This is a genomic window from Candidatus Pelagibacter sp. PS_44 (assembly GCF_059417735.1).
This window is the reverse complement of sequence record NZ_CM182063.1, coordinates 114,811-172,481: the sequence shown is the minus strand read 5'-3', so window position 1 is coordinate 172,481 and position 57,671 is coordinate 114,811. Positions and strand designations below refer to the sequence as shown.

General features: G+C 26.2%; 60 protein-coding genes, 3 tRNA genes, 3 rRNA genes and 1 pseudogene (2 of these 67 only partly in view). 22 read left to right on the top strand and 45 right to left on the bottom strand.

Annotation, left to right across the window (positions count from 1 at the left end; genetic code table 11):
• The 7 genes from thiE to AC5SLO_RS00915 form a co-directional block, all read left to right on the top strand.
• A protein-coding gene (thiE, locus tag AC5SLO_RS00945) for a thiamine phosphate synthase (protein WP_494573339.1) crosses the window boundary here: on the top strand, positions 1-411 show its 3' portion. 213 nt of this gene lie to the left of the window's left edge; the window shows 411 of its 624 coding nt (coding positions 214-624); the start codon falls outside the window, past its left edge; the stop codon is at positions 409-411.
• On the top strand, positions 408-968 hold the full coding sequence (gene efp, locus AC5SLO_RS00940) for an elongation factor P (protein ID WP_494573338.1): 561 nt from the start codon (positions 408-410) through the stop codon (positions 966-968). The genes thiE and efp overlap by 4 nt, the downstream gene beginning before the upstream one ends.
• Before the next feature lie 5 nt (positions 969-973).
• Complete coding sequence (locus AC5SLO_RS00935; protein WP_494573337.1) at positions 974-1,714, top strand: inositol monophosphatase family protein; 741 nt, start codon at positions 974-976, stop codon at positions 1,712-1,714.
• Between the two features lie 35 nt (positions 1,715-1,749).
• Positions 1,750-1,980: a 50S ribosomal protein L31 gene (gene rpmE, locus AC5SLO_RS00930; RefSeq protein ID WP_494573336.1), complete on the top strand. Its 231-nt coding sequence runs from the start codon at positions 1,750-1,752 to the stop codon at positions 1,978-1,980.
• Entirely contained in the window at positions 1,981-2,568 is a 588-nt protein-coding gene (locus AC5SLO_RS00925; RefSeq protein ID WP_494573335.1) for a cell cycle transcriptional regulator TrcR, read from the top strand.
• Positions 2,569-2,619: 51 nt separating this feature from the next.
• The gene (gene rpsU / locus AC5SLO_RS00920) at positions 2,620-2,814 is read left to right on the top strand and encodes a 30S ribosomal protein S21 (protein WP_006997326.1); all 195 of its coding nucleotides are present in this window, start codon (positions 2,620-2,622) and stop codon (positions 2,812-2,814) included.
• A gap of 6 nt (positions 2,815-2,820) precedes the next feature.
• A tRNA-Met gene (locus AC5SLO_RS00915) sits at positions 2,821-2,897 on the top strand.
• 13 nt (positions 2,898-2,910) lie between these two features.
• Here AC5SLO_RS00915 and AC5SLO_RS00910 read toward each other — a convergent pair.
• The 17 genes from AC5SLO_RS00910 to AC5SLO_RS00830 all read right to left on the bottom strand — a co-directional run bounded on the left by AC5SLO_RS00910 (position 2,911) and on the right by AC5SLO_RS00830 (position 15,000).
• A complete protein-coding gene (locus tag AC5SLO_RS00910; protein WP_494573334.1) occupies positions 2,911-3,783 on the bottom strand; it encodes a hypothetical protein in 873 nt (290 codons plus the stop codon).
• 373 nt (positions 3,784-4,156) lie between these two features.
• Positions 4,157-4,870: a transaldolase family protein gene (locus AC5SLO_RS00905; protein WP_494573333.1), complete on the bottom strand. Its 714-nt coding sequence runs from the start codon at positions 4,868-4,870 to the stop codon at positions 4,157-4,159.
• Between the two features lie 5 nt (positions 4,871-4,875).
• Positions 4,876-6,270 carry an NAD(P)(+) transhydrogenase (Re/Si-specific) subunit beta gene (locus AC5SLO_RS00900; RefSeq protein ID WP_494573332.1) on the bottom strand — a complete coding sequence of 465 codons (1,395 nt, stop codon included), beginning with the start codon at positions 6,268-6,270 and terminating at the stop codon, positions 4,876-4,878.
• Between the two features lie 2 nt (positions 6,271-6,272).
• A complete protein-coding gene (locus AC5SLO_RS00895; protein WP_271480134.1) occupies positions 6,273-6,581 on the bottom strand; it encodes a proton-translocating transhydrogenase family protein in 309 nt (102 codons plus the stop codon).
• 4 nt (positions 6,582-6,585) lie between these two features.
• Positions 6,586-7,674: a Re/Si-specific NAD(P)(+) transhydrogenase subunit alpha gene (locus AC5SLO_RS00890; protein ID WP_494573331.1), complete on the bottom strand. Its 1,089-nt coding sequence runs from the start codon at positions 7,672-7,674 to the stop codon at positions 6,586-6,588.
• Between the two features lie 9 nt (positions 7,675-7,683).
• The gene (locus tag AC5SLO_RS00885) at positions 7,684-7,794 is read right to left on the bottom strand and encodes an aa3-type cytochrome c oxidase subunit IV (protein ID WP_018413861.1); all 111 of its coding nucleotides are present in this window, start codon (positions 7,792-7,794) and stop codon (positions 7,684-7,686) included.
• Positions 7,795-7,799: 5 nt separating this feature from the next.
• Positions 7,800-7,925, bottom strand: coding sequence for a type B 50S ribosomal protein L36 (gene ykgO / locus AC5SLO_RS00880; RefSeq protein WP_006997331.1), 126 nt, complete (start codon positions 7,923-7,925; stop codon positions 7,800-7,802).
• A 13-nt stretch (positions 7,926-7,938) separates the two neighbouring features.
• A 5S ribosomal RNA gene (rrf, locus tag AC5SLO_RS00875) occupies positions 7,939-8,053 on the bottom strand.
• Between the two features lie 54 nt (positions 8,054-8,107).
• Complete coding sequence (locus tag AC5SLO_RS00870; RefSeq protein WP_494573330.1) at positions 8,108-8,989, bottom strand: NAD-dependent epimerase/dehydratase family protein; 882 nt, start codon at positions 8,987-8,989, stop codon at positions 8,108-8,110.
• A complete protein-coding gene (locus AC5SLO_RS00865; protein WP_494573329.1) occupies positions 8,989-9,933 on the bottom strand; it encodes a GDP-L-fucose synthase family protein in 945 nt (314 codons plus the stop codon). The genes AC5SLO_RS00870 and AC5SLO_RS00865 overlap by 1 nt, the downstream gene beginning before the upstream one ends.
• Positions 9,930-10,970, bottom strand: coding sequence for a GDP-mannose 4,6-dehydratase (gene gmd / locus AC5SLO_RS00860; RefSeq protein WP_494573328.1), 1,041 nt, complete (start codon positions 10,968-10,970; stop codon positions 9,930-9,932). The genes AC5SLO_RS00865 and gmd overlap by 4 nt, the downstream gene beginning before the upstream one ends.
• Positions 10,967-11,788, bottom strand: coding sequence for a Rossmann-fold NAD(P)-binding domain-containing protein (locus AC5SLO_RS00855; protein WP_494573327.1), 822 nt, complete (start codon positions 11,786-11,788; stop codon positions 10,967-10,969). The genes gmd and AC5SLO_RS00855 overlap by 4 nt, the downstream gene beginning before the upstream one ends.
• Positions 11,785-12,588, bottom strand: a complete 804-nt coding sequence (locus AC5SLO_RS00850) for a glycosyltransferase family 2 protein (protein WP_494573326.1) — start codon at positions 12,586-12,588, stop codon at positions 11,785-11,787. The genes AC5SLO_RS00855 and AC5SLO_RS00850 overlap by 4 nt, the downstream gene beginning before the upstream one ends.
• Entirely contained in the window at positions 12,572-12,835 is a 264-nt protein-coding gene (locus tag AC5SLO_RS00845; protein ID WP_494573325.1) for an FkbM family methyltransferase, read from the bottom strand. Before AC5SLO_RS00845 ends, AC5SLO_RS00850 begins: the two co-directional genes overlap by 17 nt.
• Before the next feature lie 29 nt (positions 12,836-12,864).
• Entirely contained in the window at positions 12,865-13,296 is a 432-nt protein-coding gene (locus AC5SLO_RS00840) for an FkbM family methyltransferase (RefSeq protein ID WP_494573324.1), read from the bottom strand.
• Entirely contained in the window at positions 13,289-14,365 is a 1,077-nt protein-coding gene (locus AC5SLO_RS00835; RefSeq protein ID WP_494573771.1) for a DUF8201 family protein, read from the bottom strand. The genes AC5SLO_RS00840 and AC5SLO_RS00835 overlap by 8 nt, the downstream gene beginning before the upstream one ends.
• Positions 14,366-14,403: 38 nt before the next feature.
• Entirely contained in the window at positions 14,404-15,000 is a 597-nt protein-coding gene (locus tag AC5SLO_RS00830) for a hypothetical protein (protein ID WP_494573323.1), read from the bottom strand.
• Between the two features lie 82 nt (positions 15,001-15,082).
• On the opposite strand from AC5SLO_RS00830, the gene AC5SLO_RS00825 reads away from it, so the two are divergent.
• Together AC5SLO_RS00825 and AC5SLO_RS00820 are read left to right on the top strand one after the other, a co-directional pair.
• A complete protein-coding gene (locus tag AC5SLO_RS00825; protein WP_494573322.1) occupies positions 15,083-15,751 on the top strand; it encodes a glycosyltransferase family 2 protein in 669 nt (222 codons plus the stop codon).
• Positions 15,752-15,766: 15 nt separating this feature from the next.
• Entirely contained in the window at positions 15,767-16,915 is a 1,149-nt protein-coding gene (locus AC5SLO_RS00820; protein ID WP_494573321.1) for a glycosyltransferase family 4 protein, read from the top strand.
• A gap of 118 nt (positions 16,916-17,033) precedes the next feature.
• Here the strand turns inward: AC5SLO_RS00820 and AC5SLO_RS00815 are convergent, their stop codons facing one another.
• Together AC5SLO_RS00815 and AC5SLO_RS00810 are read right to left on the bottom strand one after the other, a co-directional pair.
• The gene (locus AC5SLO_RS00815) at positions 17,034-18,050 is read right to left on the bottom strand and encodes a hypothetical protein (protein ID WP_494573320.1); all 1,017 of its coding nucleotides are present in this window, start codon (positions 18,048-18,050) and stop codon (positions 17,034-17,036) included.
• Positions 18,051-18,052: 2 nt separating this feature from the next.
• A complete protein-coding gene (locus AC5SLO_RS00810) occupies positions 18,053-18,754 on the bottom strand; it encodes a glycosyltransferase family 2 protein (RefSeq protein ID WP_494573770.1) in 702 nt (233 codons plus the stop codon).
• 117 nt (positions 18,755-18,871) lie between these two features.
• Between AC5SLO_RS00810 and AC5SLO_RS00805 the strand changes: the two genes are divergently transcribed.
• Positions 18,872-20,251 (top strand): GMC oxidoreductase, encoded by a 1,380-nt coding sequence (locus AC5SLO_RS00805; protein WP_494573319.1) that lies wholly within the window; start codon positions 18,872-18,874, stop codon positions 20,249-20,251.
• Between the two features lie 397 nt (positions 20,252-20,648).
• Here the strand turns inward: AC5SLO_RS00805 and AC5SLO_RS00800 are convergent, their stop codons facing one another.
• From AC5SLO_RS00800 to AC5SLO_RS00715, 18 genes and pseudogenes are all read right to left on the bottom strand, one after another.
• Positions 20,649-21,797 carry a glycosyltransferase gene (locus tag AC5SLO_RS00800; protein WP_494573318.1) on the bottom strand — a complete coding sequence of 383 codons (1,149 nt, stop codon included), beginning with the start codon at positions 21,795-21,797 and terminating at the stop codon, positions 20,649-20,651.
• Between the two features lies 1 nt (position 21,798).
• On the bottom strand, positions 21,799-22,497 hold the full coding sequence (locus AC5SLO_RS00795) for a class I SAM-dependent methyltransferase (RefSeq protein WP_494573317.1): 699 nt from the start codon (positions 22,495-22,497) through the stop codon (positions 21,799-21,801).
• A gap of 19 nt (positions 22,498-22,516) precedes the next feature.
• On the bottom strand, positions 22,517-23,263 hold the full coding sequence (locus tag AC5SLO_RS00790; RefSeq protein ID WP_494573316.1) for a glycosyltransferase family 2 protein: 747 nt from the start codon (positions 23,261-23,263) through the stop codon (positions 22,517-22,519).
• Positions 23,264-23,272: 9 nt separating this feature from the next.
• Positions 23,273-23,947, bottom strand: coding sequence for a glycosyltransferase (locus AC5SLO_RS00785; RefSeq protein ID WP_494573315.1), 675 nt, complete (start codon positions 23,945-23,947; stop codon positions 23,273-23,275).
• 17 nt (positions 23,948-23,964) lie between these two features.
• Positions 23,965-24,363, bottom strand: a complete 399-nt coding sequence (locus AC5SLO_RS00780) for a hypothetical protein (RefSeq protein WP_494573314.1) — start codon at positions 24,361-24,363, stop codon at positions 23,965-23,967.
• Positions 24,360-24,875, bottom strand: coding sequence for a glycosyltransferase (locus AC5SLO_RS00775; RefSeq protein ID WP_494573769.1), 516 nt, complete (start codon positions 24,873-24,875; stop codon positions 24,360-24,362). The genes AC5SLO_RS00780 and AC5SLO_RS00775 overlap by 4 nt, the downstream gene beginning before the upstream one ends.
• Positions 24,876-24,895: 20 nt before the next feature.
• Positions 24,896-25,438, bottom strand: a complete 543-nt coding sequence (locus AC5SLO_RS00770; protein WP_494573313.1) for a glycosyltransferase family protein — start codon at positions 25,436-25,438, stop codon at positions 24,896-24,898.
• A 10-nt stretch (positions 25,439-25,448) separates the two neighbouring features.
• Entirely contained in the window at positions 25,449-26,390 is a 942-nt protein-coding gene (locus AC5SLO_RS00765; protein ID WP_494573312.1) for a hypothetical protein, read from the bottom strand.
• Positions 26,372-27,121 carry a TylF/MycF/NovP-related O-methyltransferase gene (locus tag AC5SLO_RS00760; protein ID WP_494573311.1) on the bottom strand — a complete coding sequence of 250 codons (750 nt, stop codon included), beginning with the start codon at positions 27,119-27,121 and terminating at the stop codon, positions 26,372-26,374. The genes AC5SLO_RS00765 and AC5SLO_RS00760 overlap by 19 nt, the downstream gene beginning before the upstream one ends.
• Positions 27,105-28,304, bottom strand: coding sequence for a glycosyltransferase (locus AC5SLO_RS00755; RefSeq protein WP_494573310.1), 1,200 nt, complete (start codon positions 28,302-28,304; stop codon positions 27,105-27,107). Before AC5SLO_RS00755 ends, AC5SLO_RS00760 begins: the two co-directional genes overlap by 17 nt.
• The gene (locus tag AC5SLO_RS00750) at positions 28,301-28,975 is read right to left on the bottom strand and encodes a class I SAM-dependent methyltransferase (protein WP_494573768.1); all 675 of its coding nucleotides are present in this window, start codon (positions 28,973-28,975) and stop codon (positions 28,301-28,303) included. Before AC5SLO_RS00750 ends, AC5SLO_RS00755 begins: the two co-directional genes overlap by 4 nt.
• A 124-nt stretch (positions 28,976-29,099) precedes the next feature.
• Positions 29,100-30,230, bottom strand: a complete 1,131-nt coding sequence (locus AC5SLO_RS00745) for a DegT/DnrJ/EryC1/StrS family aminotransferase (RefSeq protein WP_494573309.1) — start codon at positions 30,228-30,230, stop codon at positions 29,100-29,102.
• Positions 30,231-30,234: 4 nt separating this feature from the next.
• Complete coding sequence (locus AC5SLO_RS00740) at positions 30,235-30,606, bottom strand: polysaccharide biosynthesis C-terminal domain-containing protein (RefSeq protein WP_494573308.1); 372 nt, start codon at positions 30,604-30,606, stop codon at positions 30,235-30,237.
• Positions 30,603-31,844, bottom strand: coding sequence for a class I SAM-dependent methyltransferase (locus tag AC5SLO_RS00735; protein ID WP_494573307.1), 1,242 nt, complete (start codon positions 31,842-31,844; stop codon positions 30,603-30,605). Before AC5SLO_RS00735 ends, AC5SLO_RS00740 begins: the two co-directional genes overlap by 4 nt.
• Complete coding sequence (locus AC5SLO_RS00730) at positions 31,844-32,893, bottom strand: O-fucosyltransferase family protein (RefSeq protein ID WP_494573306.1); 1,050 nt, start codon at positions 32,891-32,893, stop codon at positions 31,844-31,846. Before AC5SLO_RS00730 ends, AC5SLO_RS00735 begins: the two co-directional genes overlap by 1 nt.
• A complete protein-coding gene (locus AC5SLO_RS00725) occupies positions 32,886-34,670 on the bottom strand; it encodes an LIC12162 family transferase (RefSeq protein WP_494573305.1) in 1,785 nt (594 codons plus the stop codon). The genes AC5SLO_RS00730 and AC5SLO_RS00725 overlap by 8 nt, the downstream gene beginning before the upstream one ends.
• Before the next feature lie 11 nt (positions 34,671-34,681).
• Positions 34,682-36,400: an ATP-binding cassette domain-containing protein gene (locus AC5SLO_RS00720; RefSeq protein ID WP_494573304.1), complete on the bottom strand. Its 1,719-nt coding sequence runs from the start codon at positions 36,398-36,400 to the stop codon at positions 34,682-34,684.
• 135 nt (positions 36,401-36,535) lie between these two features.
• Positions 36,536-37,545 (bottom strand): annotated as a pseudogene (locus AC5SLO_RS00715) (NAD-dependent epimerase/dehydratase family protein).
• Positions 37,546-37,608: 63 nt separating this feature from the next.
• Between AC5SLO_RS00715 and AC5SLO_RS00710 the strand changes: the two are divergent.
• Complete coding sequence (locus tag AC5SLO_RS00710) at positions 37,609-37,902, top strand: hypothetical protein (RefSeq protein WP_494573303.1); 294 nt, start codon at positions 37,609-37,611, stop codon at positions 37,900-37,902.
• 13 nt (positions 37,903-37,915) lie between these two features.
• On the top strand, positions 37,916-39,877 hold the full coding sequence (locus AC5SLO_RS00705) for an acyltransferase family protein (protein WP_494573302.1): 1,962 nt from the start codon (positions 37,916-37,918) through the stop codon (positions 39,875-39,877).
• Between the two features lie 361 nt (positions 39,878-40,238).
• Here the strand turns inward: AC5SLO_RS00705 and AC5SLO_RS00700 are convergent, their stop codons facing one another.
• The gene (locus tag AC5SLO_RS00700) at positions 40,239-41,396 is read right to left on the bottom strand and encodes a sulfotransferase domain-containing protein (RefSeq protein ID WP_494573301.1); all 1,158 of its coding nucleotides are present in this window, start codon (positions 41,394-41,396) and stop codon (positions 40,239-40,241) included.
• A gap of 63 nt (positions 41,397-41,459) precedes the next feature.
• On the opposite strand from AC5SLO_RS00700, the gene AC5SLO_RS00695 reads away from it, so the two are divergent.
• From AC5SLO_RS00695 to AC5SLO_RS00680, 4 genes are read left to right on the top strand one after another with little or no spacing between them, the layout of a single operon-like run.
• A complete protein-coding gene (locus tag AC5SLO_RS00695; RefSeq protein WP_494573300.1) occupies positions 41,460-42,083 on the top strand; it encodes an acylneuraminate cytidylyltransferase family protein in 624 nt (207 codons plus the stop codon).
• A complete protein-coding gene (locus AC5SLO_RS00690; RefSeq protein WP_494573299.1) occupies positions 42,080-43,195 on the top strand; it encodes an NAD(P)-dependent oxidoreductase in 1,116 nt (371 codons plus the stop codon). Before AC5SLO_RS00695 ends, AC5SLO_RS00690 begins: the two co-directional genes overlap by 4 nt.
• Before the next feature lie 8 nt (positions 43,196-43,203).
• Complete coding sequence (locus tag AC5SLO_RS00685; RefSeq protein WP_494573298.1) at positions 43,204-43,854, top strand: glycosyltransferase family 2 protein; 651 nt, start codon at positions 43,204-43,206, stop codon at positions 43,852-43,854.
• On the top strand, positions 43,851-45,113 hold the full coding sequence (locus AC5SLO_RS00680; RefSeq protein ID WP_494573297.1) for a nucleotide sugar dehydrogenase: 1,263 nt from the start codon (positions 43,851-43,853) through the stop codon (positions 45,111-45,113). The genes AC5SLO_RS00685 and AC5SLO_RS00680 overlap by 4 nt, the downstream gene beginning before the upstream one ends.
• On the opposite strand, the gene AC5SLO_RS00675 is transcribed toward AC5SLO_RS00680, so the two are convergent.
• The 3 genes from AC5SLO_RS00675 to AC5SLO_RS00665 all read right to left on the bottom strand — a co-directional run bounded on the left by AC5SLO_RS00675 (position 45,110) and on the right by AC5SLO_RS00665 (position 47,400).
• Positions 45,110-45,868: a polysaccharide deacetylase family protein gene (locus tag AC5SLO_RS00675; protein ID WP_494573296.1), complete on the bottom strand. Its 759-nt coding sequence runs from the start codon at positions 45,866-45,868 to the stop codon at positions 45,110-45,112. The genes AC5SLO_RS00680 and AC5SLO_RS00675 overlap by 4 nt on opposite strands.
• Positions 45,869-46,010: 142 nt before the next feature.
• Entirely contained in the window at positions 46,011-46,736 is a 726-nt protein-coding gene (locus AC5SLO_RS00670) for a formyltransferase family protein (protein ID WP_494573295.1), read from the bottom strand.
• A complete protein-coding gene (locus tag AC5SLO_RS00665) occupies positions 46,708-47,400 on the bottom strand; it encodes an N-acetylneuraminate synthase family protein (protein ID WP_494573294.1) in 693 nt (230 codons plus the stop codon). The genes AC5SLO_RS00670 and AC5SLO_RS00665 overlap by 29 nt, the downstream gene beginning before the upstream one ends.
• Positions 47,401-47,641: 241 nt before the next feature.
• On the opposite strand from AC5SLO_RS00665, the gene AC5SLO_RS00660 reads away from it, so the two are divergent.
• The 5 genes from AC5SLO_RS00660 to phnE all read left to right on the top strand — a co-directional run bounded on the left by AC5SLO_RS00660 (position 47,642) and on the right by phnE (position 51,791).
• On the top strand, positions 47,642-48,163 hold the full coding sequence (locus AC5SLO_RS00660) for an adenylyl-sulfate kinase (RefSeq protein WP_494573293.1): 522 nt from the start codon (positions 47,642-47,644) through the stop codon (positions 48,161-48,163).
• 1 nt (position 48,164) lies between these two features.
• Entirely contained in the window at positions 48,165-49,283 is a 1,119-nt protein-coding gene (locus AC5SLO_RS00655; RefSeq protein WP_494573292.1) for a helix-turn-helix domain-containing protein, read from the top strand.
• Between the two features lie 99 nt (positions 49,284-49,382).
• Positions 49,383-50,237 (top strand): phosphate/phosphite/phosphonate ABC transporter substrate-binding protein, encoded by an 855-nt coding sequence (gene phnD / locus AC5SLO_RS00650; RefSeq protein ID WP_494573291.1) that lies wholly within the window; start codon positions 49,383-49,385, stop codon positions 50,235-50,237.
• Between the two features lie 2 nt (positions 50,238-50,239).
• Positions 50,240-50,959 carry a phosphonate ABC transporter ATP-binding protein gene (gene phnC / locus AC5SLO_RS00645; RefSeq protein ID WP_494573290.1) on the top strand — a complete coding sequence of 240 codons (720 nt, stop codon included), beginning with the start codon at positions 50,240-50,242 and terminating at the stop codon, positions 50,957-50,959.
• A 1-nt stretch (position 50,960) separates the two neighbouring features.
• On the top strand, positions 50,961-51,791 hold the full coding sequence (gene phnE, locus AC5SLO_RS00640; protein ID WP_494573289.1) for a phosphonate ABC transporter, permease protein PhnE: 831 nt from the start codon (positions 50,961-50,963) through the stop codon (positions 51,789-51,791).
• A gap of 115 nt (positions 51,792-51,906) precedes the next feature.
• Here the strand turns inward: phnE and AC5SLO_RS00635 are convergent.
• The 4 genes from AC5SLO_RS00635 to AC5SLO_RS00620 form a co-directional block, all read right to left on the bottom strand.
• Positions 51,907-54,660: ribosomal RNA gene (locus AC5SLO_RS00635) — 23S ribosomal RNA — on the bottom strand.
• A gap of 149 nt (positions 54,661-54,809) precedes the next feature.
• Positions 54,810-54,885, bottom strand: a tRNA-Ala gene (locus tag AC5SLO_RS00630).
• 9 nt (positions 54,886-54,894) lie between these two features.
• A tRNA-Ile gene (locus AC5SLO_RS00625) sits at positions 54,895-54,971 on the bottom strand.
• A 98-nt stretch (positions 54,972-55,069) separates the two neighbouring features.
• Positions 55,070-56,544 (bottom strand): 16S ribosomal RNA (locus AC5SLO_RS00620).
• The 16S and 23S rRNA genes sit together here with 2 tRNA genes alongside, the layout of an rRNA operon.
• Positions 56,545-56,874: 330 nt before the next feature.
• Between AC5SLO_RS00620 and AC5SLO_RS00615 the strand changes: the two genes are divergently transcribed.
• Positions 56,875-57,671, top strand: the 5' portion of a protein-coding gene (locus AC5SLO_RS00615; protein ID WP_494573288.1) for a M23 family metallopeptidase. It continues 508 nt past the right edge of the window; only the first 797 of its 1,305 coding nucleotides appear in the window; it begins with the start codon at positions 56,875-56,877; its stop codon lies beyond the right edge, outside the window.

Sequence of the window (57,671 nt, the reverse complement as noted above, 5' to 3'; positions counted from 1 at the left end):
GTGAATGATGATCCAATGATTGCAAAAAAACTGAATGCAGATGGTTGTCATTTGGGCCAAAGCGACACGAGTATTGCTAAGGCGAGAAAACTATTCAAGAATAAGATTATTGGTGTTACCTGTCATAATTCAATAAAATTAGCAAAAAAAGGAATTTTGGATGGGGCTGATTATTTAGCGTTTGGTGCGTTTTACTCAACTCAAACTAAAAAAGTTAAATATAGAGCTAATTTGAGAATACTGAAATCTATAAAAAAGATAACTACCTTACCGGTTGTTGCCATTGGTGGTATAAAGTTGAATAATTACAAAAAACTCTTATTGAATAAAGCTAACTTTTTAGCTATTTCAGGCTACATTTGGCACAATAAAAAATATAAACCTTTAGAAGCTATTAAAAAATTAAAATGAAAATATACGCAAGTGAAATTAGAGTCGGGATGCTAATAGAATATAAAGATGATCTTTGGCAAGTTTTAAAAACTCAGCATGTAAAACCTGGAAAAGGTGGTGCTTTTGCACAAGTTGAAATGAAAAGTGTAAATAAAAATACAAAATTAAATGAAAGATTTAGATCAAGTGAATCTGTTGAAAAGGCTTCATTAGATGAAACAAAATTTAATTATCTTTATGGGGATGAAACAGATTATTATTTTATGGATCCTAAATCTTATGAGCAAATTAATATTAAAAAAGAAACAGTAGGTGAAAAAGGTAAAATGTTAACAGAAAACTTAGAGGTTAATATAAGTTTCTATAATGAAAAACCTTTAGCAGTAGAGTTGCCTAATCAAGTAACCTGTACTATTGAGACAACTGATGTTGCTCTAAAAGGGCAAACAGTTTCTTCTTCTTATAAGCCTGCAACATTAGATAACGGAGTAAATATTCAAGTACCACCCTTCATTGAAAGTGGTGACAAAATCATAGTTGATACTCGAACTATGGAATACATAAAAAAGATATAATTCTTATGCAATCTATATCGGCCAATCTAAACGTTATGATTAAAGCTGCTGAAAAAGCATCTAGAGCTTTAATTAGAGATTTTGGAGAAATAGAAAAATTGCAGGTTTCAATTAAGGGCCCTACTGACTTCGTGTCAAATGCTGATCTTAAAGCTGAAAAAATAATTATAGAAGAATTAAAAAAAGCAAGACCTTACTATTCTATTATCAGTGAAGAGGATGGTTCTGAAAGCAATAAAGACAAAGATCATACTTGGATCATAGATCCTATTGATGGTACTACAAATTTTTTACATGGTGTTCCTCACTTTGCAATATCTATAGCCTTAAAATATGGTAATGAAATTATTTCAGGTTTAATTTATGACCCAATTAAAGATGAAATGTTTTATGCTGAAAAAGACAATGGTGCTTTCTTTAATAATCAAAGGATAAGAGTATCCAAAAAAAAAGAGCTTAATAGCTGTTTGTTTGCGACAGGGGGTGTGGCTAAAAATGAGGTCAACTTACCTTTAAGAAAATCTGGAAGTGCTGCTTTAGATATTGCCTATGTTGCAGCTGGTAGATACGATGGTTATTTTCAAAATGACCTTAATTTATGGGATATAGCAGCGGGTATAATATTGGTGAAAGAAGCAGGTGGAATGATTAATGAAATTGACCTTTCACAAAATAAAAATATACAAATCAGAGCTTCGAGCATGGCAATTAACGACAAAATGCTTGAAAAATTAAAGAACTTTTAATTGTTTTATAGAAATCTTTTGCTATAAGTCTCGATATGAAAAAAGACATACACCCAGACTACCACACAATTACAGTAGAAATGACTGATGGAACTCAATTTGAGACAAGATCAACTTGGGGAAAACAGGGAGAAGTTTTAAGATTAGAAATAGATCCAAAATCACATGCTGCTTGGACAGGTGGAAAACAAAAATTGATGGATAAGGGTCGTGTTAGTAAGTTTAATAAGAAATTCCAAAACTTCAGATCAGAAAAAAAAGATTAAATGTCAAACGTACCTTTGATGCCAATGGCAACAGCTGTTTGGCTTGTAGAAAATACTACACTTACATTCAAACAAATTGCCAAATTTTGCAATTTACATGAGGTTGAAGTTCAAGGTATTGCTGACGGTGAAGTTGCAAAAGGAATCATGGCTTACAATCCCATAATATCTGGCCAACTTACGAGAGAGGAAATTGAGTTAGCTTCAAAAGATGAAAATAAAGAATTGCAGATAAAAAATACTGATATTGAAATTTCAACTGAGGATAAAAAAATTAAAAAATATATTCCATTATCAAAAAGACAGGATAAGCCAGACTCGGCTTTGTGGTTAATTAAACATCATTCTTTGCTAAAAGACTCTCAAATTGCAAAATTAGTTGGAGTAACTAAAGCTTCAGTTACAGCGATAAAGAATAAAAGTTATTGGAATTATAATAACTTAAATCCAAAAGATCCTGTGGCTTTAGGACTATTCTCTCAAAAAGATTTGGTTGAAGCTATAGAAAAAGCTGAAAGACGAATTAAAAGAGAGAAAAAAGAAAAGGAGAAGGCAAAGTTAGCTAGGGAAGTCTCAAACATTGAATAATTTTAATAGACAGTAAAATTATATAATGTTAGTTAAACACACTTAAAATTTATGAAAATAGAAGTTAAAGATAATAATATTGAACAAGCTCTAAGAGTTTTAAAAAGAAAATTACAACGTGATGGCTTTTTTAAAGTAGTAAAATTAAAGAGTGTTTACGAAAAACCCTCTGAAAAGAAAAAAAGAATTCTACAAGAGAATATTAAAAGAGTTAAAAAGCTTAATAAGCTTAAAAATAGAATTTAAATATACCGCGGGGTGGAGCAGTCTGGTAGCTCGTCAGGCTCATAACCTGAAGGTCGGCGGTTCAAATCCGTCCCCCGCAACCAAATTTTTGATAAATTATAAAAAATAACTAATCTTAATAATTTTCATTAAGATATAAATAATGCTTAAAAAATATAAATAAAAAATATTACTTTTTTTCTTTATTAAATTTTCTACTCCTGGATATTTTATTAATGTAAAAAATATAATGAGTATCATTGGCTCATAATATTTATGATAAATGGTATTTTGTATATTAGAAATTATTATCAAAGATAATAAAAAAAAATTATTTAGATTTAAAGAGGCAATATATGCGATAAAACCTATAAAAAAAAATGATCCTATATAAAAAAAATAATTATTGTTAAAGAGTAGGTTTGATAAAATTAAAAATACACCACCACCAGTATAGTTTATTTGATAGCTAAAAAAATACACTAAACATGCTAAAAAAAAAATTAATAATTTAAAGTTTTTAAATAAAAAATTTTTGAAGTAATTAAATGTATCGCCCATAATTAGTAATGGTGATAAATGAAAAAAAATTATCGAACTAATAATCATTATTTTATCAGAAAAATTAAAACTAAAACTAATACTTTCTTTGTCTAAACCCGGGGTCTTTCCTGCTGTTAAAAAATTTACGTCTAAAATAAAAATATAATATAAAATTGGCAGTGATGCTAAAAAATTAAATATTATTAAAAAAATTAATTTTTTAAATCCAAATTCTTTTAAAAAAAAGAAAAAAAAGTATGGAAAAAAAATTGAAAAATTTGGACTTATATATGATGATACTACAAGTGAAGCACAAGTATACCAAGTGTACTTAGGATTATTAGTTTTTCTAAATTTTAAAAAAAAATATATTGTTAAAACAAAAAAAATTAAACCTGGTAGTCTGCTATCTGGCCAAATTGCTAAAGATCTAAAAGTTGGAGACAAAAAAATAATTAAGGATAGTAGAAGGAGATAATTATAATTAATATTAGTAAACAATAATTTTAGACATTGATAAAAAATTATTATTAATGAAATACAAAGGTGCAAATGAATAAGTCTAATTTGATTGAGATCAAATCCTAAATCTAAAAATAATGATAAAAATATTACGTATACTGGTGAGTGTCGATGCCCATAACTATCAAAATTTAAAAATGTGTAAGTAAAGTTGTTTGAGAAGTCATTTATTGGCTCTCTATTACTACTAATCCAATCATTGTACGATCCATAGTTTAAGTTTTCACCATAAGTAAAACCAATTATAAGAGTTAAATAAAAAAAAAGAGAAAGAAAGATTTTATTTAAAGAAAAAACTTTATATTGCACTATTGTTAATTTTAAATTTAGATTTTTTGCTATCAACCAAAAAAGCTTTAACCGTTTCTTTGGTAAGTTGATCGAATGTTTTTCCGAAATTCTCTATTTTTTCAATAGTTGATGGAGGAATAGTGATAATATGACAACCTAACTGTTTTGCTTGTAGATAATTATAAGGCTCTCTAACACTAGCCCAAAGTATCTCAACATTTTTAAACTTTTTTGCCATCACTATACTTTTTTTAAATTCTGGTACTGGATCTTTACCGGTGTCACCTGCTCTACCAGCAAATATCGAAATTATAACTTTAGTTTTCTTATTAATTAATTTCAGAATTTTTTCTGTCTGTTTAGCGCTATATACTGCTGTAATATTAAGTTTAATATTTAAACTATTAAGCTCTTTAATAATCTTGCCCATAAAAATACCTCTAGAATTAGCCACTGGCACTTTTACATAAACATTTTTTCCCCAGGTATTGATCTGAAGAGCTTGTTGCTTCATTTGTTTATATTCATCAGCAAAGACTTCTAAAGAAACAGGTTTGTTATTACAAATTTTTAGTATTTTCTTCGAATAAGATTTGTAATCTTTTGCTCCTGCCTTTCTCATTAAACTTGGATTAGTTGTAAATCCCTTAACTATTTTTTTTTTATTAAATTTTTTTATTTGATTTAATTCTGCAATGTCACAAAATATTTTTATTGTCATTAGTCTTAAAGGTTTTTAGTTATATCTTCAGTCATCTTTTTTGCATCAGCAAATAGCATTAAAGTATTTTCTTTATAAAATAGGTCATTATCAATTCCAGCATATCCAGGAGATAAACTTCTTTTTACAAATAATACAGACTTACATTTTTCAACATCTAATACTGGCATTCCATAAATTGGGCTTTGAGGGTCAGTTTTTGCAACTGGATTTGTTACATCATTTGCCCCAATTACAAATGCAACATCTGCATTAGCAAAATCATTATTAATTTCTTCAAGTTCAAAAACCTCATCGTAAGGAACGTTTGCCTCAGCTAACAATACATTCATATGTCCCGGCATTCTTCCTGCTACAGGATGAATTGCATAAGTCACTTTAATATCATTTTTCTTTAAGGTATCTACCATCTCTCTTAGTGCATGTTGTGCTTGGGCTACCGCCATACCATAACCTGGAACAATTATAACTGATGACGCATTTTTCATTAAAAAGGCTGCATCTTCAGCATTACCACTCTTAACAGGTTTTTGTTCTTTATTTCCAGATGATGCAGATTGTTCTGTTGCACCAAATCCTCCTAAGATTACATTAAAGAAAGAGCGGTTCATACCTTTGCACATTATGTAAGATAAAATTGCACCTGAAGATCCAACAAGAGCTCCTGTTATAATCAATGCAGTATTTTCTAAAGTAAAACCAATTCCTGCAGCAGCCCAACCAGAGTATGAATTTAACATAGATATTACTACTGGCATGTCTGCCCCACCAATAGGGATAATTAATAAAAATCCTATTAAAAATGAAACAGCTATTAATATCCAAAAGAAATTAGAGGACTGGGATGAGCATAATAAGTAAGTTAAAACTATTATTGAGATTAACAATAAGGCATTAACAAAATGCTGCCCTTTAAAAGTAATTGGTGAACCTGACATTATTCCTTGAAGTTTTAAAAAAGCAATTATTGAACCTGAAAATGTTATGGCACCAACTGCGGCTCCAATTGACATTTCAATTAAGCTTGCAAGTTTAATGGCACCTAATGATCCTAGATTAAATGCCTCCGGATTTAAGAAAGCTGAAATAGCAACAAAAACTGCTGATAGTCCAACTAAGCTATGAAATCCCGCTACTAATTCTGGCATAGCAGTCATTGGTATCTTGTAGGCTATGAATGCCCCTATAAGTCCTCCAACCAGTAAAAAAATTAATACGTAAATTAGTCCACTAGAGAAATTTCCAACAGATAAAAAAGTAACAGCGATAGCTATCACCATTCCCAAGATTCCAAAAAAATTACCTTGTCTTGATGTTTCTGGTGATGAAAGACCTCTTAATGCTAAGATAAACAAAACTCCTGAAACTAAATAAAATATTGCTGATAAATTTGCTGACATAATTATTTATCTTTCTTCTTTTTTTTATACATTTGAAGCATTCTTTGAGTGACCAAAAATCCTCCAAATATATTAATAGCAGCAAGAGATATTGCCAAAAATCCAAGTATATTTGAGATTGTAAAAACATTGTCTACACTTCCTGCTAAACCTGCAATTATAGCACCCACAATAATTACTGATGATATTGCATTAGTCACTGACATTAGTGGTGTGTGTAAAGATGGAGTTACACTCCATACAACATAATAGCCAATGAAAATTGATAAAATAAATATGCTTAATCTAAATATAAAAGGGTCTATTTCCATAATTCTATTTTATTAAAGTTTTTTCAATTATTTCATCTTCTAAATTAATATTAATCTTTTTATTTTCTTTATCATATAAATTTGAAACAAAGTTAAATACGTTTTTTGAATATAAGTTTGAAGCTGAAACAGGCAGTTTATTTAAAATATTTGTTTCACCCATAATCTTTACTCCTTTTTTAATTACAATTTTATCAACCTCGGTAAACTCTGAATTTCCACCTTGAATCGCAGCTAAATCATAAATAACAGATCCTGATTGCATATTATCAATCATGGAACCTTTAATGATTAATGGAGCTTTTTTTCCCGGTATTAAAGCAGTACATATCACAATATCAATTTTCTTTAAAGTTTCAGCTAAAAGATCTTCTTGTTTTTTTTTGAATTCTTCTGAAGCTTCCTTTGCATAGCCACCTTCAGTTTCAAGATTTTCAGAGCCTTCTACTGTTAAAAATTTTCCACCTAAACTTTCAACTTGCTCTTTTGATGCCATTCTTACGTCTGTTGCAAATACGATTGCACCCATTCTTTTTGCAGTTGCAATTGCTTGAAGACCCGCAACACCCGCACCAACCACCAATACTTTTGCTGCTGGAATAGTACCAGCTGCTGTCATCATCATTGGAATTGCTTTTTCAAAATTTGCAAACGACTCGATCACCGCCTTATAACCGGCAAGGTTAGCTTGAGATGAAAGTATATCCATTGATTGAGCCCTGGTAATTCTTGGCAACATTTCTAAAGAAAAAACATTAATATTTTTTTTAGATAAATTTTCTATTTTTTCTTTATTAGCATAAGGATTGAATACTCCAATAAGGGTTTGGTTTTCTTTTAAATTTGAGAGGTTTTCATCAGATAATAAGCTTAACTGAATAATAATATTAGCTTTACTTAATATTTCTGTTTCGTTAGAAGAAATTTCAACACCCAAATCTTTATACTCACTATCTTTAAAGCCTAAGTGTTCACCATACTTAGTGGTCAAAGAAATTTCAAAACCAAGAGCTATATATTTTTTTGCAATCTCAGGAGTAATTGCAATTCTTCTTTCAATTTTTTTATTTTCTAAAACTGAAGCGATTCTCATAAGAGAACTTTATAACAAGAATATTGCCATTAAAACTAAAACACCTATAACAGCGACAGTTCCCCACAAGACAAATTTTGTGAAGTTATTCCAGGTATTTTTATGGTCTTGGTTATCCATAAAAACTACTTTTGTCTTGCTTTAAATTTTGGATTTGTTTTATTAATTATATAAACTCTACCTCTTCTTCTAACTAATTTAGAATTAAGGTCTCTTTTTTTAAGTGATTTTAACGAGCTTTTAATTTTCATAATATTTTTTTATAGCCGGCAATGTCCTACTCTTCCGTGTCTTAAGACAAAGTACCATTGGCGCTGAAGGGCTTGACTTCCGAGTTCGGAATGGGATCGGGTATTACCCCTTCGCAATAATCACCGGCAAAAGAGTTATATCCAAAATAAAGATATTGTAAACAAGGAATTGTAATCTTTTTTTAGTTATTTTTAACAATATTCTTCACATAATCCTCGAGGTTAATTTTTCCAAACAATTTATGAACTTTATTTGATAAATTCATATTTGTTAAAGCTGAGGCATATCTTTCACCTTTTCTAGGTGGCAGTAATTTAATTTTAACATTAAATAACTTTGCAACTTCAATAATTGTATAACTTTTTCTATTAGATATACTGTAGTGCTTACACTGATTTTTTTTCCATACATAGTAACAGGCTTCAACAGTATCGTTGATATGTGTAAATCTTCGAGATTGTGATCCTGGCTTAACAACTGTTAATGGTAATTCTTTTTTAAACTGATTTTCAAATATTCCTATTACTGTAGACATTGGTCCTGTTTTTATTTGACCTGGTCCATAAACATTATAAAAATATAATATTTCAAATTTAAAATTAAACCATTTTTTTAAATTCTCTAATAATTCTAAATTTTTGGCTTTAGTAAATGCATATGGAGATAAATTTTTATCATTTCCTTTATCGCCAATACTTGCTGATGTTGCTGAATACACAAGTTTTATTTTATTTAAAAGGCAGAAATTAAATACTTCATGAGAACCAATATTATTAGAGTCGATGCAATCATTCATATTTAAAAAGCTTTGATAAATTCTAGAAAACTCACCTAAATGAAATATGGTTTTTATTTTATTAATTTCTTTTTTTAATATTTTTTTAATATTCTTTGTATTTCCTCTAATGTATTTAACTCTATTATCATCTATATGATTTTTTATTTTACCTGTAGAGTAATTATCTATACTTATAATTTTAAATTTTGTTCTTTTAAGTAATAAAGCAATTAAATTGGAACCAACAAATCCAGCTCCTCCTGTTACAATAAGAATATTTTTCATTAAACTTCCTTAATTTCTTTTTTAAATGACAAGTAGGTATCTAATATTGATTTTTTTAGGTCAATTTTGCTTTTCCATCCAAATTTTTTTGCTAAGGATATGTCCATAACCTTTCTTTTAACTCCATTGGGTTTCGTTAAATCATATTTAATATTAATTTTCTTGTGTGGTAAAATGGTTTTTGCAATTAATTTTGCATAGTATTCAATTGTAAAATCTTTACCAGTTCCAATATTGATAAGTGTTGGTTTTTTCTTTTTATTCATAAAATAAACACAAGCATTAGCAATATCATCAACATGAACAACTTCTCTTTTTGCTTTACCATTGCCCCACAAAACAAGAGAATTGATTTTACTATTTTTAAGTTTATGAATTTTTCTAATCAACGCAGGAAAAAAGTGAGAACTTAGCTCATCATAATTATCGTTCGGACCAAAAGTGTTAGTTGGCATCAAGCAAATATAGTTTGTTTTATATTGTAAATTGTAACTTTCACATAGTTTTACTCCAGCAATTTTTGCTATAGCATACGCATCATTTGTTGGCTCAAGTTCACCTGTTAACAAATAACTCTCTTTTATAGGCTGTTTACAATTTTTAGGATAAATACAACTTGAGCCTAAAAATATCAGATTTCTAACTCCTGAAAGATAAGCACCATTTATAACGTTAGATTGTATTATTAGATTTTCATATAAATAATCTGCTTTATATTTTTTATTAGAATATATTCCACCAACTTTTGCTGCTGCTAAAAAAATAAAAGCTGGTTTATTTTTTTTTAAAAATTTAAGAACTTTTGATTGATTAATAAGATTTAATTTTTTTTTACTTGCTACTAGAATATTATTGTATCCTTTTTTTTTCAACTCTCTTACAATTGCACTTCCAACAAGGCCATTATGTCCAGCTACATAAATTTTGGAATTTAAATTTATCACTTCAATAAATTACTTAACTCTTCACTCACCATTTCTTTCACAAGTTTGATGGTATTATATTTAGGTTTCCAATTTAATTCTTTTCTGGCTTTACTTGAGTCACCAAGTAAAGTGTCTACTTCTAACGGTCTAAAATATTCTTTATCACATTCTATAAAACAATTTCCTTTTTCATCATAACATTTTTGATGAATTCCCTTGCCCCTCCAGTAGTATTTTATATTTAGCTCTTTAAGTGATAAATTAATAAAATCTTTTACTGAATATTGTTTTCCTGTTGAAATTATATAATCATCAGGTATTTTTTTTTGTAACATTTTCCACATTGCTTCTACATAGTCTTTTGCATGACCCCAATCTCGTTTAGCATCTAAATTACCTAGAAATAATTTCTTTTGTTTTTTTAATTTTATTCTACATAAGGCCATGATTATTTTTTTTGTAACAAAGGTTTCACCTCTAACTGGGCTTTCATGATTAAATAATATTCCATTACAAGCAAAAATATTAAAGGCTTCTCTATAGTTAACAGTTATCCAGTGTGCATAAACTTTTGCAACACCATAGGGACTTCGAGGATAAAAAGGTGTTTTTTCTGTTTGAGGTATTTGAACAACTTTTCCAAACATTTCAGACGTGCCAGCTTGATAAAATTTAGTTTTTTTTTCAAGACCATGAAACTTAATTGCTTCTAAAATTCTTAAAGCACCAAGTCCATCAGCATTGGCTGTATATTCAGGAACTTCAAACGACACTGCTACATGTGATTGTGCGGCAAGATTATAAATTTCATCAGGTTTAATATTTTTAATTATTGATGATACAGAAATAGCATCAGTTAAATCACCATAATGTAAAATTAATTTTCTTTTTTTCTCATGAGGATCTTGGTAAAGGTGATCTATTCTACCAGTGTTAAATGAAGAAGATCTTCTTTTTACACCATGAACTATATAATTTTTTTTTATTAAAAATTCAGCAAGATAAGAACCGTCTTGGCCTGTAATTCCAAATATTAAAGCTATTTTTTTTTTCATTTTTTTTTAAAAAATTTTTTGCTTATTGCAAAACACTCATTTTTAAATTCTAAAATATTATTTTTAATTTTGATTTGTTTCATGAGTTTGTTATTATTTAATGTAAAACTATCATTATTAAAACTATTTTTTATATTAATAACTTTAATTTTTTTTGTATTGTAAAAATTTAACCAAGCAATCAATTGGTATATATAGATTTTCTTACCTAAAGATATATTAAATATTCCAAAAGAATTTTTTTTAATCAATTCATAAACAATTTGATTAAATTTGCTAATAGAAATGAAATCTTTATATATTTTCTTTTTATTATTATAAATATAACCTTTTTTTGCCATTTCAAAAAAAATATCACTAAAAGTATTATGAAGTTTTCTTTTATTTTTATTTGGTAAACTAATAATATTAGAAATCCTTAAAATTAAAAGCCTTGCTCCAAGTATCTTATTTACTGAAGCTTCAGATATAACTTTATTAATTGAATAGTTACAATTTGGTTCTTTTTTATCTAGTTCTTTAATATTATATTTAGGTTTAAAAATTTTTCTAGTACTTAACATAACCAATTTAGTCTTTAAATTTATAATTTTTTTAGCAATTATAAAATCATTATCATTTTTATTAGTGTATTTATTTTTTACAAATTTTTGATTGGATGTACAATTAATGATAATATCAAAATTATTTATATATTTTTTTTTTAGAAAACTTTCAAAACTAATTCTGTAAATATTTATTTTCCTACTTTTAAAGTAATTGAATAAGTTTTTGCCAATAAGTCCGTTTTGACCAATAATTAATATTTTTTTTTTCATTTTATAAAAAAATAAATAATATTTGTTAATAAGTAATCCAAATTCTTCGCATGATTTATTCTATTTTTATCAAAAAAATATTGAACATAATCATGAGCTTGTTTACGTCTTTTCCACCATGCAAATGATAAAAATCGAAAATTGGATGAAATCATACCTGGAGATTGTCTATAGTAGGTTAGATTTTTATCTAGAATATTAAAATCTTTTTTAATATATTTTAGATATAAACCAATTCTAAAATCCATCCAAATATCAGGAAATAAATTGAAATTTATTTTACTAAACATTTTAATAAAGTCATCTCTTTTTATTGCAATGCAACTTTGAGGTGGGATATATGCCCAATAATTGGAAATAATTTTTTTTTTATTTTTAATGAATTTTAATTCATTTTTATATTTATAAATAGGTAAATCAAACAATGAGGATATTTTTTTATTTTTTATAAAAAAATTGGTTATGAATTTTATTTTATTTTTTTTGAAAAAATCATCACTATCTAATAAAAATAAAATTTCACCCTTACTTTTTTTAAAAGCTCTGTAAAATGCATTCATTTGATTATAACAACCATAACTTCCTCTTTTTTTATTTTTTATAATTTTGATATTTTTGTATTCATTCAACTTTTTTATTGAATTATCTGATGAAGCATCATCGTGGACTATTATTTCAGTATTTTGATAGTTTTGTTTTTTTATAGAGTCGATGCATTCTTTTAAATACTGCTCATTATTATAATTAGCAATTAATATTGACACTTTTACATTGTCAGTTTTTCTAATTTTTTTTAACATAAATATATTCAAATGTTTTTCTAAATGGCATCTTAGTTTTATATATTTGAATAAAACTATTCATTATAAGAAGATTATTAATATCTCTGAAAGTATAATTTTTGATAATCATGTTATCATAATGGTGTTCAAATATTATCATGTCTACTAATTGAATTTTTTTTTTAAGACCTTTTAAAACTTCATACTCATAACCCTCTGTATCAATCTTAAGCAAAGAAATTTTATTTATATTATTCAAATTCATGTAATTTTCTAACGTTGTAATTTCTACTTTTATGATTTTATATTTTTTTTTTTACTAAAAAAATTTAATAAATTAAATTTTTTCTTAAAATATGATGACTCTTCATCTATTGCCTTCATCGTAGAAGAGGAGCTCTCTTCAAATTGTTTAAAGTTAATCTCTTTATTTTCATTACCAAGTCCAATATTTTCTATTATTATATCTGTTTTATTAAACTTTTTTATGTAATGTTCTTTAATATTTTTTAATTTAAGAAAATTTATTGGACTTGGCTCAAATGAAATAATTTTTTTAACATTCATATTATTAAGAAATAACTTTATAGACTCACCTTTATGTGCCCCCACATCAAGCAATATATCTATTTTAGTTAAATTTTTTTTTGATAAAAATTTGATAATTTTTATTTGATGAAAAAAATCAAAAAAACTTAAAAGTAGTATAATTAATTTTTTAATCATTAGCTCTATTACTAAAAATTATTTTTCCATACTTCGTATATACTTTTTGTCCTTCAGGGCTACAATCTTCTCTTGAATTTAAACATTTGTTATACTCGGATATATGTCCTTCCATTTGTTTTTGAATACGAAAAATATTGTTGTCTAAATTATAAAAAGTTTCTTGTAATGGTTTGTACTTATAAAGATTAACCTCTTTAACTATTCTATTAATATTTCTTATATTAAAGACTAGCGCAGTAAGTATGAGTAAAATAATAACTGATTTAATGTAATATTTGTAGTTTACATTGTTTATGTCAAGCTTTAAGCAAATGGGTATGAAAATTAGTAAAGCAATAATGCAATAACCACCATATCTTAATGCAGGGTGATTATAAAACCACTCCACTCCTAAAATCATTATAATTATATATATTAAATAAAAAAATTTATTAATTTTTTTATTTTTAACTTTAAAAAGGTGTCTTTTAAAAAAAAATACTACAATAAAAACTGTTACTATCAAGCCTAAAATAAAATCACTAACTTTATTAAAAAAATAAAGATCTATCCAATTTTTAACCCAGTTAAACCCCTGAATGTACTCTGAAGGATTTGATACTTTAGATGTTGGTGTGAGGCCGGCTTTTGACCATAGTTCATAGTGGTTATTCATTCTAATAACCTGTTCTTTGGCTATGCCCCAATCAAAATTATCAAAACAAGTAAAGTTTAAAGGATATATAATACATCCTGTATTTATAAAGTATGTGAATAAAGTAAAAAATAACATTAACAAAAATATAGAAAAAAATCTATTTATAAATAAAAAACTTATTGTCTGAATATACGTTTGGTTTTTTGACTTTACAAATAATAATAGAGGTATAAAAAAAACTGCATACAGTATGTAAAATGCTTTCAAAGATATTATAAGTGCTGCTAACAAATATAAATTAAATAAATCTTCACTTTTAATTCTCTTAAGATTTATAAAAATCATTAATTCAATTATTAATAAAAATATTAAAATTTGTGCTGATCTATCTGTTCCATGTTCTGCAATTCTATAAAAAAATATGTTAATAAAAATTATTGAAAATAAACTTAGATAATTTGTGACATTTATTTTTTTTTTTTTAAATTTAAATATGAAAAAAAATTATCAATTTTTTTTAATAATATTATATTTGCAAAACCTAAAATATAAATAGATCCTAAATGAAATAAGTAATATTTTGCATGAGGCAAATAAAAAAATGAGTTTAAATAAAATATTGAAGAAGGAGTTCTAAAACCATGGTTAAATTGCCCAACACCAATATAAAAACTTTGTTGTGTTAGATAGTATGTGTATGGAAAATGATAATATGGAAAATCATCATGATTTTTATATAAAAACAAAGAACTAGAAATTAAACAAAATATTAAAATTGTTAAAATAAATTCTTTTTTATAACTTAAAAAATTTTTAAACAGTTTTAGGAAAGATAAAATTAGACCAAATATGATTAATAAAATATTATGAATTTCTGAATGAGCTAATAAAAAATTGCTTAGATAAGAGTATAATAATAAGACAAATATACCGAATAATCCTGCATATCCCAAATTAGTTGAGGATATTTTTTTTTTGAATATTTCTAAAAAAAAGAGTCCATATCCTAATATAGAAATAAGAATTAAAAAATAATAGGCTATTAATACAAGTAAATTGCTCACTAAAATTTCTTATAAAGTAATTTAGATTGAATAACAGTAATTTCCCTGTATTTATGGATTTCTAAAATAGTAAGTATCTATTATGCATAATATTACCTTAATAATTCCAGCAAAAAATGAAGCTGAAAGCCTTCCTTCAGTTTTAAATGAATTAAAACAATATCCTTATAAAATTGATGTTATTTTGCATTCAACAGATAGTGAAACAATTCAATCCATTAAAAATTATGATGTTAATATAATTTATCAAAAAAATTTTGGCTATGGTGATGCACTAATTCACGGTATCAACCAATGTAGAACTGAATATTTTTGCATCTTCAATGCAGATGGTTCTTTTAATCCATTAGAAATTGATAAAATGTACAAAACCCTAGATACTAAAGAATTAGATTTTATATTTGCATCCAGATATGATGTTAATTCTGGAAGTGATGATGATACACTCTTAACACTGATTGGTAATTATATTTTTACTTATATCGGTAAAATATTTTTTAGACTAAATATAAGCGACATTTTATATACCTTTGTAATTGGTAAAACTGAACAAGCTAAAAAGTTACATCTTGATCAAAAAAACTTTTCTTTTTGTGTTGAACTTCCAATAAAAGCAAAAAAAATGGAAATGAAATTAGGGAGTACAAATTCTTATGAAAGAAAAAGAATTGCAGGTAAAAAAAAAGTTAATGCTTTTAAAGATGGTTTTTTAATTTTAAAATATATGATTAGTTTATATTTCAAAAAATAATAAAATTTATATCAAATGAAAATTGCAATAATTCCAGGTGCTTTTTTTCCTGACCCAGGTGGTGCTCAAGTTCAGGCTCATAATTTATCAAATATTTTTAATAAAAAAAAAATTCAATCTGATATTCTTTTATTAAATAAAACAAATATTAAAAAAAAAAATTATAAAATAAAATATCTAAATAAATTTATAATTAATTTAGTTTTTATTTTTGATTATTATTTAAATATTAATCTGTCATTTTTATTAAAAATTTACCTAAGCAAAATGATTAAAAAAGAAAAGTATCATGTTTGGCACTTTATATTTACGAATTATAAAAGTTTAATTTTAATAAATGTACTTAATGAACTTAGTCAAAAAATTGTTGTTACATTTCAGGGGGCTGATATCCAAATTAATAATAAGATAAAATATGGTAATAGGCTGGATAAGAAGTATGATAAATTATTCAAAAAAACATTAGAAAGTATTGATAAGTTTACTGCAATCTCAAACAATATCAAACATGATTTAATGAGGTTAAAAATTAAAAAAAACAAGATTGTTGAAATACCAAATGGAATTCCTTTAGAAAAATTTTTAAGAATTAAAATTAAAAAAAAACCAAGTAAACTTCTTAAAATAATTACAGTTGCAAGATATGCAATAAAAAAAAAGGGTTATGACCTTGTTCCAAAAGTTGTCTTTCACTTAAATAAGTTAAACGTTAATTTCGAATGGGTAATCATTGGGCGTGACACTCACCTTCTCTACGAAAACAAATATGTATATAAAAATAGAGAAAAATTTAAAATTTTAAATAACTTATCTTCAAAAGAAGAGCTTTATTTTCCTAATAGTAAAATAATCAAAGAATATCTTAAATCTGATGTCTACGTCAATTTATCAAGAATTGAGTCTTTTGGAATCACTTTTGTTGAGGCTTTAGGAGCAAACATTCCAGTAATCACATTTGACTCAAAAGGAGCTAATGAAATAATTAAAAATAATTTAAATGGATTTATCACTCGAAAAAATAAAGTATTCTTATTATGCAAAAAAATTTTATATTTTGAAAAAAATAAAAAAAAATTTAAATCTAATCCATTAAGCTCTTCTAAAAAATATGATTTAAAATTTTTATATGGTAAATATTTAGAAATTTACAGGAATTTAGTATAAATCTAAGTAATGGTTAATAAAAATATCACTAATTTAAAAATTGATATTAACAAATATTCTCAAATTTATTTGGATAATATACTTTAGGTTTGTTTATTTATTTAATGGTAAATAATTTTTATTTATAGTTCTTTTTAAAATTTAATAATCTTAAATATATAAAAATATATATAAATACTGAAACTAATATAAGTGTTATTTGAAATTTACTACTTTGTAAGTTTTGACTAGCTAGCATAAAGAGTAAAAAATTATAAGTATTAATAGTTATTCCGGTAATTGAAGAAATATATTTTTTACTAAAAAAACTATTTTGACTTAAATAAAAAAAAAGCAGCTGATGGAAATGATTAATATCTGGCTTTATTGGAGATTTTTTAAATTTATATTTTCTAATTATCGAAAATAAGTTTTCAAATCCAGGGTACCACAGAAGTAAAACTATGTAATATGGTGAGATAAATAGATTATTAATGTGAATATCTACTAACAGGTAAGCAAATAGTAAACTTATAAGATATGCACCACTGTCACCTAAAAATATTTTATTAAAAAAATTTAAAATAAAAATATAAAAAAGTATTATAATAAAATGATTATCAATTAATAGAATATAAAGATAACTTGAATTAAATTCTATTGTCCTTAAGGCAAATAACAAACTTAAATAATATCCAATAGTAAGAGTATTTATACCGTCAATAAAATTAGATCCGTTTATTATAATCAAAAAACAAAATGAAGTAAATAAAATTGCAAAAAAATAATAATTACTTAATAAATTATCTAATAGAATTATATTAGTTTTTATTTCCGATATATTTAGTAAGTATATAAATAATAAAATAATAATGACCTGCAAAATTAGTCTCAGTTTAGGAGAATTAATTTTTTTAATATCAGAAAAAAACCCTATAAAAAAAATAAAAAAACAAAAAAGCTTTAAATACAATAAATCATCTGGCAAAGAAATTAAAATAAATAGCAATATAGAGACACCCCCAACTAAAGGTGTTACTTCTTTATTTGCAAATTTTTGATGACTAGAGCCTGTGTAATTTAATAAAAATGAAAATCTCTTACAGCAGTAAGCCATTAATAAAGAAATAATTATAATAAAAATTATATGAAGCATTTTTATTTTTTTAAAGAATTAATAGATAATACAAATAACAATATAAATGATTTAAGTGAATTATACCCCATAAAATTTTTGTAAACCTTAAACCCATCACAAATTTTTTGTATAATATGTGATGACAGTGAATCATCTAGTTTTCTCCAATATGTAAAAAACTTTTTTAAACCGACAATTTCAATATTTTTTTTTGCTAATTTTAACCATAAAACATAGTCTTCTTTAGTTTTCAATTTTGGAAACATCTCTGTATTCATCAAGTCTTTTTTCAACATCACTGTAGATAGTCCAATATCACAAGAACTTATAAGGTTTTTAAAGCTTAATTTTTTTTTTGCTATTCTTTCACCAACAATATTTCCATTTGCATTAATGATTTTATAAGAAGTATAAGAAAATGATTTACTATTTTTAATCATAAAATTTAATTGTTTACGTAATTTATCTTTATGCCAATAGTCATCACAATCTAAAAAGGCTAAATAATTTCCTTTTGCCCTTTTAATTCCTTTATTTCTTGAAAATCCAGCACCAAGACGAATCTTATTGTGTAATATTATAATTCTATTGTCTAATTTTTTAATATTTATTAAAAAATTTTTGTCTTCACTTGGGTCATCATTAATTAGAATTATTTCAAAATTTTTATACGTCTGACTTAAAACTGATAATATTGATTTTTCTAAGTACTTTTTTTTTATAATACGGCATGATTACACTTATTAATGACATGGAATTTTTAATATTATAAATGTTATATTTTAGTTATATTATAAGCTGTTTATAGTTTTTATGGAAAAAAAAAAATATTTGATTATGTGATAATTGGTTCTGGACCATCTGGCTCAGTTCTTGCTTATCAATTAGCAAAAAGTGGCAATAAAATTGCATTAATTGATAGAGCCACAAATACGAAACAAGACTCTAATAAAAATAGTTTTATATTTTCGCCTTATATAAATAAATCAAATTACAACTATTCACCAATTTTTAGCAACCAGCTAGGGGGCAATAGCGCATTATGGAATTGTAAAATTTATTTAATAAGCAAGGATGAATTTAATAATGATAGTTGGTCGTTTAAATATGAAGAGTTAATAAAATACTCAAAAGATTTAGCAAAAAAATTCCAAATTAATCATAATCATATAAATAAAGTTATTAAATACAAAGGTTTCAAATCTTCAAGTTCATTAAGGGAAAAAAAGTTAGGTAACATTTTTGATTTTTTGAAAATTGGCTCAAATAAATTTATTACTGTTTTCGATAACAGCTCACCTATTAAAATGGTCTATAAGCATAAGAGGAATGATGTATCTGGAGTAATTATAAATAATATTATAAAAAATAAGGAAATAGAATTGTCAATTAAAAAATCTATAATTTTCTGTGCTGGAGGATTGGGAAATCCAAATTTAATACAAAATTTATTTCATAATTATAATAAAAATATAGGAAAAAATCTCTGTGATCATTCCCATATAAATATATCAACTATATCTGATGATACTGCATCTAAAATTAAAAAATTTTCTAAATACTTTATTTTAGGAAATAATAACAAAAAAGAAAAAAACATATTCATAAAAAATAAGGATTATTTTGGAGGTCTTCAGCTAGATTATATTGAAGATCCATCAAGAATATTAAAAAGGATATATTTGAGATCTCAGGTAATTTTTTCTAAAAAAATTTTAAATATAATAATAAGTTATTATAATTTATTATTTAAAATTGTCTCTAAATTATTATATTTATTTAAAATAAAGAATAAATACACTTTTGAATTTTTTTTTTCACAAAAAAAGTCTAATAAAAATTTCATTAAAATTAATAAAACTACAAGAGATATATATGGACTCTATAAGTCAGACATTAATTGGAAATTATCAAAGTCTGATAAAAAAAATTATCAAAAAATAATTGATATTGTGGAAACAATATTTCTTTCAAAAAAACCTTCTAGAGATAAATTTTTAGAACAAAGAATTTTTACCGGATTACACCCAAGTTGCACCACTATTTCAACAAAAAATAAAAATATCGCCTGTGTAGATAAAAATTTAAAACTAATAAATTTCAAGAATGTATATATTTGTGGATCAAGTGTTTTTAGTAGCAATGGATTCACCAATCCAACTTGGACAATCATGACACTAGCAAATAGATTGTCCTCTTATCTTAAAAAAAATTACTAATATTATCTATAATAAATTTTAACCGATAAAAATTGTTATTATATGAAATAACAATACAGAACAAAAATTGATGGCTTAAGAGTAATCGTGGAATTAGCTTTAATAATGTTATATATTATGCACAAATAAGACTGCTACTTTTGAGTGGTGGCTATATTAATGTGAGTATTTTTTTGTTATTAGTGGATCTAATATCTTTAATAATTTTAAATAATATTAAATTTACTAAATTTATTAAAAAAATCACACTAAAGAAAATTTGTTTCTCTTAGATGGGATAAAATTAATTATAGTTTTGATACACCAGAATGTGAATTTTTTACTTCCAAAAAAGATAAGTTTTTTTAAAATACAGATCATATAATTCTTAAAAAGTAAAATATCGAATAGTAAATTGTTAAAAATTCAATAATCTAGATAAATAATTATGATGACTAAATATAGTATATTTTTTTGATAATTTTTTAGCATTGTATAAACAATTTTTTAGTAAATCAGAATCCATCTCTCTAAATTTAATAAAAGTTTTCATAAAACTTTCAATGTTATTAGATTTAAATAATAATCCATTTTCTAGATGCCTTAATAATTCAATAGGACCACTTGTGCAGTCTGATGAAATAATTGGTGTGGAAGACAAGGCTGATTCAATTAAAACAAATCCAGGATCTTCCCATAGCGAACTTAAAACAAAACAATTTGCAAATTTTAGATACTCATAAACGTTTTTTTTATATCCAACTAATCTCACATGCTTATTTAAATTTAATTTCAATATCAATTTGTGTAATTCTTCTCTTTCTTCACCCTCACCAATTATAACTAACTTATAGTTTTCATTTCTAAATTCTTGTTTAATTGCAGCAAAACATTTTATCAAAAAAGTAAAATTTTTCTGCTTTGTAAGTCTGCCTATTCCTATAATCAATTTTTCATTTTTATTGTGTGAGTAATTGCTTTGTTTCTTTTTTGTAATATATTTTTTTATCTCAACTATTGGATCTGGTAGAAAAAAAAGCTTTTTATTTGAAAAAATTTTATCATTGGATAACTTATCTCTTGTATAAAGAGTTGGACAAAATATTTTATAAATATTTTTTTCTGAAATTTGCCAATATTTTTTTCTAATAAAGTTAAGTTTTGGTAGACCTGATATTCTTAAAATTAACTTTGTATCAAAATTAAACATGTTAAAAAGAAATAGTGGAAGGGATGAAATTAAGTGGCACATCATGTATTCAGGTTTTTCTTTTTTTAATATTCTGTAAAGTGGCAGGAGTGATATTAAAAAAATAATAACATATGACATTCTACTTTTTAAAAAATTATACCGTGGTAGCTTATTATAAATACTGAAAGGTAATAAATTTATTATATTAATACCTTCTTTCTTGATCTCTTGACTGTACTGGTCCCACTCACCTACAGCATTTAATATGGTTGGTTTAAATTTTTTAGAATATTTATTAAGCGACTTAGTAGAATTGATAACTGCATAAATCGTTGCTACTTCTGATATATGAGGAGACCAATAAAAGACCCTCATTCTATTTTTTTAAATATTTAAAGATTTTTCTCATATAAATATATGTGTACTTAATAAAAAAATTAACTGTCCAAATGTTTTTGATTGGCTTTAGCCCTTCACCAAAATTATTTGTTTTAATATAAGAGGATAAGCCTGAAGAACCATAAGTTTTAGAGTAGATTATGCTACTATGATTTGAGGCATAAATTTTATTTACCATTTCATTAATTTCACCAACATTCACTGTATGTGGAATTAATTTTTTTTCTCTATAAATTAAATTATCGGTATCATCAAAAAACATAATTCCATTTTTTTTTAAAAATGGGAACCAGTTATAAGCAAGTTTTTTGATATGTTCACTATCATGATAGCTATCAATGTATATTAAATCTATTCCATAAAATAATTTCTCAAATGTTTTTAAAATTTTTTTTGTATCCAAATCATCTGTTTTTAAAAAGGACCAATTTTCAGATAAAACTACATCATGACAATCCTTAATGTCTACAGAGTAGACATGTCCTTCTTTTTTTTCTGCAAGGTAAGCAAATAATGAACTCGATGCGCCCGTATTAACTCCAAACTCTAGAACTACAGGATTGTCAATTTTTATTAAAGAGTTATAAATAATTCTTTTTTGATACATATCTTTATCATTGTTTGTTTCATAGTTAACAATATTATTTATTAACTCTTTGTGATTTTTACTTATCATCGTATAAATTTCTTCTTATTTATTTAATTTTTGGAAAAATTAAATTTCTGATTTTGTTTAATGTTTTTATAATACTTAAAAAAATAATAAAAAGTATATTTTGATTATTTTTAAATCTAATCTTAATTTCTTCATAAAGAGTTCTAAAAAAACCAAGTCTACTACTTATGCCAAACTGATCAAAATTCCCAATTATCTCTTTTTTTAAGGTTGAAATTCCACGTAATTTTTTTAATACAATCAATCTGTAAATTAAATCATAATCTGATGAATATTTAAAGTTTTGATCATATAAACCGTAACAATCATGTATTTTTTTCCTTACAAAGAAACCTGATGAATGACCAGGAAAAACATTAAATTTCCAATTTAACAAATGTGGGTGAAACCCACTCATAATTCTATCTTTTTTTACCGTACCAAAAAATAAGTCAACATCTTTATGTTTTGTTTGATATTTATTAATTATACTCAATGCATCAGGATAATATGTATCGCCAGCATTGAGGATTCCAATTATTTTTCCTTTTGATAGCTTTATTCCGTTATTCATTGCGTAATAAATTCCTCCATCTTTTTTTGAAACCCATTTATTAATAAATTTTTTATATTTTTTTATAACATCGAGTGTTCGATCTGTTGACCGGCCATCAATAACAATCAATTCAAAGTTATTATATTTTTGTTTTATTAAACTTTTAATGGTTTTTTCAAGACCTTTTGAATTATTTTTAACAATAGTAATTATGGAAAAAGTAAATGCCATTATAATTTATTATTTGAATGCATTAATAAATAAGGCTTCATATTTTTTAATAGAATTTTTTAATGTAAATTTTTTAGAATTATTTTTATTTTTTTTGCTCATTTTAATAAATTCCAACTTATTATTATGAAAATAATCTATTTTTTTAGCTAGATCATAATAATCTTTTGGGTTAAACAAGGCACACTTTTTACCATATTTGATAATATCATATATTCCTCCATTTGAGTGTGATGCTATAACTGGAATATTATTATTTATAGCCTCAACTACAGAATTTGGAAAGCCTTCAAAATAAGATGAATTAATATATAAATCTGTTTTGTCTAAAAATTTATTTATATTTTTTTTGGGGCCCAGTAACTTAATTTTTTTATCTAGCTTATTTTCAATAATATATTTTGCCAACTCAATTTTTTGATCCCCAGAGCCTACTATATTCAATTTAATTGAGTCACTTTTTATAAATTGTACTGCTTTTATTAAAGTTAAAATATTTTTTTCAAATGTTAGTCTAGTAATTGTTGAAATAATTGTTTTTTTTCTAATATTATACTTTCTATTTTTAATTTTTATAATTGATGGTGGATATATAGTTTCAACTTTTTTTCCACAAACTTTTTCAAGGTCTTTGGAGAGTTTTAGTGAATTACCAATAATTTTGTCTACATTCTTATAAAACAATTTAACTAGTAAGTACGTTATTTTTTTTTTATAAAATCTGTTATATTTTTATAAATTAAAAGTTCCTTAATAGGTGTTCGTTCAATTAAAAATATTTTTAAATTATTTCTTTTTTTTATAAACATACAAGATAAGGCATTTGCATAATTAATATTGGATATAAAAACTACGTTTTTATTTTTAATTTTGTTATTAATAATTTTATTAATTTCTTTAAATGAAAAAATTGTTTTATGACTATTTAATTTAACTATATGAATTGCATTTTTTTTTAACTCGTTTGCGTAATAACATTTTGTGAGTGATATTATAGTAATTTTAAATTTTTTTGATAAACCAATACATGTTTTTGTTATAGATGAGCCAGCTCCACCTAGGTTAAAATTTGGTAAAAAAAAAATTAATTCTGTTTTCATTTTAATCCTGATATTAAATTTGCATAAATTAAAATATTTTTATTATTATCAAATCGACTTAAGCTCTTATAACCCATATTGATTTTACCTTTGTAAAATAAAGGTTTTTTTGCATATTTAAGTATCTCCTTTGCTATCGAAACATGACTTCCTACGGAAACTAAAGATCCATATTTACCATTATATAAAAGTTCTTTTGGGCCAGTCTTACAATTTGTAGATATAATATATGTTTTACATTGCATTGCTTCTATTAAAACATTTGGCATACCTTCATATTTAGATGTTAAAATAAATAGATCTGATTTTGCAATTAATCTTTCAGGACTATCTACAGAACCCAAAAAATTGATATTTTTTAATTTATTCTTTATTACATAATTTTTTAAATAACCTTTTAAATATCCTTCTCCAACTATACTCAAATTACAATTAATATGATTATTTACAAGTTTTATTGCTTTTAATAATGTTATTTGATCTTTCTGGTCAGTTAGTCTTCCTACATTAATTATTTCTAAAGATTTATTCTTTATTTTTTTTTTAATTTTATTTTTTTTATTAAGTTATAGATTACATGAGATTTTAGATTAAGTAATAATTTAACTTCTTTTTTAAAGCTATAACTATTAACAACTATCAAATCAGACATATTATAAATAAATTTAAAAAAAAATTTTTTGAATATGTTATTGATATATTTATTAGGGGATGTGTTTAATCTTATTATTATTTTTTTACAAAATAATTTAGCTATCAAAATTGATAATACATTTGATTGAAATGAAATTATTAAAATTTTTTTATTTTTATTTTTAATAAAAAAATTTACAAGAGCCAATATACTTAATATATAATAAACAAATCTTTTATTTGATTTAATTATAGTTTTATTAAATGATACAAATTTAATTTTACGATCAAATAATTTTTTTTTTTCAATAGATGATGAGACTATACTTATTGTTTTTACTTTTTTTTTAAATAGCTTTGAAAAAATATGTAAATTTTTTTCAACACCACCATTTTCAATAGATGGATTAAATAATAGAACATCCAAATTTTTTAAGTTCATATTAATTATATTAAATGAGATCTTTTAACTTAATCTTTTTCTCTATGTTCTCTGATTTTAAATCAATAACTTCAATTTCTTGCATTACTTCCGCTTTTTGTTTTTTACTATAAAATGCTAATTGTTTATTATGGTTTAATCCTTCATTAATTTTGATATCAGTATGATGACTTAAATCATCTGTATTTGGTAAGTTAATTTTTATTAATTTAATTAAATCTTTTCTTATAAAAAAAGCATTACACTTAGCACTGTTAGTGCCAACAAATTCATAACCCTTCTTATTCATTAGCTTTACAAGCGCCTTTAAAGACATTCCCCATCCTAAATTTGAGTAATGATAGATTGTTCTATCAAAGTCTTTAATATAGGGTACAGAAACTTCTAAATTTGGGCCAAAATTAGCATTATACTCTGCTATAAAAATTTTTGATATTTTGTCGGGCAATTCTTTTATTAACCAATAATCGACACCATCAACATCCATCGAAAATAGATCTATTTTTTCTAAGGAGTCGTTCTTTTTTAAAGTGTCGATTAAATTTTCTTTATCAACAAACAATGATATTATCTTAATGTTACCTCTCCATAATTGAAACAATCTCTTAACTTTAGAAACAAGGTTCCTATCTGAATCTATTATAAGTCCTTCAGCTCTGCCTGTTTCAAATAAAAATCGTGTATTGCTTTCAGAATAGTCTGCAGTACCAACTTCTACAAACTTGATAAATTTTATATTTAATGTTTCTATTAAAAAATCGATTATCCCATCTTCTCCAAACTGAGAAAATATTTTTAATTCTGCCTGATTGATATTGTTATATCTTTGATAATTTTGTCTCTTATTTTCTAAAACTGATTGACCAGATAAAATTTTTAAATCATCAAAACTTCTTTGAAATAATTTTTGTAATCTAATTCGCAAGAAAGATTTTATTTTTTGATATAACATCTATAAAAATCATCTCCTTTGCTTATGTAATTAATTACATTATTTTTTTTATTTTTAAGAAATTCGTCTGTCGCAATTTTAGCTCCTGGAAATTTTAAAGAATAATATTCATCTAAATGAATATAGGTACCACTTTTAGAATATTTCCAAATAAAATTTAATGACTGTATATATCCGTCATAAAGATCACAATCAATGTTTGAAGCAAAAACATTTATATTATTATTAGTGTGCTCAAATTTTTTGATAGATTTTTTAAAATTACCTTTTACCAATTCTATATTATCTAATTCTAATAATTTTATTTTTTTTTTTATAAAATTTATATTTGTAGCTGAAAAATTTCCTGAAGAGGAAATATTTGAAGGATTATTTTTTTTATTTAAAAATTTTATAAATTTTTTATATTTTAAAACTTCTATAAAATGTTTTTTAGTTATTTTTTTTTGTTTAAATAGTCTTTTAAAATTATCAACATGATCTTTTTTATCGTAGCTTGGAAAACCTCCAAAACTGTCAAAACCATAAATTTTTTTTTTTGATTTAATTTTTTTTAACAGTAAGGCTGTGGCAAGTAAAGAGCCTCCTCTAAAAACACCAAACTCATATATATCACCATCTTTCTTGTGAGCGTTATCAGTTATATATTTAAAATAATTTTTTAATCTCAAGGATTTATTATAATTTTCTATTCCAAGTATATTAAATTCAAAATTACTTTTGATTTTCATAACTACTCCATAATTCTCTTTTAATTCTATAATCTTCTATTTTATTTAATATTGTTTTTGTGGAATTAATATCATCATTCTCTAGGACTTTTAGATTAAGATTTCCTTTAGCTATTAATTCATTTATTAATTCTTTACTTTCTAATCGATTTATACCTTCTGCAATATTTTGATAATCTAGCGGATCCACCAAAATTGCTGCTTTTTTTACTTGTCCTATAAATTCCTGATTACAAATTAAAGGTTTCTTATAATACCAAGCTTCGATCGGTGGTATGTTAACTGGTCCAAACAAAGATAAAAACAATACTGCTTTGCAATTTTTAAAATAACTATATATTTCTTCTTTTGTTTGAAATCTATAAAAAGTTATTTGTTTTTCTAAATTAAACTCTTTTGTCTTACTTTCTAAGTACTTTAAATTACCTTTATCATGACCACAGCAAATAAGATTAATTTTTTTATTATAATTTTCCTTCAGGTGTTTAAGTGATTTAATTACAGATAGATGATTTTTATGTGCGCTATAATGTGCTGGATAAAAGATAAAATTTTTATTTAAATTATTAATAGTAATTTTCTCCTTATCAAATTTGTCAAATCTAAAGTGACTCAAAGATAGTGGTGCAACAACTAGTTTATTTTTTAAAAAGGGATAAAGTTCTTCTGCTTTGTTTTTTAATTCTTGAGAAACTGTAAGAGTGAATACAGATCTTGGAATGCAATTTCTGATAAAAAGTTCTTTATCAGAAAAATTACTAAGATCATTTATTTCAGGAAATAAAGGATGCTCTAAATGACATATGTCTAATAAAGTTGTTACATAATTGGTTTTTTGAAGGGACAAGGCTGTTTTCGATCCTGTTGGAAAAATAATTAAATTAATATTTTCACTAATCAAGAATTTTTCTAATTGGCTAAAAATATTAAATTTATAAAATATTTTTTTTAGCCACCTTATGCTATTAAAAAAATCATAAACTCTTGTTATTACACTTTTTTTTATTAATCTTATATCTAAACCTTGATTAGAAAAAAATTTGAAATTTTCTACATCATCAGTAATCAATATAATTGAATAATTTTTAAATTCTTTTTTACATAAAATATTTAAAATATTTAAAGAATAATTAAATGCACCACCTTGTATTTGTTGATTTTCGAATAAAATTGCTATTTTCATATATTAATTTTTTTTGCTACGATAAATGACTGTGAGTCACTTTTTGTAGGGTTTTTATTATAATTCATCCAACTCAAATATTTAACAATTTTAAATTTTTTTTTTATTAATAATTTAATTTTATCTATATTGTGAATCTTTAAATAATGAGTCTCTGTAAATTTTTGTACACTATTAGCATAAGAATCTTCAACAGTATATTCATAATCAATTTTCAATCGATTAGTTGATTTTAAGTTCTGTGTCGTACCTTTTCTTGTAATAATTTCATTATTAATTATAATCGTCTTAATTTTAATATTATTTTTATTTAAATTTGAGAATTTCCATTGGTCAAAAATAACTACACCGTCTTTTTTTAAATTAAAATAAATATTATCTATCAGTTTTTCTAATTTTTTGTCAGTATCTATATAATTTATGACATTAAACATCATTAAGCATACATCAAATTTTTTAACAGATTTAAATTCTAAAATATCTGCTACTTTAAAATTTATATTTTTTATTTTTTTTTTCTTTATTTTTTTTTTTGCCTCTGCAATCATTTGTGGGCTTTTATCTATACCCAATATCTCATTTTTTTTGTTTGCTAGGAATACTGAATATGAAGCTGTTCCACAACCAAGTTCCAAAAGAAATTTTTTTTCTTTTGGAAAAAAATATGAAATATATTTTGCTTCCTTTAAATAACTTTTTTTTTATAAAAATAATCATAAAATTTTGCACTTTTTGAAAAATTTTTTTTTATTTTACTCATATGTTGGCTTCACTTTGAAATCTTATTTTTTGTTATTACACAAAATTATTTTTTAAAATTTCTTTAATATTTTTAATTACTATTTTTATTTCTGACAAAGTATTGCCAATTCCTGATGGTACATAAAAACCATATTTATAGATTTCTTCAGATATTGGGTATTTTTCTTTGGTGATTAATTTATTCTTCTTGATTATAGGCTGCATATGCATGGGACAAAAAAAGGGTCTTGATTCAATACCTCTGCTTTTAAGTATTTTCATAAACCTTTTAGCATCTATTTTTTTGTTTTTTATTATAATGCTATATACCCAATATATATTTTTAGAATATTCTGTAGATTTAATGGGCAATTTTATGTTCTTAAAATTTTTTAGTTCTTTTGTATATATTTTACCTATTAATCTTTTTTTTCTTATAAATTTTTTCAATTTTTTTAATTGAGCGCAACCTATTGCTGCTTGTAAATTTGTAATTCTATAATTCCAGCCGATATCATCATGAATAAATCTTGACTTACTTAAACTGAAGCAAATATTTCTGTACTCTAAAAATTTTCTATATAAATTTTTATTATTTGTAACAATCATTCCTCCTTCTCCAGTTGTTATATGCTTATTTGCAAAAAAACTGAACGTGCTTATGTCTCCAAAACTCCCAATTGGTTTTTTATAGTATGTTTGTCCAAGTTGTTCTGCACAATCTTCAATTACAAATAAATTATATTTTTTTTTTAACTTTATAATTTTTTTTAAATCTACAGGCAAACCATATATATGGACTATAAGTATTGCTTTAGTTTTTTTAGTAATCTTAGATTCAATTTTATCGACATCAATATTAAAAGTATTGGGGTCTGCTTCAATAAATATAGGTTTTATACCTTCTCTAATCATTTCATTCACACAAGATATTATTGTAAAATTAGGTACAATTATTTCATCACCTTTTTTTAAATTAAGTGATTTTATAGCAATATCTAAAGCTGCAGTTCCACTAGAAACTGCAGTAGAAAATTTTCTATTAACAATTTTTTTAAATTCATTTTCAAATTTTGGAATGTATTTTCCACTTGATGATATCCAGCCTGTATTAATACAATCTAGTAAATAACTTTTTTCAATGTTCGAAAATGAAGGTCTGTTGACTGGTATAATTTTTTTCAATTTATTAAATTAAGTTTTCTTCAAGTCTAAATGTATCATTTTCATACTCTTTGCCACCTCTTGGACCTTTTGTGATTACTACTATTTCTGCTTTGCTAATAGCTTTTATGGCGTGAAATTCTTTAGTGTCAATTTTAACAAAATCACCCTTTTTACCAATTATTTTTTTTATTTTATTTTTGATTTTTGATACGAAGAGTATTTTTCCACTTAAAACATAATTCCATTGAATTGTTTTTTTATGGTAATGGTTGCCTCTTACTTTATTTTTATTAATTGTTATATATGTCACTGCATTAATGCATTCTTTCTCAATCAAATCGGAAATAATTCCTCTTTTATCTTTATGATTTATCTTAAGTTTTATTTTTTTCATATTTTATCAATTATTTTTACTTTTGGAATTGGTATAATAAATTTGCCACCTTTTTTTAAAAACACCTTATTATTATTGATTATTTCTTTAGCAAAATTCCAAGCTAAAATTAAGGCATAATCTGGTTTATCTTTTAAAATCTTATTATCTGCATATATGGGTATATTACCTCCAGGTGTACATTTGCCAATTTTCAAACGAGATTTTTCTGTAGCAAAATCTATGTAGTCTCTATCTAATTTACAATAATTTAATAAAGTCATTCCTTTTGCGGGTGTGCTTAATGCAACTATTTTTTTCTTCTTTAATTTTAGTTGAGTAAATAATTTTATAATGTCTAATCTGTTTTGCTTAACTCTTTCACTGAATTTTGTTAAAATCCTTAAATCATTAAGTTTTGCTTTATCTTCTTCTTTTACAATCTTATTAACAGATTTATCAACTTCATAATTTTTTATATAAGATATATATATTCTTATTGACCCTCCATGAATATCTTTTTTTTCAACATTAAATATTTCTAAATTTATTTTTTTTAAAAATTTAATTAAAGGTTTAATTGTAATATAAGACAAATGCTCATGATAAATAGTATCATACTCTAAATCGTGCAATAAATTTAAAAAATGAGGAACTTCTATTATAAATACACCTCTTTTTTTATCTAAAATTTTTTTTACATTTTTAAAAAGTTCTTTTAAATTATCAACATGTGCAAAAACATTTGTTCCCGTAATTACTCTTGCTGTTCCATGATGTTTTAAAATTTTATTACATACTTCAGTGTTAAAAAAACTATTTAGTGTTTTAATTTTTTTTTTATTTGCAATTATACAAATATTTTTTGCTGGATCAACACCCAGTACTCTTATGTTCTTTTTTTTAAATGCTCCCAATAGAACACCTACATTACTACCAATATCTATTACCAAATCATTGCTGGATAATTTAAAATTTTTTTTAACAGATATGGCAAATTCATTAAAATGTTTTAAACCAGCCTTTGTTAAAGATGACTCATAAGGGTAATCCTGTTGGTACAATATTTTTGGATCAACAACATGGGACAACTGTTTGAAACCACAATTCTTACAGTTATTAACTGCTAAGGGATAAAATATTGAAGGATTTGATGATTGTTCTTTAGTTAAAAATTGATCAGAAGGTGGATGTAAACCCAAATCAACAAATGTAATCAAGTTGTTTTTACCACATAATCTGCAAAAAGTTTTTTTCATTAAATAATTTCTTTATTAAAGCCACCTAAGGTTTTTGGCAGAAAGCTCTTTACATACCACAGCCATCTTGCAAAAAAAAAGTTAGATGAGTTATATCCATTGTTTATTTTATATCTTTTTTGAATTTTATTTAAAGAATAAACATTTGAAGCCTCAATTACATTTGATTCAGAGTAAATTAAGCTGTCACATTTTGAAAGTATTAACATTTCAAGCAAGATATCCCTGCCTAATTTATATCTGTGATTTTGTCTTGGATACACAAAATATGGGTGGAACTTATTATATCTAAAGCATTTTAAATAGTTTATCTTATAATCTTTAAATATCTTTTTAAATTTTTTGATAAACTTTTCGTCCTCAGAAGAAATAAAAATATAATTACATTTATCTTTTTTAATTATTTTTTTAGTAGCATTAATAATTTGTGTAATTGTTGGTGGAAAGGGATGTTTTGGGGCTGTACGCATATCTCCAGCTCTATAATAAACTCCAAGTACTTTTCGATTATTCTTAAAAATAAATTTAGTTAATTTGTTAAATTTTTTAAAAATAGTTGGACTTAATTTAATATATTTATTTTTTATTTTTTTTAAAATTTTACTATTTCCATAATCATGAATAAAATATTTCAAAGTTTTTTTTTCTGAATAATAAATATTTTTTTCCTTATAAATATTTTTTAGCTTAAATTTAGAAACTTTTTGAAAATAGTATTCCCATGAGTTTTTTGAATTATTTATCTTATTTATTTCATTATAATGTGTTGGAAAATTTTTCATATCAATAACTGGAATCAAATTTCTATCATCAGCAATTTTTAGATGATTTAACACATATCCAAAATTTGAAAAAAATCCCGCTCCAGGAGAAATTCTAATAATATAAAATTTAATTTTATTTTTTATTAAATTTTTTCTTTTTACATCTCTAATCTTATCTTTTTTTTCTAATTTCTTTGTAATAATCTTATTTTCTTTTACTACTAAATCTGGTGTAAAAGCTTTAAAATAATAAAATAAAAATCTATAAATTTTTTTTTTAATCATTTTTTCCTATTAATATTTTTTTTATTTGTTTAACTTTATTTTTATTCATTTTAGAATATTTTTTACAGAAAACATTAACTGCTTCTTGTGTATTTTCATTCCACCACCATTGATCAACATTTTTCCAAATGCTATTTATATGTTCTGATGCTAATTTAGGGTCGTCAAAAAAAATTTTGTTTTTTTTTAAAATATTTAAATAATACTTTGCATCTTCTCTCAACAAGTTTTCCTCAGGTTTCCAAAAAATTATAGTTGGTATGTTGCTTGCTAAAGTTTCCAAATATCCAGTTGCATTATAAGCAAATACACAGACTTTACTATCCAATAGTAAATTGGTTATTTTAGTTTCACCGTTATCAATTTTAATCTTTGAATATAATGATTTAAATCTATTAAACTCATCCCATCCGTATTTTTTAGCATGAAGTCTAATAATCAAATTATTTTTTTTAATATTTAAGTTCAATGTTGAAATAAAATTTTCACATTCATTAATGTGCTCTTTCATTTCACTAGATCTAAATCGAGTATCTAAAAGTTCATTTGAATATAACGGTTGAGTTCTAGTTACTAATAATAAGTTTACTCTTTTGCGCGATAACCTTTTTTTAATAGATAAATGGTCAATAGGTTTAATTATTCCAATAGGCTTTGATTTTTGTGAATTATCCCATCCCCAATTTAAAAAAGTATCTGAAATTTTTTTTTCATGTTTTTCATGCCAATTATATTGTAATTGCCCATACACACCTCCGTGCTGGCCATGAATTAATTTACAATTATCTTCTGTTTTAAATGCTGTATATAGGGAAGCTACTGTTTTTTGTGTTAAAGCATGTGAAGTGAATATTGCTATTGGTTTTTCTGGCCATGAAATATTTCGAGTCATTTTTTCCATCTCCTCAAAACCTTCATAAAATGTAATTGGTAAATGTTTTATTAGTATATTTTCTAAAAACTTTTCAAAGTTATTTTTAGCTTCTATTGATAAAATATTTTTTTTTCTAAATGCATTATCTTTTTGAATGTTAGGAGTTTGATGATCATAATAAAATGTGGGTATTTGATTTAACAAAAAATTAAGCTTAATTTCATCTTTGTTTCCAAGATATGTATCTATTATCAAATATTTTTGATTTTTTAAAACTTTAGAAAACAACTTTTCATATTTTCTTAATATTGAAGATCTAATATTTACTTTTTTTTGTAATAAAAATTTCCTTGCAAAAGAAAATTCATTTTGATTTTCTTTATTTTCTATAAATTTTTTGAATTCAATTTTTTTATCTACAGTTAGATTTATGTGAGTAACAATGTCTGAATATATTTTTTGATTCCACGTATCTGTATTTATTAAGTATAAAAAATCTTCAATACTTTTTGCTGTAAAATCTCTATCCAAAAAATCAATATCGTAAAATTTTTCAATATCATATTTGTTAATTGCACTTTGGATATTCTCATGTCTGTCAAAAATTATTTGAACAAAATATCCTAACCAAGGGCCTAAAAAAATTCTCCAAAATCTTACTGAATAGCTAACTTTATGATGATTGTTTAGAAAATCTTTTAATTTTAATAAAACTTTTTCATATAATTGATCTAAATATTCACAATCTTTAATTAATTTTTTTTTATCTTTCCAGTGGTACCTAATTGTATTGTTATCAATTTTTGATTCATTAGGTTTACACCATTCTCCAAGTAAAATTGTGTTTGGATAATCTTTACTAAAAATTTTTGTAGCAATTAAATTATATTTCGGATTGTACATTATTTGAAATATTATATTAACATTCCATCATCAATTTTTACGATTTTATCACAAATTTTTAAAGTTGATTCTCTGTGAGTTATAATAATGATTGTTATATCTTTTTTTAGTTTTTCAATTTCTTTCAACAATAAAGCTTCCGTACTAAAATCCAATGAATTTGTTGACTCATCTAATATTAATATTTTTGGTTTGTTGTAAAGCGCCCTAGCTATACCAAGTCTTTGTAACTCACCTCCAGAAATTTTTGATCCTTTTTCTCCTATGAGGGTATTTAATCCACTACTTTGTTTATTAACATAACCATCCAATTGAGATAAATTAATACAGTTTAATAGTTTTTCATTAGATATATTTTTTTCATCAATACCAAATGCTATGTTATTTTTTAATGTATCATCAGTTATAAATATACTTTGTGGCACATATCCAATTAAGCCTCTCCATTCTTGAATATTTTTTTCAATATCTTTTTGATCAATCTCTATAAGGCCCTCAGATGGTTTAAGTAAACCAAGCAATAAGTTGATTAAAGTACTTTTGCCTGATCCACTTTCGCCTATGATCCCAACTATTTCATTTTTATGAATTTCTAAGTTTATATTTTTTAAAGTTTTCTCTGTACGTCTTTCATATTTGAAACTAAGATTTTTAATTGATATTTTTTCCTTGAAAATGATTTTGTTTTCGAGGTTTTGATTTTCATAATCTTTGTTTATTTTTACATGTTGATCAATTAAATCATTGTAAATCATGTCTACAACTGGCATCATAAATCTTAAATTTTGTATCGATTGAATAATTCTATTGATGGAAGGCATAATTCGAAATGAAGCCACAGAATACAAGGCTAATAACGTAATAATCTTACTAAATTCATAATTGGAATATACCATTAGAGCAATAGTTGATAATAAAGTGGTTATAAACAACATTTCAAGGACAACCTTAGGTGTATTATCCAATAAATTATATTTCAAGTTATTCAGCATTGTCTTTGAATTGTGGTAATAAAATTTTTTAAAAAAAAAATCTAGTCTTCCAAAAATTCTAATTTCTTTGAATGCGCTTAATGCTTGTAGAGTATGGAGAGAAGTTCTTTTTGCATGGAACAATCTTGCTTCTCCTAGTTTTTTGACTAAAGGTGTTAGAAATTTAAACATTATTAGTGCTGTAGTAAAAAAAAATAAAAAGATAAATAAGGTAATTTTAAAGTTATATAAAAGTAAAAGGCTAATAATCCCACAAAAAATTATAATTTCACTAATTGCCAGTGTGCTCCTCAGAAGAACTCCCTGAAAAGTTCTAACTTCTTCTATATTTCTTAATAAAATTGAGCTATTTTTTTCTAAATAGTTTTCATAGGGCAAAAGTAAATATTGTTTGAGTAAGGAATTTGCCATTCTAACTTGTACATTATTAGTAAATTTATTTTGCAGCCATAGAAAATAGAATGAAACACTATTTTTAATCAAATAAACAATAAATATTATAAATATTAATACATATACCATATCTGAATAATTATAATTTTGAAATACCGTGGTTAAATTTTCACTTAACCAATCAGTTACTAATTCTTTATTTAAAATTATATTCAATAATGGAACAATTAAAGCTACACCAACAACTTCTAAAATCATTGAAAAGAAAACAATAAATAATAAAAAAATTAATTTTTTTCTTTCTTCTATATTTAATAATCGAAGTATTCTTTTTGCATAAGACATGGTTTAATATTTTTTGAGAAATTTTAAATTTTGTGTAATAAAATTAAACACTATCTCTGTGACACTTTTTTTATAGCGTACATGTGATACATAATAACTAGCTGTTTTGACTTTTTCAAACACTTAATAATCTTATCATTTATTATAATATTCCCTATACCATTTAACGAATTTTTTAATTCCTTCTTTTACATTAGTTTTTGGATTATATCCAAGCATTCTAATTTTTTGTATGTTAGAAAAAGTTTCTTGAACATCTCCTTTTTGTTTTGGTAAAAATTTTATTTTGGCTTTAGTATTAAGTTCTATTTCAAGTAATTTAATGTAAGTCATTAATTTAATTTTTTTTCCTCTACCTATGTTTAGAATTCTATAGGGTGCAGAGCTTTTTGATGTATCTAATTTTTTATTTTCAAATCTTGAATTCTTTTTTGGTATCTTTTTTAAGATACTAACTATACCTTGGATGATATCATCTATATAAGTAAAGTCTCTGGCATGTTTTCCATAATTGTAAACTTCAATATTTTTTTTGTTAAGAATATTTTTTGTAAATTTAAATAAAGCCATATCTGGTCTTCCCCATGGTCCATATACAGTAAAAAATCTTAGTCCAGTCGTTGGTAAATTAAATAAGTGGCTATAGCTATGAGCCATCAATTCATTACACTTTTTGGTTGCTGCATATATATGTGTTGGATGATTGGAGCCTCTATCTTCTTTAAATGGCATTAGTGAATCAAGACCATATACGCTGCTTGTGCTGGCATATATTAGATGTTTTATACTTTGCTTTCTACAGCATTCTAAAAGATTCAAGAAAGTGTCTATATTATTTTGTAAATAAATTTTAGGGTTTTCAATAGAATATCTAACACCGGCTTGCGCTGCTAGATTTACAACAATATCAAATTTATATTTAACAAATAATTCATCTAATTTCTTTTTATTTTGTAAATCTAGCTTAATGAATTTAAATTTATTAGTACTTAATTTTTTTAATAATGAAATTCTTTTTTTTTTAAACTTGCGTCATAATAATTATTAATATTATCCAATCCATAGACTTGGTATTTTTTTTCTAATAATGTTTTTGATAAGTGAAAACCTATAAAACCAGCCGATCCTGTAATTAAAATTTTCATTATGTTTGTTAAATGCTATAAATATTCTATACTATTTAGTAATTGGATTTAAAGTTTAAAAATATGAAACTTATTGAATGTTTTTATGAAAGTCCACACTTTAGAGGAAAACATACTTCATATTTTGAAGTTTATGAAGAGTTATTAAACAATTATATTAATAAAGAGATTACTCTTGTTGAAATTGGAGTAAATAATGGTGGCAAAAAAGCTTTGAGTATGCCTATAGCCAGCATTAATTTTTATGAGTTTATAGTAGCATTAAAAATCAAAAGAAAAACAGATTACCTATCAGATGCAATTGTGAATAATAAAAAAACACTAAATACAATAGAAAATAAATTTGCAAATAATTGACAGGATAAAATAAATGAAACTTACATATCGCCCAGAAATAGATGGTTTAAGAGCAATCGCTGTTGGTGCTGTTATTGCTTATCACGCTCAAATTACTATTTTAGGTCATCAACCTTTTAAAGGTGGATTTATTGGAGTTGATATATTTTTTGTAATCTCTGGTTATCTAATTACATCTATTATTTTAAAAGAATTAGTAACTACTGGTTCATTTTCATTTAAACATTTTTATGAAAGACGAGTAAGACGAATACTTCCAGCATTATTATTTGTAATGTTGGTATCGCTTCCTTTTGCTTGGATGTATTTGTTAACAAGTAGTTTTGTAGATTTTTCAAAATCTATTCTTTATTCACTTGGATTTAGTTCAAATTTTTATTTTCATTATTCGGGTCAACAATATGGTGCTGAAAGTGGGTTGTTAAAACCCTTTCTTCATACTTGGTCATTATCTGTTGAAGAACAATATTATATTTTATTTCCAATAGTTTTATTGATTACATTTAAATATTTTAGGAAATATCTAATTCATATTTTAATTTTAGGATTTATTATAAGTTTAGGATTGGCAGATTGGAGCAGTAGAAATCATCCTTCAATTTCTTTTTACTTTATTCATACAAGAATGTGGGAACTCATGGCAGGTTCTATATTGGCGTACTTTGAAATTACAAAGGGGCGCAGAAGTCAAAATCAAACATTAAATTTAATACTACCATTCACTGGATTAATATTAATTGGACATTCTATTTTATTCTTTAATAATAAGATGTTTCATCCTTCATTTTATACATTATCTCCCATTATAGGTGTTTGTTTAATCATTTGGTTTTCTAATAAAGATGAAATAATTACAAAAATATTATCTACAAAATTATTTGTAGGAATTGGTTTAATATCTTACTCTTTGTATCTTTGGCATTATCCAATTTTTGCCTTTGCTAGAAGGACAAATCTTGCTCAGGATAGTTTATTCAAACAATTAATACTAGCAGCAGTTATAGTAGTATTATCAATGTTATCTTACTATTTTGTTGAAAAACCTGCGAGAAATAAGAAGAACATATTTAGAGATATCATTGGTATAGTAGTTTTTTTTATTTCTATTTTACTCATCTTTAATCTTAATATTATTCAAAAAGATGGATATAAAAATAGATTAAATTTTATCTTAAAAAATTATGAACTGGATAGCAAAAGTTATTCAGAAGAAAATAAAAACTTCGAACTCAATTATAACTATGACAATTATGATGATAGAAAGAATGTATTAATTGCTGGAAATTCTCATGCTGAAGATATTTTAGAAATTTTATCAAAAACCAACTTTAAAAATAAAATTTATTTCAATTTAACATCACCAAAAATAAGAACAGGTGATTACAATTTTCAAATAAGATATTTGTATAAATTTTTAACCGAAAAAAAAGCAATTATTGGTGGTTACAAAGGTGATTTTTATAATCACTTAAAAAAACAATATGATAATGCTGATTTAATTATTTTATCAAGTGATTATTATAATACAGATATAGATATTTTAGATGATTTAATTAAAATTTTAAAAAAAGATAGTAAAAAAATTATAGTTTTTGATAATCCTTTAGTCCAGTATAATATAGCAGGATTAAATAGATTGGATTATTATGTCTATAGCAATCAAAAATTTCCTAAAAAAAATATTTTGAAAAAAATAGAAGAAGAAATGTTTTTGGATTTAAAAAATAAAAAAGAACAAAATAAAAAGATTGAATTAATAACAAAAAAAAATGATGTCTTTTTTATTAAAAGAGAAAAAATATTTTGTAATTTTGATTTAAAAAGATGTCCATCTGTAACTAAAGATGGATATAAAATATACTGGGATTATGGGCACATTACTGATAAAGGAGCAGAGTTTTTCGCTAGAATAATTGAAAAAGATGAGTTGTTTTTGAAATATTTAAACTCTATTCTCCATATATCGTCTAATTAAGTTTTCAACTATATTTGACATTTTTCTCATATCTTTATCAGCGACGACTTTAAATCTATCAATCGTATGTTTGTTAATTGTATAATTTACTCTTTTCTTATGTTGTTTGATTTTATCTGATTGTACTGACTACATTAGTATTACTCCTTGATTTCGTATTGTATTTTAAACGTAGAAGAAAATAAATTTGCAAATTATGGACAGGATAAAATAAATGATAATTTATATAGATTAAAATTCTTACAAAAAATTCTAGTATTGGGCAAAAACATTAAATTTTTTGCAAAAAAAATACTTTCTCATTTACTTAAGCTGTGTATCAAAAATGAAAATAAAAAAATGAAAGATCTTTTTAATTAATTTATCTAAATGAATTAAAGAAGCTGGTAACCTTGGTTGGCAAAAATAAAACAAAAAATCTACGAACAATATTTTTGAAAGTCTTCAAGAAATTCTTGTTTTCAAAAATATAATTAGTAAAAAGATAGTAATATGTGAAAGATATTCCCTTTAGATTACGTTTATTATCAGGAAGATAGTGAAACTTATCAAAAATAAATTTATATAGAATTTCAATAATTAGTATCTCATTTTTATCAAGTGTGTTTCTCCACCTTTTTTCTATATTTTTGTTTTCATAAAAACTTTTATGTGGTGATTTTATAAGATCTTTTTCTTGGTTGTCTTGTAAATAAGAGCTTTCACCAAACCATTTTTTTTTCATAAATGTGCTATTTAAAAGTGTTTTATTGAAGTCTATTTTTAAAAACTTACAAAGATTTTTTTGAGTTTTTTTTAAGTTATTGTGCATATCTTCATTTTTTATAACAATCATTTTTTTAGATGTTTTTTTTGCAATTAAGCTTTTATAAAATGAAATAGCATAGTTCCAATAAAATAAGGAATAATCAAACTGCAAAGGATTCATCTCTTTTTTAAAATGTTTCCTAAATCTAACGAATGCTCCCGCTAAAGCAGCACGTGGATCTCTCATTATATAAATAAATTTTGAATTAAAAGTTTTTTCATATTTAAAAGAATGCCACGGCACATGTTCTTGAATCACAATTATTTTTTTATTATTAATATTGATTTTATGTATCTTACAAAAAGCATGATGAATTCCAAAAAAAATATTTTTTTCAAAATTTTTTTTTTTATTTTTAGAATAAATTAAATATGAATATAAAGATATTTCAAATTCTTTTTTTTGTTTTAAACTAAAGATAAATTTTCTTCTTTTTGTTTGATAAATTTTTTCAAAATAGAATTGTTTAGTAATTTCTTTAGAAATTTCTTTAAATGTTATTTTTTTTATATTTTTAAATTTTTCATCTCTGAATCTCAATCTATGCAGAGATCTATAAAAGCTGAATGCGGGCATAATCAATATATCTGGATGACCATCTAAAAGACTGTGCATCCAATCAACACCGTTATGGCCAAATGTTGCCAAATTTACTACCCTTAATTTCTTTATTGAGAGATAATCTTTTTTGTTAATAGTATTTTTTTTCATTAACTTGAATATAAAGATAAATGGTTATACATAGAATAAATAAAATTAATATTTATATCATCTATGTCTAAATTAAATGTTTTGGCCGTCGTACAGGCTCGAAGTGGCTCAAAAGGTGTAAAAAATAAAAACATTTATAAACTTAATGGCCATCCACTTTTAGCTTATACTATTTATGCTGCAAAAAAATGTAAGTTTATTACAGATCTAATTGTTAGTACAGACTCTACGAACTATTCTATTATTGCTAAAAAATATGGCGCAGATGTTCCTTTTATCAGATCAAAAAAAATTTCTGGAGATAAAGTTTTTTCAGTTACATCACTTCATTATGCTGTAAAAAAAACTGAAAAAATTTTCAAAAAAAAATATGATCTTGTGATTGAACTTCCTTGTGTAAGTCCACTAAGAACACATGATGATATTTCAAACTGCATCAACCTTTTAATTAAAAACCCTACCGCAGACTCAGTTGTGAGTGTAACTTCAACTGGAGAAAAGCATCCAACTAGATTAAAAAAAATAATTAATAATTACATTCATGATATTTCTAGAGACTTTCCTGAAAAAGGACAAAACTCTAGAAGACAAGATTTAAAACCAGATTCTTTCATTAGAAACGGTGCAATATACCTAATGCATAGGGATGTTTTGATAAAAAAAAAAGTAGGGTTGGAAAAAAAATGATCGCTTATGAGATGCCTGAAAACAAATCTATAAATATAGACACAAGTGAAGATTTAGAAAATATAAAAAAGATTATATACGCGGGTAAATGTGAAAACTATCCAGAATTATTACTCAAGGGAGAGATTAAAAAAAGATTAAAAAAAAACAAACCATTGATTCTAATCACTGCCCCATTTGATTTTTTACCAAAAGAAAAAAATAAATTAGAAAATAAATTCTCTATAATTTATGGAAAAAATTTAAAGTTTAGTGAAGTATTAAATATTATAAAAAAAGAAAAATTATCGGCTTGGATTTGTAGCCCATGCCCAAAATATAAAATTGATGAACAATTACTTAAATATTCTAATACCATTAAAACTATCGCAACACCATCTACAGGTACAAATCATATTGACTTGAAATATTGTAAGAAAAATAATATAAAATGTTTTTCCTTAAAAAATAGTAAAGTTATTAAAACCATAAAAGCTTCATCAGAATTTGCATTTGCATTAATTTTAGCAACAATTAGACACATACCTCATGCCACCAAATTAACTTCTATGGGTGTTTGGAGAGATAAAGAAAATTTACTTAGATCATATGAATTTTCAAACTTGACTATTGGTATAATAGGATTTGGTAGAATTGGCTCTAATGTTGCAAAATATTCAAATTCAATGGGTTTCAAAATTTTGGCTCATGACCCATACATTAAGATTAATTCAAAATATGTAACACAAGAAACTAATTTAAAAAAATTAATTAGAAATTCAGATATAATATTATTAAGTGTTCATTTAGATGAAAAAACTAAAAACATGTTTGATGAAAAATATTTTTCAATCATGAAAAAAGATTCTTACTTTGTTAATATATCTCGAGGTGAGATAATAAATGAAAATTCCTTATTAAAATACTTAAAAAATAAAAGAATAAGAGCTGCCGCTGTTGATGTAATAAGTAATGAACAGCAAATCAATATTCGGAACAATAAACTAATTAAATATTCAATAAAAGAAAATAATCTATATATTACACCTCACATAGCAGGATTAACTTATGACTCAGAGAGAAAAGCCGCAAATCAAACCTATGAGAATTTAATTAAGTTTTATAAATTATAAATTTTATTATGTACGATATTTCTATAATAATATGTTCTTATAAACATGATAAATGGATAGAGAGGTGCTTAAGAAGTGTTTTAAATCAAAAACTAGTTGATAAAAGAAGTTTTGAAGTAATTTTAGTCGACGATTGCAGTAAAGACAAAACTCAAAAAGTTATAAAGCAATATAAGCATTTTCCTAACTTAAAAATTATCAGAAATAAAAAAAACCTTGGATTGCCAAAATCCATTAACCTTGCAATGAAAAAATCTTCTGGGAGATATTTGATGCGAGTAGACTCTGATGATTATATTCAAAGATACAGTTTATTTATGATGAAATTTTTTTTAGATTACAACAGACATTATCAAGCTGTAAATTGTGATTACATTAAAGTGAATGAAAATGAAGAAATTTTAAAAAGATATAATGCTCAAAATAATTATATTGCATGTGGTGTAATGTTTAGGAGAGAGTGTTTATTTGATCTTGGTTTATATGATGAAAAATTTAAAATGAGAGAAGGGCATGATTTATTAAAAAGATTTTTAAAAAAATTCAAATTAGGGCATTTAGAAATACCTTTATATAAATACAGAGATCACAAAACAAACAGAACTAAAAATAAAAGTTCTGTTAAAAAATATGAAAAAATCTTAAGATTAAAACGATGACTAGGAGCAAAGCTTTAAAAAAAAAAATTGCAGTAATTGGACTTGGATATGTAGGGTTACCACTGGCAATAGCTTTTGGAGAAAGATATCATGTTTTAGGTTATGATTTAAATAAAAAAAGAATTGATGAATTAAAAAAAAAGTATGATCGTAATTTAGAAATATCAAAAAAAGATTTTGTAAAATCTAAATTTATAGAATTTTCTAACAAAAAAGAAGATTTAAATAATTATGAAGTTTTTATAATTACAGTTCCAACACCATTAAAAAAAAACAAAACTCCAGATCTAAAATCATTAATTCATGCAACTATAATTGCAGCCAAATACATAAAAAAAAAATCTATAATAATTTATGAATCAACTGTATACCCTGGAACAACTGAAGAGATTTGTCTTCCTTTAATTGAAAAAATATCAAAATTAAAAGTTAATCGTGATTTCATATTGGGTTATAGCCCTGAAAGGATTAATCCAGGAGATAAAGTGCATACACTAAAAAAAATAACAAAAATAGTAAGTGCGTCCAATAAATTTGGTCTTAAAGAGATAAAAAGAATATATCAAAGCATTATTAAACCAAAAATTTATTCTGTGAATTCAATAAAAATTGCAGAAGCCGCAAAAATTATTGAAAACACACAAAGAGACTTAAATATTGCGTTAATGAATGAATTAACACAAATTTTTGATAAATTAGAAATTAACATATACGAAGTACTTAGTGCCGCAAAGACGAAATGGAATTTTTTAAATTTTTCACCAGGGTTAGTTGGGGGCCATTGTATAGGGGTAGATCCATACTATCTAACATATAAAGCAAAAAAAATAGGATTAAATCCTAAAATAATTTTAGCTGGAAGAAAAGTAAATGATGGTATGCCAGAATACATTCTAGAAAGAATTATTAAAAATCTAAAAGAGAAAAAAATCAAATTCAATAACTTAAAATTTTTGATATTAGGTGCAACTTTTAAGGAAAACTGTAATGACACAAGAAATTCAAAATCTTTAGAGTTGTGTGAAAAAATTTCTCATAAATTTAAAAATGTGGATATGTTTGATCCATATTTAAAGGGAAATGATTTTGAAAATTATAAATTTAATTTCTTAAACAAAATACCTAATAAAAAGTATGAAGTAGTAATCATAGCAGTTAAACATGATTTTTTTGTGAAAATGGGATTAAAGAAAATCCAAAAATTATTAAAAAAAAATCATGTTTTATATGATGTAAAAAATTTACTTAAAAAAAATTAACTTATACTAAAGGGAAATTTAGTACCAGAGAAACCAACCATATATCTTTTTAATTTAAAAAGATTTGTATTCACAGAATTTGTTCCACTGGTTGCTATTGGTGAACTCAAAATTTTATTATTTTTCATAGCATTTATTATTGATTTATTAAATCTTCCCTCTGGATAAGAAAAATATTTTACTCTTATATTAGTTTTTTTTTTAATAATATTTATAGTCTCTTTAATATCTTTAGTCATTTGAGTTTTTGATTTTTTTGTTAATAAAGAATGCAGAAGTGAATGTCCTCCAATTTGAAATAGGTTTGAATTCAACACTTTTTTAATTTGAGACCATGAGGCTGGTTTATAAATATCTTGATTAATGTAACTTTTATAATTAACTTTTGATTGAGCTATTATTGATTTAATTACTTTATTTTTTTTACTGTCATCAATTGATTTACAATATTTTTTTATTTTTGTGACTGCTTTTTTTCTATTTTTAATATTGTTTAAAATATATTTATTATTTTTACCAATAGTGATTAACTTTTGTTTTGTATTTAATAAACATATCTCAATAATATCCACCCAAAAAAAATATTTTTTTGAGATAATTTTGGGGCAAAGATAAAAAATAGTTGGTATTTTATATTTTTTTAAAATAGGACAAGCAATCTTAAAGTTATTTTCAAATCCATCATCAAACGTAATACATACAGAATTTTTTTTAAATTTAATTTTATTTGAGATATTATAACAAACTTCATCCATTGAAATAATATTGGTGTTTTTTTTTAAATATTTTATCTGTTTTATAAAAGTTTTTTTTTCAATATGTTTTAAAGCAAAATTTGCAGCACTTTTTTTTTTTATTAATGATACCGTGATAACATAGGATTTTCATATTGAAATATTATAAGTTTTTACAGTATTGATGAAGATAATTACAACCTTTATTTAAATAATTTTTTGAAATTGATGAATAATATTTTCCTATATTTTGTTTTTTTTTATAAATAACATTACCAATTAGAATTTTTTTTATTATTTTATTAATATTTTCAATAGCTATCATTGTAGTTAAATATCTTAGTTTATAACATTTAGTTAGTTTATTAAGTTTAATTTTTTTTTGTAAAATTATTTTTCCTTTATCTAAAAAAGTATCGACAACATGAATTGTAGTTCCTATTGATTTAAAATCTTTATTAAAACAAGCCCAATATTCTGAATCTAAGCCTCTATATTTTTCCATAATTCCTCTGTGTATATTTATTAAATTTTTGCCAAAAATATTTATAAACTCAAGACTGACTTTTTTTGTACCAAATAAAATACCAACATTAGGTTTTTTCTTTTTAATTATTGAAATTGTTTTTTTTGAATTAAGATTATCTATGTGATATATTTTGCTTAAGTTCATGTCTATATTATTTTGTGAAAAAAATTTTTTTTCAAATTTGTCAATTTTTTTAAGAAAATTTGTTTTTTTTATTTTTTTTTCTTTTATGTAAAAAATGTTAAATTCAATATTTTTAAATTTAGCTATTTCATTTATTAAAGCTAAATGATGAGTGGTCTTTGTTGTAAAAAGAATTACTAATTTTTTTTTAGATGCCAGCGCTAATTTTTTTTTCAAGGTCTCTACCTAAATTTACTAAATTTCGAAACTCTTCTGGTGTTGCTGACAATGTGTGATCTCGAATTGTTGTGTTTGATTTATCTAAAGTAAAATGTTTCTCAACTATTTTAGAACCTCTTGCTATTGACAGCAAAGCCATTTCAATACCAACTGAGTGATCGCTATAGCCTATTATGTGATTTTCACGAAATTCTTTTAAAAAAACACTTTTTAAATCTTCATTAAATGTTGGGTATTTAGATTTACACCATAAATATTTAATATTTTTATTATTTAAAAATGGTAATTTTTCTTTATTTTCCCACATTCCCAGTGAAATAAAAAACTTAGCATTCATATTGATTATTTTTTCAACTAATGAAAAGTTTTCTTTTAGGGTTCTTGAGGCAACTTTAATAAATTTTGGACTAAAATTTTGAATTAATTTTAGTGATTTTTCATTAAAAATTGAAAACATAATATCAACATCAAAAAGTTTTGCCCATTGATGTAAAGTTTCGAGTCTTTCCTGATCTAGCTGATTAATTTCATTATGGCCATCTCTCCACCCCAGTTGAAATTTAACAATATCAGCACCAGAATGTTTGGCTTGCTTTATCAATTCATAGCATAGTGAAAAATTACCGTTATAATTTAATCCTATTTCAGCAATAAATATCATAATTATTTTTGTATTTAATTTATTATATGTAGTTTGAAATTTAATATAAACATATAAAAATGATTAACAATTTAAAAAAATTAACTACAAATGACGAATATAAGTAAAATTTTTTATAGATATTTTTAGGTATTGAGTGTTCTTACCTCTAATTCAATTGGTTTTCATCAAAATTTAAACGCACGTTTATTTATAAAAGTTTACTTGATTAAATAACTAATTATATATTTGAAAGATAAATATGAAAATAAAAAATAAAAAAAAAGGTATTTTGTTTTGGATAACTGGTTTATCAGGATCTGGTAAAACTACACTAGGAAGAAAAATTATAAAAGAGATTAGAAAAATATATGGCCCTACAATCATGATAAGTGGGGATGATATTAGAAAAATTTTTAAGTTAAAAGGTTTTGACTACGATGATAGATTAAAGATTACTAAAAAATACTGTCAGTTTGCTAGACATATGACACACCAAAAAATTAATGTTATATTTGCTGTGGTTGGAATGTTTGATGATTGTAGAAAATGGAATAGACTAAACATCGACAATTATGTCGAAATTTATATCAAAAGTAACATAAAAACTATCTTAAGAATTGGTAAAAAAAAAATTTATAATAAAAAAAATCCTGGAAAATTCACAGGTATTGAAATTAAAGCTGAATACCCTAAAAACCCTGACATAACTATACTAAATAAATTCAATTCTACTACTAATAAAATGGCAAAATCACTAATAAGTAAGATTAATAAATTATAAAATGAAAAAAAATAATCAGAACAAAACTTTTGGATCTTATATCCGGGAGCTTAGAATTAAAAACGATATTGGTCAAAGAGAGCTAGCTCAAAAAATAGGCATAGCAGCATCTTATCTTAACGACATAGAGAAAAATAAACGGACCGCACCAAAAATAACAGTTATAAAAAAGATATCCTTAATTTTAAAAGCTGAATTAGATTTATTAAATGATTTAGCAGGCAACTCAAAAAAAGGGTTGGCACCAGATATAATTGACTATATAGAAAAAAATCCAAATATAGTTTCTTTAATCAGAGCGGCCAAAAATAATAATTTAAGCATTGATGAAATTAATCAATTAGAATTATCAATTAATAAATCAAAAACTAAATCTTTAATTGTTGCTGCGGGACTAGGTAGTAGACTTAAAAATCATACAGAAAATTTACCTAAGTGTATGCTGGACTTTGGTGGCAAAACATTATTACAAAGACAATTAACAGCGTATAGAAAGTGCGGAATTGTTGATATTTCATTGGTACGAGGATTTAAAAAGAATAAGATTAATTACAAAGATATTAAGTATTTTGATAATGATGACTATAAAAATAATAATATCTTAAATTCAATCTTTTATGCAGAAGAAGAAATTAATGGTAATATTATAATTTCTTATTCCGATATCTTGTTTGAACCATTTATAGTTCAAAGAGCACTTGATTCAGATCATGATATATCTGTGGTTGTTGATATAGATTGGAAAGATTATTACATAGATAGAAAGGAACATCCATTATCAGAAGCTGAAAACGTTATTTTTAATTCAAATAATGAAGTTGTAAAAATAGGTAAAATAGCCACTGAGAAAGAAGAGGTTCATGGGGAGTTTATTGGTATGATTAAACTTAACCACCGTGGTTGTAAAATATTCAAAGAAAATTTTTATAGAGTTAAGAAATTTTTCTGGAACAAACCATTCCAAAGAGCAAAAATTTTTCAAAAAGCTTATTTGACTGATATGATACAAGAGCTTGTTGATATTGGTATAAAGATACATTGTGTTGTCATTAAAAAAGGCTGGAAAGAAATTGATACTGTTGAAGACTACAAAAAAGCTTTGGTAGAGTTTAATAAATAATTCATAAAACTTTAATATTTCTTTAATTGACATGCGCTTTTTTGCGTATTATTAATTAACTTGTAAGCGAACAACTATAATGATAACAAAATGATAATTATGTTAAAAAAAGCAATATTAATAATTTTCATAGCATTGATGTCATTCAGCACTCAAGCTAAAGAAAAAACTTATAAGATGGTTTTTGTGCCTGCGAGTGAAAAAGGTGACGAAAGTGATTATACTAGCTTAATTTCTATCACAGAAAAACTTACAGGTTTTAAAATTGAAACTATCAAAGTTACTGATTATAACGCTGCAGTAGAAGCGATGAGAGCTGGTAGAGCCCATATAGCTTGGTACGGCGGTAAGACCTACATCAAAGCTGCTGAAATTGCTAATGCAGAAGCATTTGCTGCTGGTGTAAGACCTGGCGAAACTAATGCAAATTATTATGCGTATTTTGTTGTAAAAAAAGAAAGTAAATTAAAAAAATTTGAAGATGTTAAAGAAAAAATTTTAGCATTAAATACTATTGGCTCTACAAGTGGTGATTTAATTCCACAAGTTGAATTAGCTAAAATAGATTTATCTACTACTAATAAAGATCATTTTAAAAAAGTTTATTATGCAGGAAGCCACGATGCTTGCCTGTTATCAGTACTGAACGAACAAGCTGATGTTTGTGGCATGAGCTCTAGAAACTTTGAAGCTAGATTAAAGGATAAAACATTCTCTATGGATCAAGTTAGAATAATACATAAATCTAGCTCAGTTCCACCTCCGCCATTAGCTTACTCTAAAAATATTCCATTAGAAGATAGAAATAAAATTAAAAAAGCAGTACTGGAAGCTCATAAACATGGCTCAATAGGTGGTTATGGTGGAGAGATGTCTCATTATATTGAAGTTAAAGATTCTGATTATAATGTATTGAGAGATGTAGCTAAGCTTTTGAAAAAAAATAAGTCATAAAAATGTTAGAGATAAACAATCTGAGAAAAAACTTTAATAATGGAACTCACGCTTTGAAAGGTGTGAGTTTTAAAGTTAAAAGAGGAGAATTTATTTCAATTTTAGGACCAAGTGGGTCTGGAAAAACCACACTACTTAGAAGTATTAATGGCTTAGAGCCCATTGAAAATGGTGAAGTTATTTTTAATAATAATAAAATTACAAAAGAAAATTTGCCAGAAGTTCAAAGAAAAACGGGCATGATATTTCAAGAGTTTAATTTAGTTAATAATCTTTCATCAATAAATAATGTTTTAACTGGACTGCTGAATTCTAGTAGCAAGTTTCTTTCAATGTTCTATTTATTTTCTAAAGAACAAAAACTAGAGGCTCTTCAATCGTTAAAAACAGTGGGACTATTAGAAAAAAGTTACAGTAGAGTTGATGAGTTATCTGGAGGGCAAAGGCAAAGAATTGGAATAGCTAGAGCAATTATCAGGAAGCCAATTTTATTACTAGCTGATGAGCCTGTAGCCAGTCTTGATCCTAAAGCAGCGCTGTCTACTATGAAATTATTAAAAAAAATAAATAAAGATTTTAATATAACTATTTTGTGTAATTTACATCAAACGAACTTAGCTATGGAGTTTTCAGATAGAGTAATTGGATTATCCGATGGTTTAATAGTTTTTGATCAAGAAGCTAAATATTTAGAGAAAAATATTAATAAATTATATAGCTAATATGGACAATAAAAATATATTTAAACTTACCCAAAATAATCAAAAAGAAAATTTAGAAAAATACTTAAGACCTCAATGGTCCTGGAAAACAGTTATTTTTATAATTTCAACTATTGTACTACTTACTGGAGTAACTATTGATCTTGAAATTAACTTTATCAATCTTTTCTCAGATTCTTATAAGTATTTTGCTGATATAATTTCTAGAATGTTACCACCAGATTTTTCGAATTTTAATGAATTAGTTTATTCGATGATTGAAACAATTGAAATTGCAATACTTGGTACTTTTATTGCAATAGTTTTATCAATACCACTTGCTTTACTTTCTGCAAAAAATATAGCACCAAATATAGTAATTTTCTTTCTTGCTAGAACAATCACGGTTTTCTTTAGAGCTATACCAGAATTTATAATTGCAATGATTTTAGTTATTGCCATAGGCTTTGGAGCCATGCCGGGTGTTCTTGCCCTTGGAATCCATACTATGGGATTTTTAGCAAAATTCTATGCTGAAGATATAGAGCACATTAATAAAGGGCCAATTGAAGCTTTAAGATCATCTGGAGCATCAAAAAGACAAATAATTTCGTTTGCTGTAATACCTCAAATTATTCCATCTTTTGTAGCAAACAATTTATATATATTGGATAGAAATATAAGAATGGCAACAATGCTAGGTATTGTAGGTGCTGGAGGAATTGGTTATGAACTTCAATCTGCTTTTAGAATGTTCGAGTACCCAAAAGTGTCTGCAATAATAATAATAATATTTATTACAATTTTTTTAATCGATAATTTATCTTCATATATAAGGTCTAAAATTAAATAGAATTTTGCTAATTAGTTTTATTAAAAAAAACCCCCCAATATTTTAGTTTATTGGAGGGTTATAAAATAAAATATCAATTACTTTTCTAATTACTTTCAAAAATTTTTTCAGTGCATAAATCAAGCCAATTGAGCTATTAGTACTGGTCAGCTACACGCATTACTGCGCTTCCACATCCAGCCTATCAACGTGGTGGTCTACCACGGCTCTATAGGAAGAACTAGTTTTGAGGTGAGTTTCCCGCTTAGATGCTTTCAGCAGTTATCTCTTCCATACTTAGCTACCCTGCACTGCGGCTGGCGCCACAACAGGTCCACCAGTGGTATGTTCAACCCGGTCCTCTCGTACTAGGGTCAACTCCTCTCAATTCTTCTACACGCATAGCAGATAGGGACCGAACTGTCTCACGACGTTCTGAACCCAGCTCACGTACCACTTTAATTGGCGAACAGCCAAACCCTTGGGACCTGCTCCAGCCCCAGGATGTGATGAGCCGACATCGAGGTGCCAAACACTGCCGTCGATATGAGCTCTTGGGCAGTATCAGCCTGTTATCCCCGGCGTACCTTTTATCCGTTGAGCGATGCCCCTTCCACTCAGAAGCACCGGATCACTATGACCGACTTTCGTCTCTGCTCGACTTGTCAGTCTCACAGTCAGGCAGGCTTATGCCATTGCACTCTACGAACGATTTCTGACCGTTCTGAGCCTACCTTCGCACGCCTCCGTTACTATTTGGGAGGCGACCGCCCCAGTCAAACTACCCACCATACAATGTCTCGCTGCCGGATGACGGCTAGCGGTTAGATGTCAAGAAAAACAAAAGAGGTATTTCACTGGTGACTCCACAAAAGCTGACGCTTTTGCTTCAAAGTCTCCCTCCTATGCTAAATATGTTTTTCCTAACACCAATGTAAAGTTGCAGTAAAGGTGCACGGGGTCTTTCCGTCTAACTACGCGAACTCCGCATCTTCACGGAGAATTCAATTTCACTGAGTTGATGTTGGAGACAGCGGAGAAATCGTTACGCCATTCATGCAGGTCGGAACTTACCCGACAAGGAATTTCGCTACCTTAGGACCGTTATAGTTACGGCCGCCGTTTACTGGGGCTTCAGAAGTTAGCTTGCACCAACCGCATTAACCTTCCAGCACCGGGCAGGCGTCAGACCCTATACATCCACTTACGTGTTAGCAGAGCCCTGTGTTTTTGATAAACAGTCGCTTCTCCCTGGCTTGTGCCACCCTTCTATAGTTGCCTACAAAAGGGTCTTCCTTATCCCGAAGTTACGGAAGCATTTTGCCGAGTTCCTTCAACATCATTCTCTCAAGCGCCTAAATATACTCTATTAATCTACCTGTGTCGGTTTCGGGTACGGTCTTCATGATGGAGCTATTTCTTGGGACCTCTTCGCGGCAAGTTCAATCCATTAAGAACTCACAACTTACGAAATCCGTCACTACCATCAGGTCAAGGAATATTAACCTTGTTTCCATCGACTACGGCTTTCGCCCTCGCCTTAGGTGCCGACTAACTCTACGCGGATTAACCTTGCATAGAAACCCTTAGATTTTCGGCGACGAAGTTTTTCACTTCGTTTATCGTTACTTATGTCAGCATTCGCACTTCTGATACCTCCAGGATCCCTCACGGGTATCCCTTCACAGGCTTACAGAACGTTCCGCTACCCCTTACAAAGTTCGAAAACTTTGCAAAGCCACAGATTCGGTACATGATTTTAGCCCCGTTACATCTTCGGCGCAGAAACTCTATTAGACCGGTGAGCTGTTACGCTATCTTTAAAGGATGGCTGCTTCTAAGCCAACCTCCCGGCTGTTAAGGAATTTCCACATCCTTTCACACTTAATCATGATTTTGGGACCTTATCTGGTGGTCTGGGCTCTTTCCCTCTCGACCATGGACCTTAGCACCCACAGTCTGTCTGCCGAAGAACAATGTCTAGCATTCGGAGTTTTATTAGGTTTGGTAAGAATCTCTTCCCCCTAGCCCATTTAGTGCTCTACCTCTAAACATCTATTTATTCGACGCACTACCTAAATAGTTTTCGCGGAAAACCAGCTATCTACGAATTTGGTTGGCCTTTCACCCCTTACCACAAGTCATCCAAAGACTTTTCAACGTCAACTGGTTCGGTCCTCCGGTTGGTGTTACCCAACTTTCAACCTGCTCATGGTAAGCTCATTCGTTTTCGGGTCTAATTCATTAAACTAATCGCCCTATTAAGACTTGCTTTCGCTGCGCCTACACCTAGATGGCTTAAGCTTGCTTAATAAATTAAGTCACTGACCCATTATACAAAAGGTACGCCCTCACCCTAAAAAGGGCTCGGACTGATTGTAGGCATGCAGTTTCAGGTTCTATTTCACTCCCCTAATAGGGGTTCTTTTCACCTTTCCCTCACGGTACTAGTTCACTATCGGTCACTGAAGAGTATTTAGGCTTAGAGGGTGGTCCCCCTATATTCGAGCAGGATTTCTCGTGTCCCGCTTTACTCAAGAATCTTGTTAGACATTACTCATACGGGACTATCACCCTCTATGGTTAGCATTTCCAAACTATTCAAATTTTTCTAACAAAACTACTGGCCTACTCCGCGTTCGCTCGCCACTACTAACGGAATCTCAATTGATTTCTTTTCCTCTGGTTACTTAGATGTTTCAGTTCTCCAGGTTGTCTCTTTAAACCTATGTATTCAGTTTAAAGTACCACATAAAGTGGTGGGTTTCCCCATTCGGAAATTTTCGGATCAAAGCTTACATACAGCTCCCCGAAACTTATCGCAGTATATCACGTCCTTCATCGGCTTTCAGTGCCAAGGCATCCACTACACGCCCTTAAACGCTTGATTTATGCACAGAAAAAAATTCTTTTAACAGAAAATTTATCTATGTTGTGATCAAATTTTTATTTTGAACATTAAATAATAACTTTTAATGTTCGGATATAGATATTGATATAAATTATTTTTATTTACAGTTTTAATAGCTAAATGTTTCCTGGTGGAGGATAGCGGGATCGAACCGCTGACCTCCTGAATGCAAATCAGGCGCTCTCCCAGCTGAGCTAATCCCCCAGTTAAGTATGGTGGGCCGAGAAAGACTCGAACTTTCGACCCCACCCTTATCAAGGGTGTGCTCTAACCAACTGAGCTACCGGCCCTACAAGAAGGAAACATTACTTTAAGAAGAGAAATGAGGACGGTCAACATTACCGATGTATATTATTTAGAGTGAAATTTTACTTTCACTCATCCTTAGAAAGGAGGTAATCCAGCCGCAGGTTCCCCTACGGCTACCTTGTTACGACTTCACCCCAGTCGCTGACTATACCGTGGTCAAGGGTTTGAAACCTTGCCTTAAGGTAGAACCAACTCCCATGGTGTGACGGGCGGTGTGTACAAGACCCGGGAACGCATTCACCGTGGCACGCTGATCCACGATTACTAGTAATTCCAGCTTCATGCACTCGAGTTGCAGAGTGCAATCCGAACTGAGGCATCTTTTCGGGATTTGCTTAACGTTGCCGTTTTGCTTCCTGTTGTAGATGCCATTGTAGCACGTGTGTAGCCCAACACGTAAGGGCCATGAGGACTTGACGTCATCCCCACCTTCCTCCAGCTTATCACTGGCAGTTCTTTCAGAGTGCCCAACTAAATGATGGCAACTAAAAGTGAGGGTTGCGCTCGTTGCGGGACTTAACCCAACATCTCACGACACGAGCTGACGACAGCCATGCAGCACCTGTGTTTCGTCCGGCCGAACCGAAAACTCTAATCTCTTAGAGTCGCGACGAACATGTCAAGTGTTGGTAAGGTTCTGCGCGTATCTTCGAATTAAACCACATGCTCCACTACTTGTGCGGGTCCCCGTCAATTCATTTGAGTTTTAACCTTGCGGTCGTACTCCCCAGGCGGTGTGTTTATCGGTTTCCCTGCGACACTGAAAATAAATTTCCAACGTCTAACACACATCGTTTACAGCATGGACTACGAGGGTATCTAATCCTCTTCGCTACCCATGCTTTCGTTCCTCAGTGTCAGTAATGATCCAGAAAGCTGCCTTCGCAATTGGTATTCTTTCTAATATCTACGAATTTCACCTCTACACTAGAAATTCTGCTTTCCTCTATCATACTCTAGCTGAAAAGTTTTAATGGCAGTTCCAGAGTTAAGCTCTGGGATTTCACCACTAACTTTTTCAACCACCTACGAACTCTTTAAGCCCAGTAATTCCGAACTACGCTAGGTCCCTTCGTATTACCGCGGCTGCTGGCACGAAGTTAGCCGGACCTTCTTATTCGGGTACAGTCATTTTCTTCCCCGACGAAAGAGCTTTACAACCCAAGGGCCTTCTTCACTCACGCGGCATCGCTGCATCAGAGTTTCCTCCATTGTGCAAGATTCCCCACTGCTGCCTCCCGTAGGAGTTTGGGCCGTGTCTCAGTCCCAATGTGGCTGATCATCCTCTCAAATCAGCTATTGATCATAGTCTTGGTAGGCCATTACCCTACCAACAAACTAATCAAGTGCGGGCTCATCCAATGGTGCATAAAGCTTTCTCCGTAAAGACTTATCCGGTATTAGCACAAGTTTCCTCGTGTTATTCCAGGCCAAAGGGTAGATACCCACATGTTACTCACCCGTCTGCCACTAAGTATTGCTACTTCGTTCGACTTGCATGTGTTAGGCGTGCCGCCAGCGTACGTTCTGAGCCATGATCAAACTCTCAAGTTAAAAAACGGCGCACACTAGCTTCATATATAAATTGTAAGAATACAATCCATACGATTTTGAAGTGTGTACGACAAATTTTGGTAACCTTAACCGTCCACACTTCTCTTCTTAAATTTTTACTTTTTAAATAGCTAATTGGGTCTAAAACGCCCAATAATCCTCACTAATCTATTGAATAAACAATAATTTTACTGAGAAAGTGTGCTGCTTATAAGCTAAAATAAAAGTAAATCAAGCTTTTAGCATTTAAATAAATCAATAAATACATCAGTAAATACAACGTTTTTTTTGATTTTTTGGTATTACTAAATTAATAATTGGAAATTCCAAATGATATTTAATCTAAATAAATTAATTAAATTAGTAAAAAAAAATACTGAGATTTTCTTACTCTTTTTATTAATAATCATTACAATTTTTAGCACCACAATTTATAATAATAAAAAATTAGAAACTTATAAGAATTATAAAGAAGTAATAAATAATATTTATTTTCAAAAAAGCTTAAAGCAAATTTTTGATAATCTCAAACCTAGATATAAAAGTATTAATCATAAAGTATCTAGTGGTGAAACATTTGATAAAATATTAAATAACTATTCTATTCCAAGTAAAGAAATTTTAGATATCAAAAAAAGTTTAAGTTCAGATTATAACTTAAGCAATTTAAAAAGTAATCTTGATATAAAGTTTACAATTGATCAATCAAATAATAAAAAGATTACATCTTTTTTATTCCCTGTAACTAGAACTGAAAAAATTTTGTTAACTAGAAATATAGATACAGATAAATTTGACAAAAAAAAAATTATTACAAACTTAAATAAAAAAATTATCTTTAAAGAAGGAAAGATTTTACAAAGTTTGTATAAAACTGCTATTGATCTTAATATTCAACCCAACATAATAATCGAGTTTGCAAGGATCTATGGCTTTCAGGTAGATTTTCAAAGAGATATTAGAAAAAATGATAATTTTCAAATTATGTATGAAGTATTTGAGGATGATAATGGAAAAGTGTTTGAAACTGGAAATATTATTTTTGCAGATTTAAAACTTAGTGGAGTAAATAATTCTTTATATTATTTTGATAAAAAAGGAAATGAGGGGCACTACGATCAAAATGG

Excerpts from the sequence above, each read along its gene's own strand:
- AC5SLO_RS00795 (WP_494573317.1), bottom strand. The coding sequence starts at position 22,497 with ATGATAAGTAAAAATCACAAAGAGTTAATAAATAATATTGTTAACTAT.
- AC5SLO_RS00895 (WP_271480134.1), bottom strand. The coding sequence starts at position 6,581 with ATGGAAATAGACCCTTTTATATTTAGATTAAGCATATTTATTTTATCA.
- AC5SLO_RS00655 (WP_494573292.1), top strand. The coding sequence starts at position 48,165 with ATGAAAAAAAATAATCAGAACAAAACTTTTGGATCTTATATCCGGGAG.
- AC5SLO_RS00850 (WP_494573326.1), bottom strand. The coding sequence starts at position 12,588 with ATGTTAAAAAAAATTAGAAAAACTGACAATGTAAAAGTGTCAATATTA.
- AC5SLO_RS00705 (WP_494573302.1), top strand. The coding sequence starts at position 37,916 with ATGAAACTTACATATCGCCCAGAAATAGATGGTTTAAGAGCAATCGCT.
- AC5SLO_RS00725 (WP_494573305.1), bottom strand. The coding sequence starts at position 34,670 with ATGTACAATCCGAAATATAATTTAATTGCTACAAAAATTTTTAGTAAA.
- AC5SLO_RS00935 (WP_494573337.1), top strand. The coding sequence starts at position 974 with ATGCAATCTATATCGGCCAATCTAAACGTTATGATTAAAGCTGCTGAA.
- AC5SLO_RS00760 (WP_494573311.1), bottom strand. The coding sequence starts at position 27,121 with ATGAAAATCAAAAGTAATTTTGAATTTAATATACTTGGAATAGAAAAT.
- AC5SLO_RS00700 (WP_494573301.1), bottom strand. The coding sequence starts at position 41,396 with ATGAAAAAAAATACTATTAACAAAAAAGATTATCTCTCAATAAAGAAA.
- AC5SLO_RS00820 (WP_494573321.1), top strand. The coding sequence starts at position 15,767 with ATGAAAATTGCAATAATTCCAGGTGCTTTTTTTCCTGACCCAGGTGGT.
- AC5SLO_RS00740 (WP_494573308.1), bottom strand. The coding sequence starts at position 30,606 with ATGAAAAAAATAAAACTTAAGATAAATCATAAAGATAAAAGAGGAATT.
- AC5SLO_RS00765 (WP_494573312.1), bottom strand. The coding sequence starts at position 26,390 with ATGTTATATCAAAAAATAAAATCTTTCTTGCGAATTAGATTACAAAAA.
- gmd (WP_494573328.1), bottom strand. The coding sequence starts at position 10,970 with ATGAAAAAAAAAATAGCTTTAATATTTGGAATTACAGGCCAAGACGGT.
- AC5SLO_RS00770 (WP_494573313.1), bottom strand. The coding sequence starts at position 25,438 with ATGAACTTAAAAAATTTGGATGTTCTATTATTTAATCCATCTATTGAA.
- AC5SLO_RS00675 (WP_494573296.1), bottom strand. The coding sequence starts at position 45,868 with ATGGATGAAGTTTGTTATAATATCTCAAATAAAATTAAATTTAAAAAA.
- AC5SLO_RS00840 (WP_494573324.1), bottom strand. The coding sequence starts at position 13,296 with ATGATTAAAAAATTAATTATACTACTTTTAAGTTTTTTTGATTTTTTT.
- AC5SLO_RS00780 (WP_494573314.1), bottom strand. The coding sequence starts at position 24,363 with ATGAAAACAGAATTAATTTTTTTTTTACCAAATTTTAACCTAGGTGGA.
- AC5SLO_RS00905 (WP_494573333.1), bottom strand. The coding sequence starts at position 4,870 with ATGACAATAAAAATATTTTGTGACATTGCAGAATTAAATCAAATAAAA.
- AC5SLO_RS00815 (WP_494573320.1), bottom strand. The coding sequence starts at position 18,050 with ATGCTTCATATAATTTTTATTATAATTATTTCTTTATTAATGGCTTAC.
- AC5SLO_RS00735 (WP_494573307.1), bottom strand. The coding sequence starts at position 31,844 with ATGAAAAAAACTTTTTGCAGATTATGTGGTAAAAACAACTTGATTACA.
- AC5SLO_RS00855 (WP_494573327.1), bottom strand. The coding sequence starts at position 11,788 with ATGAAAAAAAAAATATTAATTATTGGTCAAAACGGACTTATTGGCAAA.
- AC5SLO_RS00885 (WP_018413861.1), bottom strand. The coding sequence starts at position 7,794 with ATGGATAACCAAGACCATAAAAATACCTGGAATAACTTCACAAAATTT.
- AC5SLO_RS00790 (WP_494573316.1), bottom strand. The coding sequence starts at position 23,263 with ATGGCATTTACTTTTTCCATAATTACTATTGTTAAAAATAATTCAAAA.
- AC5SLO_RS00890 (WP_494573331.1), bottom strand. The coding sequence starts at position 7,674 with ATGAGAATCGCTTCAGTTTTAGAAAATAAAAAAATTGAAAGAAGAATT.
- ykgO (WP_006997331.1), bottom strand. The coding sequence starts at position 7,925 with ATGAAAATTAAAAGCTCGTTAAAATCACTTAAAAAAAGAGACCTTAAT.
- AC5SLO_RS00665 (WP_494573294.1), bottom strand. The coding sequence starts at position 47,400 with ATGATATTTATTGCTGAAATAGGATTAAATTATAACGGTAATTTTTCA.
- AC5SLO_RS00695 (WP_494573300.1), top strand. The coding sequence starts at position 41,460 with ATGTCTAAATTAAATGTTTTGGCCGTCGTACAGGCTCGAAGTGGCTCA.
- efp (WP_494573338.1), top strand. The coding sequence starts at position 408 with ATGAAAATATACGCAAGTGAAATTAGAGTCGGGATGCTAATAGAATAT.
- rpsU (WP_006997326.1), top strand. The coding sequence starts at position 2,620 with ATGAAAATAGAAGTTAAAGATAATAATATTGAACAAGCTCTAAGAGTT.
- AC5SLO_RS00730 (WP_494573306.1), bottom strand. The coding sequence starts at position 32,893 with ATGATTAAAAAAAAAATTTATAGATTTTTATTTTATTATTTTAAAGCT.
- AC5SLO_RS00660 (WP_494573293.1), top strand. The coding sequence starts at position 47,642 with ATGAAAATAAAAAATAAAAAAAAAGGTATTTTGTTTTGGATAACTGGT.
- AC5SLO_RS00845 (WP_494573325.1), bottom strand. The coding sequence starts at position 12,835 with ATGAATTTGAATAATATAAATAAAATTTCTTTGCTTAAGATTGATACA.
- AC5SLO_RS00755 (WP_494573310.1), bottom strand. The coding sequence starts at position 28,304 with ATGAAAATAGCAATTTTATTCGAAAATCAACAAATACAAGGTGGTGCA.
- AC5SLO_RS00720 (WP_494573304.1), bottom strand. The coding sequence starts at position 36,400 with ATGTCTTATGCAAAAAGAATACTTCGATTATTAAATATAGAAGAAAGA.
- AC5SLO_RS00710 (WP_494573303.1), top strand. The coding sequence starts at position 37,609 with ATGAAACTTATTGAATGTTTTTATGAAAGTCCACACTTTAGAGGAAAA.
- AC5SLO_RS00800 (WP_494573318.1), bottom strand. The coding sequence starts at position 21,797 with ATGAGGGTCTTTTATTGGTCTCCTCATATATCAGAAGTAGCAACGATT.
- AC5SLO_RS00680 (WP_494573297.1), top strand. The coding sequence starts at position 43,851 with ATGACTAGGAGCAAAGCTTTAAAAAAAAAAATTGCAGTAATTGGACTT.
- rpmE (WP_494573336.1), top strand. The coding sequence starts at position 1,750 with ATGAAAAAAGACATACACCCAGACTACCACACAATTACAGTAGAAATG.
- AC5SLO_RS00685 (WP_494573298.1), top strand. The coding sequence starts at position 43,204 with ATGTACGATATTTCTATAATAATATGTTCTTATAAACATGATAAATGG.
- AC5SLO_RS00870 (WP_494573330.1), bottom strand. The coding sequence starts at position 8,989 with ATGAAAAATATTCTTATTGTAACAGGAGGAGCTGGATTTGTTGGTTCC.
- phnD (WP_494573291.1), top strand. The coding sequence starts at position 49,383 with ATGTTAAAAAAAGCAATATTAATAATTTTCATAGCATTGATGTCATTC.
- AC5SLO_RS00825 (WP_494573322.1), top strand. The coding sequence starts at position 15,083 with ATGCATAATATTACCTTAATAATTCCAGCAAAAAATGAAGCTGAAAGC.
- AC5SLO_RS00925 (WP_494573335.1), top strand. The coding sequence starts at position 1,981 with ATGTCAAACGTACCTTTGATGCCAATGGCAACAGCTGTTTGGCTTGTA.
- phnE (WP_494573289.1), top strand. The coding sequence starts at position 50,961 with ATGGACAATAAAAATATATTTAAACTTACCCAAAATAATCAAAAAGAA.
- phnC (WP_494573290.1), top strand. The coding sequence starts at position 50,240 with ATGTTAGAGATAAACAATCTGAGAAAAAACTTTAATAATGGAACTCAC.
- AC5SLO_RS00900 (WP_494573332.1), bottom strand. The coding sequence starts at position 6,270 with ATGTCAGCAAATTTATCAGCAATATTTTATTTAGTTTCAGGAGTTTTG.
- AC5SLO_RS00690 (WP_494573299.1), top strand. The coding sequence starts at position 42,080 with ATGATCGCTTATGAGATGCCTGAAAACAAATCTATAAATATAGACACA.